60 protein-coding genes (1 of these 60 running past the window's edge) are annotated in these 57,671 nt (G+C 44.4%); 7 read left to right on the plus strand and 53 right to left on the minus strand.

The window, feature by feature from the left end; genetic code table 11:
- Positions 1 to 4: 4 nt before the first annotated feature.
- The 3 genes from WBM30_RS07845 (at position 5) to WBM30_RS07855 (ending at position 2,041) form a co-directional block, all read left to right on the plus strand.
- Positions 5 to 97 carry an IS3 family transposase gene (locus tag WBM30_RS07845; RefSeq protein ID WP_424899724.1) on the plus strand — a complete coding sequence of 31 codons (93 nt, stop codon included), beginning with the start codon at positions 5 to 7 and terminating at the stop codon, positions 95 to 97.
- A gap of 344 nt (positions 98 to 441) precedes the next feature.
- Positions 442 to 1,332 (plus strand): transporter substrate-binding domain-containing protein, encoded by an 891-nt coding sequence (locus WBM30_RS07850; protein WP_424900179.1) that lies wholly within the window; start codon positions 442 to 444, stop codon positions 1,330 to 1,332.
- Positions 1,333 to 1,360: 28 nt separating this feature from the next.
- On the plus strand, positions 1,361 to 2,041 hold the full coding sequence (locus tag WBM30_RS07855) for an amino acid ABC transporter permease (protein WP_424900180.1): 681 nt from the start codon (positions 1,361 to 1,363) through the stop codon (positions 2,039 to 2,041).
- A gap of 217 nt (positions 2,042 to 2,258) precedes the next feature.
- Here WBM30_RS07855 and acnA read toward each other — a convergent pair whose 3' ends face one another.
- Positions 2,259 to 4,952: an aconitate hydratase AcnA gene (gene acnA / locus WBM30_RS07860; RefSeq protein ID WP_424900181.1), complete on the minus strand. Its 2,694-nt coding sequence runs from the start codon at positions 4,950 to 4,952 to the stop codon at positions 2,259 to 2,261.
- 130 nt (positions 4,953 to 5,082) lie between these two features.
- On the opposite strand from acnA, the gene WBM30_RS07865 reads away from it, so the two are divergent.
- Complete coding sequence (locus WBM30_RS07865; protein WP_424900182.1) at positions 5,083 to 5,991, plus strand: LysR family transcriptional regulator; 909 nt, start codon at positions 5,083 to 5,085, stop codon at positions 5,989 to 5,991.
- Between the two features lie 3 nt (positions 5,992 to 5,994).
- On the opposite strand, the gene WBM30_RS07870 is transcribed toward WBM30_RS07865, so the two are convergent.
- The 3 genes from WBM30_RS07870 to WBM30_RS07880 form a co-directional block, all read right to left on the minus strand.
- Positions 5,995 to 7,371, minus strand: a complete 1,377-nt coding sequence (locus tag WBM30_RS07870) for a CitMHS family transporter (protein ID WP_424900183.1) — start codon at positions 7,369 to 7,371, stop codon at positions 5,995 to 5,997.
- A gap of 29 nt (positions 7,372 to 7,400) precedes the next feature.
- On the minus strand, positions 7,401 to 8,537 hold the full coding sequence (locus WBM30_RS07875; protein WP_424900184.1) for a 2-methylaconitate cis-trans isomerase PrpF family protein: 1,137 nt from the start codon (positions 8,535 to 8,537) through the stop codon (positions 7,401 to 7,403).
- 488 nt (positions 8,538 to 9,025) lie between these two features.
- Positions 9,026 to 9,550: a methylated-DNA--[protein]-cysteine S-methyltransferase gene (locus WBM30_RS07880; protein WP_424900185.1), complete on the minus strand. Its 525-nt coding sequence runs from the start codon at positions 9,548 to 9,550 to the stop codon at positions 9,026 to 9,028.
- 469 nt (positions 9,551 to 10,019) lie between these two features.
- Between WBM30_RS07880 and WBM30_RS07885 the strand changes: the two genes are divergently transcribed.
- Together WBM30_RS07885 and ftsH are read left to right on the plus strand one after the other, a co-directional pair.
- Positions 10,020 to 10,475 carry a MarR family winged helix-turn-helix transcriptional regulator gene (locus tag WBM30_RS07885; protein ID WP_424900186.1) on the plus strand — a complete coding sequence of 152 codons (456 nt, stop codon included), beginning with the start codon at positions 10,020 to 10,022 and terminating at the stop codon, positions 10,473 to 10,475.
- Between the two features lie 10 nt (positions 10,476 to 10,485).
- Positions 10,486 to 12,360, plus strand: a complete 1,875-nt coding sequence (ftsH, locus tag WBM30_RS07890) for an ATP-dependent zinc metalloprotease FtsH (protein ID WP_424900187.1) — start codon at positions 10,486 to 10,488, stop codon at positions 12,358 to 12,360.
- A gap of 97 nt (positions 12,361 to 12,457) precedes the next feature.
- On the opposite strand, the gene WBM30_RS07895 is transcribed toward ftsH, so the two are convergent.
- From WBM30_RS07895 to WBM30_RS07920, 6 genes are all read right to left on the minus strand, one after another.
- The gene (locus tag WBM30_RS07895) at positions 12,458 to 13,411 is read right to left on the minus strand and encodes a carbohydrate kinase family protein (protein ID WP_424900188.1); all 954 of its coding nucleotides are present in this window, start codon (positions 13,409 to 13,411) and stop codon (positions 12,458 to 12,460) included.
- Positions 13,412 to 13,473: 62 nt separating this feature from the next.
- Positions 13,474 to 14,973: a glycoside hydrolase family 32 protein gene (locus WBM30_RS07900; protein ID WP_424900189.1), complete on the minus strand. Its 1,500-nt coding sequence runs from the start codon at positions 14,971 to 14,973 to the stop codon at positions 13,474 to 13,476.
- Positions 14,974 to 15,014: 41 nt separating this feature from the next.
- Positions 15,015 to 16,628 carry an ABC transporter substrate-binding protein gene (locus WBM30_RS07905; protein ID WP_424900190.1) on the minus strand — a complete coding sequence of 538 codons (1,614 nt, stop codon included), beginning with the start codon at positions 16,626 to 16,628 and terminating at the stop codon, positions 15,015 to 15,017.
- Between the two features lie 35 nt (positions 16,629 to 16,663).
- Positions 16,664 to 17,545: a carbohydrate ABC transporter permease gene (locus tag WBM30_RS07910; RefSeq protein ID WP_424900191.1), complete on the minus strand. Its 882-nt coding sequence runs from the start codon at positions 17,543 to 17,545 to the stop codon at positions 16,664 to 16,666.
- A 14-nt stretch (positions 17,546 to 17,559) separates the two neighbouring features.
- Positions 17,560 to 18,501 (minus strand): ABC transporter permease, encoded by a 942-nt coding sequence (locus tag WBM30_RS07915; protein WP_424900192.1) that lies wholly within the window; start codon positions 18,499 to 18,501, stop codon positions 17,560 to 17,562.
- Between the two features lie 348 nt (positions 18,502 to 18,849).
- Positions 18,850 to 19,824, minus strand: coding sequence for a LacI family DNA-binding transcriptional regulator (locus WBM30_RS07920; protein WP_424900367.1), 975 nt, complete (start codon positions 19,822 to 19,824; stop codon positions 18,850 to 18,852).
- A 294-nt stretch (positions 19,825 to 20,118) separates the two neighbouring features.
- On the opposite strand from WBM30_RS07920, the gene WBM30_RS07925 reads away from it, so the two are divergent.
- Positions 20,119 to 20,832: a C39 family peptidase gene (locus WBM30_RS07925; RefSeq protein WP_424900193.1), complete on the plus strand. Its 714-nt coding sequence runs from the start codon at positions 20,119 to 20,121 to the stop codon at positions 20,830 to 20,832.
- A gap of 79 nt (positions 20,833 to 20,911) precedes the next feature.
- Here the strand turns inward: WBM30_RS07925 and WBM30_RS07930 are convergent, their stop codons facing one another.
- The 43 genes from WBM30_RS07930 to WBM30_RS08140 form a co-directional block, all read right to left on the minus strand.
- Positions 20,912 to 22,549 (minus strand): methyl-accepting chemotaxis protein, encoded by a 1,638-nt coding sequence (locus tag WBM30_RS07930; protein ID WP_424900194.1) that lies wholly within the window; start codon positions 22,547 to 22,549, stop codon positions 20,912 to 20,914.
- 331 nt (positions 22,550 to 22,880) lie between these two features.
- The gene (gene ftsE, locus WBM30_RS07935) at positions 22,881 to 23,606 is read right to left on the minus strand and encodes a cell division ATP-binding protein FtsE (protein ID WP_424900195.1); all 726 of its coding nucleotides are present in this window, start codon (positions 23,604 to 23,606) and stop codon (positions 22,881 to 22,883) included.
- 56 nt (positions 23,607 to 23,662) lie between these two features.
- Positions 23,663 to 24,445: a flagellar hook-basal body protein gene (locus WBM30_RS07940; RefSeq protein ID WP_424900196.1), complete on the minus strand. Its 783-nt coding sequence runs from the start codon at positions 24,443 to 24,445 to the stop codon at positions 23,663 to 23,665.
- A 20-nt stretch (positions 24,446 to 24,465) separates the two neighbouring features.
- Positions 24,466 to 25,224 carry a flagellar hook-basal body protein gene (locus tag WBM30_RS07945; protein ID WP_424900197.1) on the minus strand — a complete coding sequence of 253 codons (759 nt, stop codon included), beginning with the start codon at positions 25,222 to 25,224 and terminating at the stop codon, positions 24,466 to 24,468.
- Positions 25,217 to 25,933, minus strand: a complete 717-nt coding sequence (locus tag WBM30_RS07950; protein WP_424900198.1) for a sigma-70 family RNA polymerase sigma factor — start codon at positions 25,931 to 25,933, stop codon at positions 25,217 to 25,219. Before WBM30_RS07950 ends, WBM30_RS07945 begins: the two co-directional genes overlap by 8 nt.
- A gap of 47 nt (positions 25,934 to 25,980) precedes the next feature.
- A complete protein-coding gene (flhA, locus tag WBM30_RS07955; protein ID WP_424900199.1) occupies positions 25,981 to 28,083 on the minus strand; it encodes a flagellar biosynthesis protein FlhA in 2,103 nt (700 codons plus the stop codon).
- Positions 28,084 to 28,103: 20 nt separating this feature from the next.
- Entirely contained in the window at positions 28,104 to 29,171 is a 1,068-nt protein-coding gene (gene flhB / locus WBM30_RS07960; RefSeq protein ID WP_424900200.1) for a flagellar biosynthesis protein FlhB, read from the minus strand.
- A gap of 15 nt (positions 29,172 to 29,186) precedes the next feature.
- Entirely contained in the window at positions 29,187 to 29,942 is a 756-nt protein-coding gene (gene fliR, locus WBM30_RS07965; protein ID WP_424900201.1) for a flagellar biosynthetic protein FliR, read from the minus strand.
- 10 nt (positions 29,943 to 29,952) lie between these two features.
- Positions 29,953 to 30,216 carry a flagellar biosynthesis protein FliQ gene (gene fliQ / locus WBM30_RS07970; protein ID WP_424900202.1) on the minus strand — a complete coding sequence of 88 codons (264 nt, stop codon included), beginning with the start codon at positions 30,214 to 30,216 and terminating at the stop codon, positions 29,953 to 29,955.
- 10 nt (positions 30,217 to 30,226) lie between these two features.
- A complete protein-coding gene (gene fliP, locus WBM30_RS07975; protein WP_424900203.1) occupies positions 30,227 to 30,961 on the minus strand; it encodes a flagellar type III secretion system pore protein FliP in 735 nt (244 codons plus the stop codon).
- 1 nt (position 30,962) lies between these two features.
- Positions 30,963 to 31,334, minus strand: coding sequence for a flagellar biosynthetic protein FliO (locus tag WBM30_RS07980; protein WP_424900204.1), 372 nt, complete (start codon positions 31,332 to 31,334; stop codon positions 30,963 to 30,965).
- A 26-nt stretch (positions 31,335 to 31,360) separates the two neighbouring features.
- Positions 31,361 to 31,834 (minus strand): flagellar basal body-associated FliL family protein, encoded by a 474-nt coding sequence (locus WBM30_RS07985; protein WP_424900205.1) that lies wholly within the window; start codon positions 31,832 to 31,834, stop codon positions 31,361 to 31,363.
- Positions 31,834 to 32,655 (minus strand): flagellar motor protein MotB, encoded by an 822-nt coding sequence (locus tag WBM30_RS07990; RefSeq protein ID WP_424900206.1) that lies wholly within the window; start codon positions 32,653 to 32,655, stop codon positions 31,834 to 31,836. The genes WBM30_RS07985 and WBM30_RS07990 overlap by 1 nt, the downstream gene beginning before the upstream one ends.
- Before the next feature lie 3 nt (positions 32,656 to 32,658).
- Positions 32,659 to 33,471, minus strand: coding sequence for a motility protein A (locus tag WBM30_RS07995; protein WP_424900207.1), 813 nt, complete (start codon positions 33,469 to 33,471; stop codon positions 32,659 to 32,661).
- Entirely contained in the window at positions 33,468 to 33,671 is a 204-nt protein-coding gene (locus WBM30_RS08000) for a flagellar FlbD family protein (RefSeq protein WP_424900208.1), read from the minus strand. The genes WBM30_RS07995 and WBM30_RS08000 overlap by 4 nt, the downstream gene beginning before the upstream one ends.
- 26 nt (positions 33,672 to 33,697) lie before the next feature.
- Positions 33,698 to 34,582: a flagellar hook-basal body complex protein gene (locus WBM30_RS08005; RefSeq protein ID WP_424900210.1), complete on the minus strand. Its 885-nt coding sequence runs from the start codon at positions 34,580 to 34,582 to the stop codon at positions 33,698 to 33,700.
- Positions 34,583 to 34,664: 82 nt separating this feature from the next.
- On the minus strand, positions 34,665 to 35,045 hold the full coding sequence (locus WBM30_RS08010; RefSeq protein ID WP_424900211.1) for a flagellar biosynthesis protein: 381 nt from the start codon (positions 35,043 to 35,045) through the stop codon (positions 34,665 to 34,667).
- A gap of 4 nt (positions 35,046 to 35,049) precedes the next feature.
- The gene (locus tag WBM30_RS08015; RefSeq protein WP_424900212.1) at positions 35,050 to 35,469 is read right to left on the minus strand and encodes a flagellar hook assembly protein; all 420 of its coding nucleotides are present in this window, start codon (positions 35,467 to 35,469) and stop codon (positions 35,050 to 35,052) included.
- 18 nt (positions 35,470 to 35,487) lie between these two features.
- Entirely contained in the window at positions 35,488 to 36,936 is a 1,449-nt protein-coding gene (locus WBM30_RS08020; protein WP_424900213.1) for a hypothetical protein, read from the minus strand.
- Positions 36,937 to 36,977: 41 nt separating this feature from the next.
- Complete coding sequence (fliJ, locus tag WBM30_RS08025; protein ID WP_424900214.1) at positions 36,978 to 37,412, minus strand: flagellar export protein FliJ; 435 nt, start codon at positions 37,410 to 37,412, stop codon at positions 36,978 to 36,980.
- A gap of 22 nt (positions 37,413 to 37,434) precedes the next feature.
- Positions 37,435 to 38,745, minus strand: coding sequence for a flagellar protein export ATPase FliI (gene fliI, locus WBM30_RS08030; protein WP_424900215.1), 1,311 nt, complete (start codon positions 38,743 to 38,745; stop codon positions 37,435 to 37,437).
- Positions 38,738 to 39,538 (minus strand): FliH/SctL family protein, encoded by an 801-nt coding sequence (locus tag WBM30_RS08035; protein WP_424900216.1) that lies wholly within the window; start codon positions 39,536 to 39,538, stop codon positions 38,738 to 38,740. Before WBM30_RS08035 ends, fliI begins: the two co-directional genes overlap by 8 nt.
- Positions 39,522 to 40,526, minus strand: coding sequence for a flagellar motor switch protein FliG (fliG, locus tag WBM30_RS08040; RefSeq protein ID WP_424900217.1), 1,005 nt, complete (start codon positions 40,524 to 40,526; stop codon positions 39,522 to 39,524). The genes WBM30_RS08035 and fliG overlap by 17 nt, the downstream gene beginning before the upstream one ends.
- Positions 40,527 to 40,537: 11 nt before the next feature.
- Entirely contained in the window at positions 40,538 to 42,103 is a 1,566-nt protein-coding gene (fliF, locus tag WBM30_RS08045; protein ID WP_424900218.1) for a flagellar basal-body MS-ring/collar protein FliF, read from the minus strand.
- A 24-nt stretch (positions 42,104 to 42,127) separates the two neighbouring features.
- Complete coding sequence (fliE, locus tag WBM30_RS08050; RefSeq protein ID WP_424900219.1) at positions 42,128 to 42,460, minus strand: flagellar hook-basal body complex protein FliE; 333 nt, start codon at positions 42,458 to 42,460, stop codon at positions 42,128 to 42,130.
- 27 nt (positions 42,461 to 42,487) lie between these two features.
- Complete coding sequence (flgC, locus tag WBM30_RS08055) at positions 42,488 to 42,922, minus strand: flagellar basal body rod protein FlgC (protein ID WP_424900220.1); 435 nt, start codon at positions 42,920 to 42,922, stop codon at positions 42,488 to 42,490.
- A 25-nt stretch (positions 42,923 to 42,947) separates the two neighbouring features.
- Positions 42,948 to 43,328 (minus strand): flagellar basal body rod protein FlgB, encoded by a 381-nt coding sequence (flgB, locus tag WBM30_RS08060; RefSeq protein WP_424900221.1) that lies wholly within the window; start codon positions 43,326 to 43,328, stop codon positions 42,948 to 42,950.
- Between the two features lie 501 nt (positions 43,329 to 43,829).
- On the minus strand, positions 43,830 to 44,192 hold the full coding sequence (gene fliS / locus WBM30_RS08065; RefSeq protein ID WP_424900222.1) for a flagellar export chaperone FliS: 363 nt from the start codon (positions 44,190 to 44,192) through the stop codon (positions 43,830 to 43,832).
- 13 nt (positions 44,193 to 44,205) lie between these two features.
- A complete protein-coding gene (locus WBM30_RS08070) occupies positions 44,206 to 44,559 on the minus strand; it encodes a hypothetical protein (protein WP_424900223.1) in 354 nt (117 codons plus the stop codon).
- Positions 44,560 to 44,590: 31 nt separating this feature from the next.
- On the minus strand, positions 44,591 to 46,066 hold the full coding sequence (gene fliD, locus WBM30_RS08075; RefSeq protein ID WP_424900224.1) for a flagellar filament capping protein FliD: 1,476 nt from the start codon (positions 46,064 to 46,066) through the stop codon (positions 44,591 to 44,593).
- A gap of 136 nt (positions 46,067 to 46,202) precedes the next feature.
- The gene (locus WBM30_RS08080) at positions 46,203 to 47,021 is read right to left on the minus strand and encodes a flagellin (RefSeq protein WP_424900225.1); all 819 of its coding nucleotides are present in this window, start codon (positions 47,019 to 47,021) and stop codon (positions 46,203 to 46,205) included.
- A 121-nt stretch (positions 47,022 to 47,142) separates the two neighbouring features.
- Positions 47,143 to 48,102 carry a flagellar hook-associated protein FlgL gene (gene flgL, locus WBM30_RS08085; protein WP_424900226.1) on the minus strand — a complete coding sequence of 320 codons (960 nt, stop codon included), beginning with the start codon at positions 48,100 to 48,102 and terminating at the stop codon, positions 47,143 to 47,145.
- A 3-nt stretch (positions 48,103 to 48,105) separates the two neighbouring features.
- Positions 48,106 to 49,629 (minus strand): flagellar hook-associated protein FlgK, encoded by a 1,524-nt coding sequence (gene flgK / locus WBM30_RS08090; protein WP_424900227.1) that lies wholly within the window; start codon positions 49,627 to 49,629, stop codon positions 48,106 to 48,108.
- Positions 49,630 to 49,644: 15 nt separating this feature from the next.
- On the minus strand, positions 49,645 to 50,016 hold the full coding sequence (locus WBM30_RS08095) for a hypothetical protein (protein ID WP_424900228.1): 372 nt from the start codon (positions 50,014 to 50,016) through the stop codon (positions 49,645 to 49,647).
- The gene (flgM, locus tag WBM30_RS08100) at positions 50,013 to 50,306 is read right to left on the minus strand and encodes a flagellar biosynthesis anti-sigma factor FlgM (protein ID WP_424900229.1); all 294 of its coding nucleotides are present in this window, start codon (positions 50,304 to 50,306) and stop codon (positions 50,013 to 50,015) included. Before flgM ends, WBM30_RS08095 begins: the two co-directional genes overlap by 4 nt.
- 163 nt (positions 50,307 to 50,469) lie before the next feature.
- A complete protein-coding gene (fliY, locus tag WBM30_RS08105) occupies positions 50,470 to 51,531 on the minus strand; it encodes a flagellar motor switch phosphatase FliY (protein WP_424900230.1) in 1,062 nt (353 codons plus the stop codon).
- Positions 51,532 to 52,524 (minus strand): flagellar motor switch protein FliM, encoded by a 993-nt coding sequence (gene fliM / locus WBM30_RS08110; protein ID WP_424900231.1) that lies wholly within the window; start codon positions 52,522 to 52,524, stop codon positions 51,532 to 51,534.
- A 2-nt stretch (positions 52,525 to 52,526) separates the two neighbouring features.
- Positions 52,527 to 52,940: a chemotaxis protein CheW gene (locus WBM30_RS08115; RefSeq protein ID WP_424900232.1), complete on the minus strand. Its 414-nt coding sequence runs from the start codon at positions 52,938 to 52,940 to the stop codon at positions 52,527 to 52,529.
- Positions 52,941 to 52,953: 13 nt separating this feature from the next.
- Complete coding sequence (locus WBM30_RS08120) at positions 52,954 to 53,313, minus strand: response regulator (RefSeq protein WP_107995669.1); 360 nt, start codon at positions 53,311 to 53,313, stop codon at positions 52,954 to 52,956.
- A gap of 2 nt (positions 53,314 to 53,315) precedes the next feature.
- Positions 53,316 to 53,921 carry a chemotaxis protein CheC gene (locus tag WBM30_RS08125; protein WP_424900233.1) on the minus strand — a complete coding sequence of 202 codons (606 nt, stop codon included), beginning with the start codon at positions 53,919 to 53,921 and terminating at the stop codon, positions 53,316 to 53,318.
- Positions 53,914 to 55,974, minus strand: coding sequence for a chemotaxis protein CheW (locus WBM30_RS08130; RefSeq protein WP_424900234.1), 2,061 nt, complete (start codon positions 55,972 to 55,974; stop codon positions 53,914 to 53,916). The genes WBM30_RS08125 and WBM30_RS08130 overlap by 8 nt, the downstream gene beginning before the upstream one ends.
- Positions 55,975 to 56,015: 41 nt before the next feature.
- The gene (locus WBM30_RS08135) at positions 56,016 to 56,786 is read right to left on the minus strand and encodes a CheR family methyltransferase (RefSeq protein ID WP_424900235.1); all 771 of its coding nucleotides are present in this window, start codon (positions 56,784 to 56,786) and stop codon (positions 56,016 to 56,018) included.
- Positions 56,787 to 57,671, minus strand: partial view of a protein-glutamate methylesterase/protein-glutamine glutaminase gene (locus WBM30_RS08140; protein ID WP_424900236.1) — the 3' portion only. 135 nt of this gene lie beyond the right edge of the window; the window shows 885 of its 1,020 coding nt (coding positions 136-1,020); its start codon lies beyond the right edge, outside the window — the gene reads right to left on this strand; it ends in the stop codon at positions 56,787 to 56,789.

Genomic DNA, 57,671 nt, shown 5'->3' on the forward strand with positions numbered 1-57,671 from the left:
CTATATCCATTGGTATAACCATGTTCGATCAAAAGAAAAATTAGCTGGTCTCAGCCCAGTCCAATACCGAATCCAAGCCAGCCAAACGGCTGCATAATAAAAACTCTAACTTTTGGGGGTCGCCACCTATTCGACTATTCCGGCTCGCCACGAGATAAAATTCCCTTATGTGCCTTCCGCTTGTTTTCAGTAACTTTCGTTGCATATTGCGGGGGCTGTTCCCCACTTCACAAACTGTATTGCGAACTGTATCAACATCCCGAGCGAATGTTCGGAACCACGCAACAAGACATGTTCATTTTGTTCAATCTTCCCGATGAAAATGGTTTATAACAGCATGTAAAACTGTATTATTTTTATAGATAAAACGATTGCTTTCGGCCTGGATACGTGCTATCTTATGTCTAGTTCTTATTCGAGGAAAAAGGAGAGGTTTCACGGATGGTTAAGAAAAAGAGAGTTTTATTTGGCGGTTTGACAGCATTACTAGGTTTGACTTTGGCGGCCTGCGGGAACGGCGAAACAGTCGACAGCAGCGCTACTGATACAGCGGTGTTAACTGATTCAGAAACAGCATGGGACAAGATTGAGGAAGCAGGCGTTTTGAAAGCAGCCACTTCCGGAACGCTTTACCCTAATTCTTATCACGACAAAGAAACCGATGAATTGACCGGTTACGAGGTGGAAATCCTTCGTGAAATCGCTGAGCGCATCGGCGTGGAAGTGGCATTCACGGAAATGGGCGTAGACGGCATGCTTACTTCCGTCAACAGCGGCGCAGTGGATGTTGCAGCATTCGGGATCGACCGCAATGGCGAAAATGCCGACAAATACAATTATACAACTCCATACAAATATTCATTCGGTGCCATGGTTGTCCGAGAATCCGATAATTCCGGCATCGCAACGCTGGAAGATTTAAAAGGCAAAATCGCTGCGGGTGCGGCAACAACATCTTACATGAAAGTCGCCCGTTACTTCGGCGCAGAAGAGAAAATCTACGACAACGCGACAAACGATATGTACTTGTCTGACGTAGCGAACGGACGGACCGACGTTATCCTGAACGACTACTATGCACAAAAATTGGCGACTGCTGCTTTACCTGATATCCCTGTTAAAGTGCATGACATTTTCTACAATCCGTCCGAAACTAATTTCTCCATCAAAAAAGGCAATGACGAATTGACTGATAAATTCAACGAAGCTTTGGATGAAATGCGTGCTGACGGCACTTTGGCGGAATTGTCGAAACAGTTCTACGACGGTGCGGATGTGACTGTCCAGATCGAATATGATTTCCCTGTGATCGACGTAAGCGACGTTAAATAGAAACGTAGAACAGAGAGGTGGAAAAGACATGTCAGGCATCCAATGGCAGTATATCTTCAATCCGGAATTGGCTCTGGAAAGCCTCCCGTACGTCCTGAAAGGGATGGGCTATACACTTGGAATCGCGTTGACCAGCATGGTGAACGGCACGCTGCTTGGCTTTTTCCTTGCTATGTTGCAGCTGGCCAAGTGGAAACCACTGCGTTGGCTGGCACGGCTCTACATCTCCTTCATGAGGGGAACCCCTACTTTGGTCATTTTGTTCCTGCTCTATTTCGGCTTTCCGTTCATCGGCATCCAATTCACTGCCGTCACGGCGGCCATCATCGGCTTCAGCATGAGCTCGGCAGCCTACAGCGCGGAAATCATCCGTTCATCATTGAATTCCGTCAATCACGGGCAATGGGAAGCGGCTTATGCGTTGGGGCTGAAATGGTCGTTCATCATGCGGAAAGTCATCGTGCCGCAAGCCCTGCGGATTGCTATTCCGCCGATGAGCAACGTGCTGTTGGACCTGATAAAAGGTTCATCCTTGGCGGCGATGATCACCGTTCCGGAAATGTTCCAGAACGCCAAAATCGTGGGTGGCCGCGAGTTCGACTATATGACGATGTACATCCTGGTCGCGCTCATCTACTGGGCAGTCTGCAGCGTCTTCGCTGCTTTCCAGACACGCATCGAGAAGAAATTATCTTTGTATGTGGAGTGAAAAAAGAGGCAACCTCACTTTTCGAGGTTGCCTCTTTTTTCAATTTAATGCCTTGATTTGAAATTGACTTGGTTCTCTAAAATAAAATGGCCTGCTAAAGGTAAAATACGCAAAAAGCAGGCTGTTACGGGCCTGCTTTTTGCGTATTCTGGAAGCCGGAGTCGGGGCCGGCTTCTTCTATTTATCGTTTTACTCGAAATAGCACATTAAGAAAAGCTTATTTAATCTTGTTTCTGAGCACCATCGGCAAAATCCCTTTGTTGCGGTAGTAGTCGATTTCGATCTCAGAATCCAGTCTTGCGATTGCCTGGAATGTTTTTTCCGTTCCGTCCGCAGCTCGAGCGGTGACAGTGATCACTTCATTCGGTTTTACTTCATCCGTGATCGCAATCGCGTATTCTTCCAATCCTGTCAATCCCAGTGTGTCTGCATCTTCGCCTTTCAGGAATTCCAGCGGAAGCGCCCCCACCATGATCAGGTTCGAGCGGTGGATCCGTTCGAAACTTTTCGCGATGACCGCATCGACGCCCAAAAGTCTGGCGCCTTTCGCTGCCCAGTCACGGGAAGATCCCATCCCATAGTCGTCTCCGGCCAGGATGACCAAACCGGTGCCATCTTCTTTATATTTCACGCTGGCATCGAAAATCGGCATGATTTCATTGGTCGGAATGTACTTGGTGAATCCGCCTTCCAACCCATCCGCCAAAGCGTTTCTGAGACGGATATTGGAGAAAGTACCGCGTACCATCACTTCATGATGTCCTCTTCGGCTTCCGTATGAATTGAAATCTTTCGGTTTCACGCCATGCTCCATCAAATATTTTCCGGCTGGAGACTTCATTGCGATGGCTCCGACCGGTGAGATATGGTCGGTTGTGATGGAATCCTGGAATTTCCCTAAAACGCGCATCCCTTTCAGACTCGTAATCGGTTCTGTTTCCAATTGGAAGTTTTCGAAATATGGCGGATTTGCGATATAGGTTGAATCGGCATCCCAGTCGTAGACCGGTTTATCTGCTGATTCAATTTTGTTCCACAAGTCGTTTGAATCGAATACGGAACGGTATTCTTCTTTGAACATATCCGCCAGAACGGATTCATTCACGACTTTTTGGACTTCTTCGTTGCTCGGCAAAATGTCCTTGAAATAGACAGGCTGTCCTTCTTTATCTGTCCCGATCGGATCGGTAGCCAGATTTACTTTGACATTGCCCGCTAAGGCATAGGCGATGACCAAGTGCGGCGCAGCCAAGTAGCCAGCTTTCACTTCCGCATGGATGCGTCCTTCGAAGTTGCGGTTACCGCTCAAAACTGCTGAAAGCAGGATGTTGCCTTCTTTCGCCGCTTCGCTAACTTCCGGTCTCAACGGTCCGGAGTTGCCCACGCACGTCATGCAGCCGTAGCCGATGATATTGAAGCCTAGCGCTTCCAGGTAAGGCAATAAGCCCGATTTTTCATAATAGCGCGCCGTCACTTTCGATCCCGGCGACATGGAGGTTTTGACGTAGCGTTTGACGGTCAACCCTTTTTCCACTGCATTTTTGGCCAATAAAGCGGCGCTGAGCATCAGGTATGGGTTGCTTGTATTCGTGCAGCTTGTGATGGCCGCGATGGATACCGCTCCGTTTTCCATTTCTTCTTGATAGCCATCTTCGTAGGTGATCGTCACTTTGTTGTCGATATCAGCTGCATCCAAACCATAGCCTTGATTCCCCATCGGTGCGGCATATGCCGCTTTAAATTCCTTGCTGACATCGGATAGCTTCACTAAGTCCTGCGGTCTTTTCGGGCCGGCCAAACTTGGTTCCACTGTTGAAAGGTCAATTTCGATCAGCTCTGAATACTCTGGTTCGATTGCATCATTGTAGAAAAGGTTGTTCGCTTTGACATAGGCTTCGATTCTGTCCACTTTTGCACCTTCTCTGCCGGTGAAGCGCAGATAGCCCAATGTTTCGTCATCAACCGGGAAGAAACCACAAGTCGCTCCGTATTCCGGTGCCATATTGGCAATGACCGATCTGTCGGCAATCGTCAAGTTCTTCAGGCCTTCACCGAAATATTCGACGAATTTCCCGACCACTTTTTGATCACGCAATACTTGGGTCATTTTTAAAGCTAAATCAGTTGCTGTTGCCCCGTTTTGAAGTTTGCCTGTGAAGCGGACTCCAACGACATCCGGAAGCTGCAGATAACAAGGTTGTCCCAACATGCCTGCCTCTGCCTCGATGCCGCCGACTCCCCAACCAAGGACACCCAAAGCGTTGATCATCGTCGTGTGCGAATCGGTTCCCACCAAAGTATCCGGGTAGAGGATGGTTTCCCCATTGGCTTCAGCTTCTTTAACCACATCAGCCAAGTATTCCAAATTCACTTGATGGACAATCCCTGTCGCTGGTGGAACAACACTGAAGGAATCAAACGATTTTTCCGCCCAGCTGAAGAATTCGTAACGCTCGCGATTCCGGTCGAACTCAATTTCCGCGTTCATTCTGAAGGCATCATTGAATCCTGAGTAGTCGACTTGAACGGAATGGTCAATGACCAAATCCACCGGTATATCCGGATTGATGATTGCGGAATCTTTACCCAATTTATCGGTCACATAACGCAATGCTGCCAAATCCACGATTGCCGCTCCGCCTGTCAAATCCTGCAGAATGACACGGGATGGTTTGAAGGGGATCTCCGTTTTCACCTCATTGAGGGGTTTCCAGTTGGCCAAGGACAGGACGTGTTGTTCAGTGATCACCTTGCCGTCTTCTTGTCGCAACAAGTTTTCCAGCAAGACACGGATGGAATATGGCAATTTGGCGATCGTCACTTTTTCATTTTCCAATGATTTCAGATCGTAGTACTTATACGCCTTCCCATTTGTAGTGATGGTTTTAATTGATTTCTGCTTGCTATTCATAGTATAGTACCTCTCCAATTTATATATTCTTGTATTTACTTAGTGTGATTGTATCCCTATAATAAACATAAATGAAATATATATTTTTTATGTATATCATAATCAAAACCTATGATAAGGGGATGCTTCTATGGAAATGAAAGATATCGAATACGTGAAGGCAATCAACGACTGCGGCAGTTTGACAAGGGCAGCTGAGTCTCTATACATCTCACAACCCTCATTGAGCATGTACATCAAAAACATGCAGGCCCGATTAGGATTTCCAGTCTTCAATCAAATCGGAAAGAAATATGAATTGACTTTCCTTGGTGAACGTTTTTTGGCTGCCGGAATCGAGATTCTACGTATGCGCGAAAACTTTTACGATGAAGCTGCCCATATATTGGACAACAAAATCGGCCGTCTGCGCGTTTCCATTCCCTTCATGCGCGGTTCCTATCTGGCTCCTGATATCTTGCCGAAATTTAATGAAATCTACCCAAATATCGAAGTCGAGTTGATCGAAGAATCTTCCAAAGTTGTAGAAGAAAAAATCAACAACGGCGAAGCGGACATCGCGATCATGAACATGCCGCACCACGCTTTGAATCTGGACTATGAAATCATCAAATCGGAAGAGATCCTGTTGGCTGTGCCCTCAGGACATCCTTGCATCAATCAAGGCGTTCCTAATCCGATCAGCAACTATCCTTCCATTGATCTGCATTTGTTCAAAAAGGATCGGTTCATTCTGCATTTTCCCGATCAGCGTACCGGCCAGATCGCCGAAGCGATTTTTGCGGAACATCATTTCGTCCCGAATAAAGTGACGCATACTCGGAATATCGAGACAGCTGTCAATCTGACAATGACGGGATACGGGATCTCCTTTTTGAACGAGACCCATATCCGTCACTTGAAATTCGGCAATGCTCCGCGCTTTTTCTCTTTCGAGGGCAAGCCACATTATGCGGATATGATTGTGGCTTACCGAAAAGGGCGAAAACTGCCTCCTTACATCAGAACCTTGATTGACCTTTGTCGGGAAGTTGTTTGATGACTAATTAAACAAGAAAGGTAGCGGGATCGCACCGATCAGAATGGCGATAACTGTTTGGATCACAAAGCTTGGAAGACCCCATTTCAGGTATTCTTTTGAGTAATCACCAAAGCTGACTTCTGTTCTGTCAACCAAAACATAAAGGAAGGCTACTAATGGACTTGCAAAACGGATGGCTTGACCCATCATGGAAGCGACACCGATTTCAGTCGGTGTTGCACCGTATTGATAAGCAATTGGTGCCAATACCGGCAGGATCCCAAAGTAGAAAGCGTCATTTGGCAAGAAGAACAAACCTGGTAAAGAAATCAAAGCCAGGAAGAATGGAATGTAGGCACCCATGTTTTCCGGAATCATGCCAGCCATTTGTTGTGCGATGGCTGTGCTCATGCCGCTACCGTTCAGAACACCCATGATGATACCTGCACCATAAACCAAACTTACTGGCCCTAGTGCTTCTCCACCATTTGCGATCAGACGGGAAGACTGCAGGTTCAACTGTCTGTAGTTAACCAACAACGCGATGGCTGTACCAAGTACGAATAGGATTCCACCATTGATGACGTCCATGATCAACATTGTCATGATTGCAGCTGTAAGGATAAAGTTGAACCAAATCAATTTAGGGCGTTTCAAATACGCATCTTTTTCGTTGATTTCTTTAATGATGTGTTCCAAGTCGCTGTCATGGATGATGCCGCTACCTTGAACGTAGCCCAGACGAGCGCGTTCTTTTTTACCATAGAAGTAACACATATACATCGCTAGAATAGTTGCGCCTATCATACCTGGGATAACGGGTACGAAAAATTCTTTCGGTGTCAAGTTCAACACCGGCATCGCACGCGCCATCGGACCACTCCAAGGGACTAAGTTCATTACCGAGTTACAGAATCCGATGATTACCGCCAAATAAAGCTGGTTCATCTTCATTTTCTTGAAAAGCGTCAGAACCGCTGTCGTTACGATCAACACAGTCGTTGTTCCATCACCATCCAGTGACACGATTAAGGAGATAACACCAGTAGCGACACAAATCTTCATTGGATCGCCTTTTGCCCATCTGATCATCTTCGTAGCCAATGGATCGAATAGACCGACATCCAACATAACCGAGAAGTAAAGGATGGCGAACAGCAATAATGTAATCGTTGGGGCTACACCTTTACCGATAAGTGTCTTGTTCTCATCCAGAGAGTAATACAAACCTCCAAAAATCCAATCAAATACTTCCAAAAGTGGTGTTCCACTTATAAATGCTGCGGCTAAACCAAAAACGACGGGAACTAAAATTAATGCTGCAAAAGGTGACATTTTCTTGGTTAATAACAAAACCATGAAGGTAACGATCATTCCATAGCCTAACAATGCTAACATTTCAACACTTCCTATTCTTTATGTTATTTCTATCCTTTATAGAAGACTTTACCGACCATGATTTTTCTCGCAGTCCGGTGGCTTGATACAGATTCGATTTTTATCGTTCCATCTTCATTTTTATACTTCATGGCTACTGAAATGAGGCCATCGCTGTGCCCAAGTACGATCTCATTCTTCACATTTTCGTTCCCTAGCACTTCATTCGGGATGGTGCCCGGAATCGCGCAGGCGGCTGCTGTACACAAAGCCCCTGTCAAAGCGATGGTTTTGTGGGCTTTCTGCATGCTCATCATTCGGATAGAAAGGTCATATTCGGATACGCTTATTTCTTTCCCGCTATCCGTAATGAAATCCTGCGCTGCTGACACGATCGTCATTTTTGGCACTCCCGGTGTCACTGTAGCGGCTTCTTCCCATTTATCGGCCAAGCCCATTTTGACGGCCGCTTCGCCCCTGATTTTTTCCAACAGCACTAAATTGGCCGGGTCCGCATCGATCATAGCCGCCGTCTCTGTTCCTGCAAAACCGATAGCTTCTGCTTTGACATACACTAGCGGGTTTGCCGCATCGACGATGGATACTTCGACATCGCCGTAATCAGCAATTTTCAGTACGTCTTTGGTATGCCCTGTCGGCAACAGTTTGCCGGTGAAGGAACCTTCCGGATTCAAAAACTCCAGTTCGATCTTCGAGCCCGTTCCGGGTACACCCGAGATACTAAAATCGCCTTCATAGGTAATCTCCCCGTTCGGCGTAGGAATATGCTCGTGAATGATTTTCTTTGTGTTTGTATTATATACCCTGACAGTCGTGATTGGCGCAGCTATATCCACCAAATTATTTTCAAGTGCAAAAACCCCAACAGCAGATGAGATATTCCCGCAGTTTCCTGCATAGGAGACAAAAGGCTTATCGATCTGGACTTGCGCAAAAGTATAGTTGATATCCCAATTTTCTGTTGTTTCTTTTGAAATGATGGCGACTTTACTGGTCGTGGAGACTGCTCCACCCAAGCCATCAATTTGGCGTTGATCAGGGCTGCCCATAATTTTTAATAGGATTTGATCGCGTTCCTCTTTATTTTCCGGTAAATCTTCTTCCATCACGAATGCACCTTTGCTTGTGCCACCGCGATAGATGCTGCATTGTAGTTCTCTTAACATATCGTCCCTCCAAATGTTTGCGTTTTCAATTCTCCATGGATTTGTGATTATCCAGTTGAATCCTTTTAGTAACAAGTTCCTATAGACTGCAGTTCTATCGATTGCTCATTACTCAACTTGATATCTGAAGTATAGTTTCTGGCTAACCAAATATCCAATCAATCATTTTTATCCGAATCATAGGTTTAACTTATGATGATAACGATTACAATCATTGGTATTGAACATCTGGTTTTTTTACGCGATCAAGAATCAATTTCCCCTAGCTCGAATCAGACATTATATACTTTTCCACAAAGTAAAAAGAGCCGAGAACAATAGATTCCTGGCTCTTTTCTGAATTTTTCGATTATTTACTGTTGTATATCATTTCAATTTACTGCTAAATAGCGACGTTTAGAATTTGCCTTTACGATAGCATGGATTCTTATTTATCATACTCTGATTGAGAATAGGTATCCTAATTGAGAATCCCTTCTCCCGATGATTCAGATATCCATTTGGGGTGAGCTGTTTTCGATTGCAACCTTTGTCTCATGATTCAGCAAATATTCCTTCAAATGCAACCCGCCGGCATACCCAACAAGTTTCCCGTTCGTACCGATGACACGGTGGCAAGGGGTGATGATCGATATCGGGTTGCGGTTGTTTGCCATCCCGATGGCGCGGACACCTTTCGGATTTTCGACAGCGATGGCGATTTCCTTGTAGCTGCGCGTCTCGCCGTAAGGGACTTGGCGCAAAGCTTCCCACACTTTCAATTGGAAGGGCGTACCGGTTGCATCCAAGGGCAGATCGAATTCCTGGCGTTCACCATTGAAGTACTCCTGCAATTGACGCTCCCCTTCCAGTAATAAGGGCGTGTCCGCCTCCACCATTTCCCCGGCCGCGATTTCCTTTTCGATGCGCGGATCCAATTCCGATGCAACATGCTCCAGAAACGTGATACCCTTGCCGTTTTCAGCCAGCAAGTATTGCCCGAGCGGCGTTTGGATATATTTATATGCTTTCATACTGATCATCAGTCCTTTAATATAGTCAACTAGATTCTTCTGTTTCATTATACACAGTAGCGCCGTAATCAGGAAGCAATCTTCATTTGTCATTTCCTCCGGTGAACTGAGGCTTCGCCGGAGTTCGTCCGCATTCCGAATGCTCTCCTCCTGGGTGGCGGGCTTCGTCGGAGGTGGGGCAATTTTTTGAGCGCTCCTCCGGCCAGAGGCCTCTCGTCGGAGCTGATTCCCCTTCCGGCCGCCCTTCTCCGGCAAAGCGCTCGCGCCGCAAAAATATCTTATGAAATTATTTCAATCATCTTCATGCTTTCTTCACACACTAGCTCTATAGTAGGTTCACATCATCCCTGCTGGGGATGAATATTTAGGATTTGTTTAAGAGTAAGTTGAACCGCTTGCACAAAGAATAGTTTTGATTTAGAATAGTTTTACATCACAACTATTATCCGGAAAAGGAGCGGATTTCAAAATGAAAATTGATTTTTTGAAAAAAGAGATCTGGGATCTGATGCGGACCATCCAAGTTTCCAAGGATACCGTGATGTGCCCGGTCGCTAAAGACTATTGCATCACCCCGCTGCAATTGCGGATTTTGATGGAAATTAAGCTGAGCGAAGATCTGTCACTCAACCGTTTGGCGAAGGTGATGGATATGAACAACGGTAACGTCTCCACCATCTGCAAAAAGCTGGAACAGCAAGTTTATCTGACGCGGGAACGGCGCGCGGACGACGAACGCTTCATAACGCTGAAACTCACCCCAAATGGCCAAGCGATCCTTCAGAAAATGGAGCAGGATATCGAAAGCAAATACTGCTTGCTGATGGAAGGCGTGTCCGAGGAACGGCTCGAAAAAATTGCAGTCGGCATCAAGGAATTGCAGCTTTTGATACAGGAAATGAACGAACAACAACGAGAGGATTGAACAGACATAAATGGCAGATGACAAAAATAAAAACAACCGAAAATGGAATGTGAATTTGAACAACGAAAACCCCGATAAACGCAGAACGACAGCCTATTACTTGCTGATGGCATTGAGCGTCCTGATGTTCTTGAACTATTTCGTATTGCCGAGCTACATGAACCGAAGCGTGGAGGAAGTGACTTACAGCACGTTCCTGAAACAGGTGTCGACGGGCGACGTATCCGAGGTCAAACTGGAGGATACCCAGATTACCTTCGTCGCGACCGATGATGCGGGCGACAAACAAGTCTACATCACCGGCCTGATCGATGATCCGACACTCGTCACCCGCTTGGAGGAAGCCGAGGTGACCTTCAGCAAGGAGATCCCGACTGAAGCCTCCCCGATTCTTTCGATTTTGGTTTCTTGGGTCTTACCGCTCCTGTTGTTCTGGGGATTAGGTAGCCTATTAGGGAAACAGATGGCGAAACGGATGGGCGGCGGTGCCGGTGGCGCATTGTCTTTCGGCAAATCGAATGCCAAAGTATATGTGAAGGCCAACGATTCGAAAACGTTCAAGGATGTCGCCGGACAGGACGAAGCCAAAGAAGCGCTTAGCGAAGTGGTCGATTACCTGCATCAACCGAAAAAATACCAGGATATCGGTGCCAAGAATCCGAAAGGCATCCTGCTGGTCGGACCTCCCGGAACCGGTAAAACCCTTTTGGCCCGCGCTGTCGCAGGCGAAGCCGATGTGCCGTTCTTCAGCATCTCCGGTTCCGAATTCGTCGAAATGTTCGTCGGACGCGGCGCTGCAAAAGTCCGCGACCTGTTCAAGGAAGCCAACGAAAAAGCCCCATGTATCGTCTTCATCGATGAAATTGACACAATCGGTAAGAAGCGCGACAACGGCAATTTCGGCGGGGGTAACGATGAGCGTGAGCAGACCTTGAACCAACTGCTGGCGGAAATGGACGGTTTTGAAGCCAACAAAGGCATCATCCTCCTGGCCGCCACCAACCGTCCGGAATCCCTCGACGCTGCCCTACTGCGCCCGGGTCGTTTTGACCGTCGCGTACCGGTTGAACTGCCGGACTTGGCAGGACGCGAAGCCATCCTGAAAGTGCATGCAACGAACTACAAGATGGACCCTTCCATCAATTACAATACGATTGCCCGCGCCACATCCGGTGCTTCCGGTGCCGAATTGGCTAACATCATCAACGAGGGTGGCCTGCGAGCCGTCCGTGAAGGCCGCACCGCCGTCACGCAAAGCGATTTGGAAGAATCAGTGGAAACAGTCATCGCCGGTTACCAACGCAAAAATGCAGTCATTTCTCCGAAAGAGAAAGAAATCATCGCCTACCATGAAATTGGGCATGCGCTGGTCGCCTCCAAGCAGACCGAATCCGCGCCGGTCCACAAGATCACGATCATTCCGCGCACTTCCGGTGCACTCGGCTATACGATGCAGATCGAGGAAGGCGAAAAATCGTTGATGACAAAACAAGAACTGTTCAACAAAATCGTCACCTTGGCAGGCGGTCGCGCCGCTGAAGAGATTGTCTTCGGCAGCATCACGACTGGTGCTTCAAACGACATTGAGCAGATGACCAAAATGGCTCGCGCCATGATTACGCGCTACGGCATGAGCGACGCCTTCGACATGATGCAGATTGAAACCCAGACCAATAAATACCTGGGGGGCGACACTTCCATGAACGTATCCGCCGGCATGGCCGAACAGGTCGACCGCGAAGTTCTGGACATCATCAAGAAAGCCCATGAAAAAGCCGCTGCATTGCTAAGCGAAAACATCGACAAGCTCCATGAACTTTCCCGCTTCCTGTTGGTCGAAGAGACCATCACCGGTGCAGAATTCATGGAAATTGTAGGAGAATAATTTCTCCAAATCAGACCTACTCGAAATACTAACCTAAAATAAAAAAGGACCGCTACCTAAATCTCACTCGATTTAGGTAGCGGTCCTTTTTAATGATCTATCCTTCCAAGATCAATACTTCTTGCAGGGTCGGGATGGATTGCATGCCGCCCGGTCGTGTCGTCACCAACGCGGCCACACGATTGGCGAAAGTGCCCATCTCGCGTATTTCATCCAAGCTGCAGTCTTCCCAATTAACCCTATTGGCTATCTGATAGAGGAAGGACCCGATGAACGAGTCACCTGCCCCTGTCGTATCAACCGTTCGGACGCTTAACCCTTCGACACTGGCTTTCTCGCCTTTGAAATACAGATCCGCACCCTTGCTGCCTTTTGTATAGATCAGCAGTTTTGGCTCCGTCTTCAGCAACGCCGCTATCCCATCCGCTTCTGAATCCTTGCCCGTTATGAACGCCAATTCATCATCGCTGATTTTCAGGATATCCGCATACGGCAGGAATTCCTGGATCGTCTGCTTCAGCATTTCCGGATCCGGCCATAGATTCAAGCGGACATTCGGATCAAAAACGATCGTCCCGCCTGCCTGCTTCATTTTTTTCAAAGCTGCAAGATGCGCATACTTTACTGGGGCTTCGATCAGATCGACCGAGCAAAAATGCAGGATGTCTGCAGCCGTGAAAACAAGCTCATTCAGCTCTTCCTTGTCCAGCAGCATATCCGCGCTGGGATTGCGGTAAAAGCTAAATTCGCGTTCCCCATTTTGCTGGAGCGACACAAAAGCCAGCGCCGTGTTTGCCTCGGCGGTCCTGAACAGGTGACGGATATCCACCTGATTCTGCACGAGTATATCGGTCAGATAGTCACCGAAGGCATCCTGGCCCACTTTGCCGATGAAGCCGGCTTTTCCACCCAAGCGGCTGACAGTCACAGCCACATTTGCCGGCGCACCTCCCGGCTGCTTGGTGAAACCCTTGACATCTTTCAAGGGCACGCCGATTTCACTCGGGAAAAAATCAATCAGTATTTCTCCAATCGTATATACTTTCCGCATAACCGCATAACGTCTCCTTCATTCCTAAAATATTTGTCCGTCACGCCTACCTACAAACCCGATTAAATGAAGGGTGTGAAAGTCACTTCCTCAAATACCGTTTTGCCGCTGCACTCAAACGAAATGCCCGTGGCTTCCTCGGTTGGATAAACGTTCGCGGTCATTACCGCTTCGCCATTTCTTTCAAACACTTCAACCGACGAATGATCCAAGTAAATGGCGAGTTCAAGATAGGACCTCTCGCCATTCAGCGTGACTTTGCGGCTGACGGGAGGTGTCGCTTCTTCACCTTTCAGCACGATGCCGCTTGCGGATCGGTCGATTCCCAATTCATTCTTTTCTTTATCGAAGGACACTACGGTTCTTTCGTTCTCGTTTTCACGGAGAAGGATGGACAGTTTTTCCAGTTCGGAGATGTCCACTTTCAATTGCAGCAGTCCGCAATCTCCTTCTATGCCTGGGATAGTCTTTTTGGCATCTTCAATCATGATGATCCGGCTGCTTTCTACCTGGTTTTCGGTGTTGGCTTCGATGCCGATCGGATATTGCTTCAACTGGCCATCTACCCATTTCAGCTCTCTCGGGATCGTCATCGAGCCTGTCCATCCGTGGCCTAGTGTATCAGTCGGGAAATTTCTGCCCCACATCTGCATCCAGCCGATGCAGATTCTTCTGCCTTTGTCATCCTCCAGGCTTTGGGGAGCATAGTAATCCAGCCCGTGATCCAACTCCTGGTAACTTTCCGGGTGGAACTGTTTCGTCGTCCAATCCACTTCGCCGACAGCCAGTACCGAGGAATTCAAATTTTGAAAGTCATCGCCCTCCTGCGGCCATTGCATCGGCGAGAAGATCAGGCAATCCTTCCCATCTAATCGGAAGAAGTCAGGGCACTCCCACATGATCCCTTGTTCCTTGGTCCCCTTCAGGAAGACAGATGCAAACTCCCATTGCACCAAGTCTTCAGATTGGTAAAGCAAAATCTGCCCTGTCTCGTCGGAAGCCTTGGAGGCGATAACTGTGTAGTACATGCCTTCGTGTTCAAACACTTTAGGATCCCGGAAATCGATCTGGGAAGCATCCTCCGGTAAGGCCGCGATCGGGATGACCGGATTTTGCTGCACTTTATCGAAGTGCAGCCCATCTTCCGACACCGCCAGGCATTGCACCTGGTGATGTACGCCTTCTTCATCGGCTTCGGTTACGCCTGTATAAAGCAAATACAGTTTTCCATCCCGCTCGATGGCGCTTCCTGAGAAACAGCCGAACCGGTCATACGCTTGATCCGGTGCCAAGGCGACAGGCAAGGCTTCCCAATGGATCAAGTCCGTCGACTTCATGTGGCCCCAGTGCATCGGGCCCCATTTCGCATCATACGGGTGGAATTGATAAAACAAGTGGTACGCTCCTTGGTACTGGACGAAACCGTTCGGATCGTTCATCCAGCCCACTGGCGGTGATGCATGATAGAGATTCCGGTAAAGAGGATTCACCGTTCCCATATTTTCTGCTATGTATCGGTTGGCCCGATCTGTTGAATAGGCCACTTGGCTTTGAATGCTCACGCTACCCCTCATTTCTTGGATTTGATTTATTTTATTTCTTGTTATTTGTTGTTTGACAAGTATGTATCATAAGCATCTTGTTTGATCTGCATCCATTCTTCCAGTCCTAAACGGTTCAATTCCTCTACGTAGGCATCCCATTCTTCGACGATTTTCCCGTTTGCGATCCATTCAGCACGTTTTCTGTTCACAAACGGAAGCAAATCCGCTTCAATTTGAGCGATCCGGTCTGCCTGTTCCAATGACAAGAATACGCGTGGATAATTGAATTGATTATGAACATCAGCCAAGTACGTATCTTTGTAGATATCCAAACGCCATTGCGCATCATCCGGCATTGTCGTCACAGTTCCGTAGTATTCATCCAAGATTGCCAAAGGTCCGCCTGCTTCTGTTTTTTGGCGCAATTCACCTGGTGCAGTGCCGTCCAACGGCAGATGTTTCAACGAATTAGTGGCTTCTACGTATTCAAAAATATTTTGTTGCGTCTCATCTCCATAAGTGCCCCAGTTGTTCTGGACAGATTGGATCGGCACGTACATTTGATCTGCCCATTTGGCTGTCAATTCCAGATTTTTGTTGGCACTTGTGATGACGAAACGGTCACGGCTAAATCCGAATCCGTTCGTACGCGTAACATGTTTTTCTCCGCTTGGACCAGCCAGTGCCGGAAGCGGTTCGTAGGAATCGTTGGCTCCGGAAACGTTAGCCTTATCCCATGAGAAATAAACGCCGAACAGTTGCTCTTTCCCTTTCGCCACGTAGGCATTCCAATCTTGTTCGAAAGCTTCCACATCAATCAGGTTTTTATTGTAAAGTTCGTTGAAATAAGTAACCCCGTTTTTGAATTCTTCGTTGTCGGCAGTAAAATCGATTGTTCCGTCATCATTGACGACCAAGTGATCATCGTTGTCGCCGATCCCAAATGCGCCGAAGAGGAACTTCATGTCTTCATTTCCGCCATCGTTGATGAAGGACATCGGGATTTCATCCGCTTTGCCATTACCGTTCGGGTCTTGGGTTTTGAATGCTTCCAATACAACCATCAATTCTTCCGTTGTTTGTGGCATCTCCAAGCCTAGCGTTTCCAGCCAGTCGACATTGATCCACGGAATATCGTTTACTGTGTGGATGGACTCTTTATCCTGGCCCAATTCTTCGATCCATGGCAGCGAGTAGATATGGCCATCCGGAGCTGTGATCATGGCCAGGTATTCCGGATTTTCGTCCAATACCTTTTTGAAGTTCGGCATATGTTCATTGATCAGGTCTTCCAAGGGAATGATGATACCATCTTCTGCCCATGAGAGCAGATCATAGTCGCTGGCTCCGGCATTCCACATGGCATCCGGCAAGTCGCCGCTGGAAATGTCCAGATTTCTTTTTTCGATATAATCCGAAGAATAGTTTTTCCATTCGACTTGCACGCCCGATTGCTCCTGCAAACGCTGGAAGATTAACTTTTCATTCGGATCGGCCGGTGCCAAGGGCGAACTGGAAGTGGACATCTTCAGGGTCACTGTTTCCTCCAATGGGAATGAGACATCCGTCAATTCGTAGTCCGGAGAAGAGGCCCCGCCGGATGAACCGCATGCTGCTAAAGTCAGGACCGTTGCTGTGGATAATAGTGCCGTGCCAAAGTATTTTACTCTCATTTTGTATTTCTCCTTTATATTATATTTCTTATTGCCTAACCTTTGAGTGAACCTGCCATCATCCCTTTATCGAAGTACTTCTGGAAGAATGGATACATAACCAGAAGCGGCAAGCTGGAGATGACGATCGTCGAGTATTTGATCAGTTCGGCCAATTGGGCCATTTCTGCCATCTGTGTGGCGGATCCGATCATGTCTTGCTGCGGTTGATTTTGGATAAGGATTTTTCGCAGCACTATTTGGAGCGGCTGCAAGTCCGCATCGTTCAGGTAAATCATGGCGTCAAAGTAGGAATTCCATTGTCCTACAAAGGCATAGAGGAACAATACGAAAATGATCGGTTTTGCCAGCGGCAGCATGATCTTAAAGAATATCTGTAGTTCATTTGCGCCATCAATGACGGCTGCCTCTTCCAACTCGGTAGGCAATTGTTGGAAGTACGTCCGCGCCAGGATGATGTTCCAGATATTGATCGATCCGGGAAGGATGAGCGCCCAGACCGTATTCAGCATGCCCAAGTTTTTCACCAACAAATACGTCGGAACCAATCCTCCACCGAGGAACATGGTGATGATCAAGAAAATCGTGATGGGTCTTTTCCCTATCAGCTTCTTCTTCGAAAGCGGATAGGCCGTGAGGATTGAAACACCTACTGTCAAGGCACTGTATGCGGTTGAATAAAAGATGGAATTCAAGAAACCGCGAACGATTGCGGGGTCTTGCAGCACCCGTTTATACCCTTCCACGCTCCAATTGGCAGGATTCAGGCTCAACCCCTGTGAACGAAGAATGAACGGATCCATGAAGGAGGCGATGAGCACATATAGCAAGGGCGATAAGGTTATCAGTATCAAGAAACCTATCAGGATGCGGTTCAGAAACAGAATGCGACGATCAAATTTTGTTAAGGTTATCATGTTTATCCTCCTTTCTATAATGCGGCATCTTCACTGCCGACCTTGTTTGCGACTGCATTCACAGTAAGCAACAAGATGATGTTAATGACTGTATTGAATAGCCCAACGGCAGTAGAGTAGCCATAATCGCCCATCTGCAGACCGACTTTATATACGTATGTCGAAATGATTTCCGAAACAGGCAAGTTCATCGATGTTTGCATCAGGAAAGCTTTCTCATAACCAACGTTCATGATCCCACCAACAGAAAGGATGAACTGGATGACCATGATCGGGCGCAGCGCCGGAAGATCGATGTACCAGATGCGGTACAAGATATTGGCGCCGTCCATGTGGGCCGCATCGATCAGATCTTGGCTGACGTTCGCCAGTGTAGCTGTGTAGAGGACCGATGCCCAGCCCATACCTTGCCAAATACCGGATAGGATGTACAAAGTCCGGAAATAATTTGGATCCGTCATGAACGTGATCCGCGAACCGGTGATGGTTTCAATAAATCCGTTGATTGGGCCATCTGCAGCCAGGAACATGAACAGCATCCCCACAACAATCACCAAGGAAATGAAGTTCGGTGCATACAGAATCAGTTGGAATCGCTTCTTCCATTTTGTGCTGATCAGATGGTTCAAGGATAATGCCAGCAGGATTGGTGGAAAGAATCCCAAAATCAGTCCGTAAATACTTATTTTGAGCGTATTCTCCAACAGCATGGAGAAATTCGGCGAGTCGATGAACTGTACGAAGTTTTCCACTCCCACCCATTCACTTCCCATGATCCCCCGCAGCGGGTTGTAATCCTTGAAGGCCAAGAGAATGCCGTACATCGGGAAATACTTGAATACCAGCGTGAGTATCAGTCCCGGCAACAGCATATAGTAGAGCATCCGGTGCTGTTTGATGAATTCCCATTTGGACTGTGTGATTCTTTTCGGCTTGCTTGTCTGGCTTTTTTTCATGACTGTTCTGACTCCTCCTTTTGGAAATTGAAACGTTTCCACTTTGCTTCAAAAAAAATTGGGAACGTTCTTGAACTAGAATTGAAACGTTTCCACTTTTGTTCAAAAAAATAGTTTCTGAAGAATTTCAGCGACTGATCCGATCACCTGGGTCAGCCACCGCCAAAGAATCGGCATGCTACTTTTGAAATCGTTGCGGTTGATCAATCATCAGACTGCCCGCGATTTCAAAAATAGGGAAACGTTTAACGAACAATTGAAACGTTTCCACTTTTCTTCAAAAAAATATGTTTTTGATTTAAATATATAATAATTCAGTAACCGTTTTCTGTCAATACCAAAAACATATTATTTTAAAATTTCATTTTTCGTTGTCGGTCCTTCTACGTAATGGACAGGCAAAGTGATTTTCATTTTGATAGGTTCGCCGTCGATCACTTGGATGATTTTTTCGACTGCGGCTTTGGCCATCAAATCTACAGGCTGACGGATTGTCGATATGATCTGACTGCGCCCTGCTTCCATTTTGATGCCATCACATCCGATAATCTGCACTTCTTCCGGCACTTTGCGTTTCATTTCCTCCAAAACTTCCAGCATGTCCAAAGCAATAAAATCTGTGTGGGCAAATACGCCGTCCACATCCGGATTTTCTTCGAAAAAGCCTCTTATGTCTTTCTTGAATTCCATAACTGGGTCTTCCCCATCGTAGATGGCATAAGGAATATTCATAAGCTCAGCTTGGGCTACAAAGCCATCTCTTCTCTTTGTCGTCTCGCTCGGAAAGCGTGAATGAGTTCCGATATACCCGAGTTTTTCACAACCTTTCTCAACCAACTTTGCTACAGCCAACTGACCTGCATGAAAGTTGTCTGATGTGACACAAACCGTTTCTTCTTTGAAATGACGGTCAATGGTGACGAAAGGCAAATGCGACGAGACAAAATTATCCAAATCCGAATAGGTAATACCGATGATTCCGTCCACTTTGTTTTCTTGAACCATCTGAATATATTCCAGTTCCTTGTCATTACTGACGTCAGAATTGCACAACAGCAGCTTGTATTTGTGTTCAGACAAATTCCGCTCCACATAATAGGCGAATTCTGAAAAAAACGGATGCCAGATTGTCGGAATGATCAATGCGATCGTGTGGGTCTTGTTCATCTTCAGGCCGCGAGCATAGGCATTCGGAATATAATTCAATTCTTTCATTGCCGCTTCCACTTTTCTGCGGGTTGATTCTTTTACAGCTCCGGAATTGTTCAGCACACGCGATACGGTACCGACGCCTACCTTCGCTAAAGCAGCTACATCTTTCATTGTTCCCAAATGGATTACCTCCTTTCCTGTATACACTTACAATCTAATTATCATGATAGCAGAGTCCACAAAATAAGTATAGCTTCACTTTGGGAGCATTCCGTTTCAGATTGTTGTGAAATCGTTTATTCATTTTTTTTAGCGAATTTTAGAGCAAGTGGGTTAACTTTATCCGATTACTGCCGACTACTATATAGGTATTTCTAGTTTTGGGTTTATAAGCCATTACATAAGTATTGTACGAACAGTTTATTGATAATATATAAATACACCACTACTCTAAGGAGGCTAATTATGAGGAAAAGAACGCTTCTCAAAAGAGGCTTGCTGATAATTTTTATCGTCAGTACATTATCGATCAGGCTTGCCCCCCCAGAAAGTGCGTCTGTTCTGGAAGATCAAGCGATCGTAACGGGAGCGCCAACGCAAGTCTTTTTGGATGTCCCTCTATTGAATCAAATGGATTATCCCATTTTATATAACGGTTGCGAGGTAACCTCGCTTACAATGATACTGCAGTACAACAACGTTGATGTATCGAAAAGTGATGTCGCTGCTTGGCTCCCTTCTGTTCCGATCATTGATGAAAACGGCCTGCGCGGCAACCCAAACGATGCTTTCGTAGGAGACATTACCGGTTATAATTCTGGCTTCAGTGTCTACCATGGGCCGATAGCTGTCTTAGCTGCTAATTTCGTATCATCGGATCGCATAAAGGATATCACCGGCAGCCCATTTGAGGCTGTGATTGCTGCCTTAAATCAGGGATACCCAGTCTGGACAATCACCAGTACAAGCTATGCCCCAGTAGCTGATATGGAAGTGTGGCAAACGCCTACCGGTGAGGTTAGCATCAGTTATAGTGAACACAGTGTCGTAGTAGTTGGCTATGATGATAATTATTTTTACGTAAATGATCCTTATGGCCAAAAAAATCAAGCTGTGGAAAAAAGTGCATTCATTGCCTCTTGGGAGCAATTCGGCAGTCAAGCCATCTATATCCAATAAATAAATGAATGAATCATTCACAGATAAAAACTCTCCAGTAAGCTTGAGCGGCTTACTGGAGAGTTTTCTGTTTTTTGGATTAAAATTTAAATTCTTTGACCAACAGATTCAGAAGATCTGCAAGGCCTGCGATTCTTTCGGAATTCATCGAAACTTCTTCCATGGAACTGCTGATTTCCTGGCTGGCAGCCGATGTCTCTTCGACTCCAGCAGCGGATTCTTCCGAGATTGAAGCAATCTCTTCGATGGACGTACTCATGTTATTTGTATTCTCAGCCAACCGCGCCAAATTATTGGTTACGCCAGAAATATTCGTCACCATGCTGTCCAATTGCATTTTCATCTCACTGAAGGTGTTACTTGTCTTATCAATCTGGGCAGCCCCCGACTTCACTTCGGTATAGCCCGACTGTAAGGATGAACTTACGTTTTTGGATTCTTTTTGGATTGTGTCCACAAAACCTGTTATGTCCATGACGGAAGTGGCGACTTGTTCAGACAGCTTTCTGACTTCATCGGCAACAACAGCAAAGCCTCGGCCATGTTCTCCAGCTCGTGCAGCCTCTATGGCAGCATTCAAGGCCAGTAAATTCGTTTGATCCGCTACATTTTGGATAAGTCCGACCAATTTGTTGATTTCTTGGGTCTGATTTTCCAAAATATTCATCTTATCGACAGCCTCTTGCATGATGTCCTGAATTATGTTCATCTGCAGACTTGATTTTTGCATCAGTTCTTCGCCTTGATTTGTATTTGCAAGGATTTCTTTAGAACCTTCTGCAATTTGAATGGTGTTCTGATTAACAGTTTGGAACTCATCGTTGAATACATCGATCACAGTCGCCAAGTTGCTGGCGCTGCTTGCTTGGGTTTCAGATCCTGTCGCCAATTCCTGCATTGTGATAGCCACTTGTTCAGTGCCTAACTTCACTTCTTTTGAAGCATGGTGGAGGTCCCGACTGTTCTCCTCAAGTGTATGTGATGCTTCTGAAATGCTTACAATAATGGCTTTCAACTGTTGCTGCATTTGATTGATCGCATCACCCAATTTGCCTAATTCGTCAAAATGTTTGATGTCGATAGGTTCTCCATTCAGTTTTCCTGTTGTCAGTTCGGTTGTTTTGTCCATCAATAGCTTGATACGTTTCATTAAATCTGAAGAAATCAATAATGCGATAGCAATACTCAGCAACAGTGCAATTACGGATATGATGACGGTCACTCTCATTGCTTGATCTCCATGTGCAATAACGCCATCGCCTTCCTCATGAATGGAAACGATCCTGGCGTCAAGCGATCGTTCCATGGCACTTATATTCTCATTTCCCAGTTGCTCTGATTTTTCAAACAACGCATTTATCGCTTGTTGCTGATTACCTGCCTGGTAGACATTTATAACTTCTTCCCGTGTGATCCGGGTCCATTCATCGATTCCTGCGAACAAATCCACAATCACCTGTTTGTTGCCGTTTGCCTCCAGAATCTCCGCTTGGATAGCTTCACTTTGCTGCGTATACAAATCAAATAATTCCACATATGTTGTATCCCCGGACAACAAATAGCTGCGGACGACTGACATTCGGTTTGCCACTAGGTAGTTGATTTCGGCGCCCTGTTCCAAGATAGGGACACTGACATTTACAATTTGGTCCGTATTCGCATTGATTTCATTCGATGCTGTGTAACTATTGTATCCTAATAAAAAAATGGACGCCAAGATTATTGAAAATCCAACGAGTAAATTAGTGCGGATGCTTTTAAATTGCAATAGTTGGATCTTAAATTTTCTTTTCGTTTTTGACTTTGCGCTTGTTGCCTCTATATTTGATGCTTGCACTTCTTTCACTTCCCTTTTCTGTTTCCTTCCTGTTTCATTCCGAAAAGAATGACTTAGGCTCTTAACATTAATTCGGTAGTGTTTGTGAAAAGTTAATAGTTTTTTGAAAATCCCATAATAAAAATTGCATACCAATATAAACAAAAAAACCACTGCGCAAATAAATGCACAGCAGCTTTCACTTTTTTTATGGATCAAATAACACCATTTATTATACAATAAAATACTCTTTTCGTTTGAAATCATACTGAAGCGTATTTTGCTGTTTCTTCTCTTGATCTTTTATCAGATAGCCATCCTTCATTTCGAGAGTCCGGAAACGAAAATTTTCGATGATTCCTTGGTCATGCGTGGCCATCAGTATAGTTGTTCCGCTTTTGTTGATTCTATAGAATAAACGGAAAATTTCCAGAGAAGTCCGCGGGTCCAGATTCCCTGTAGGTTCATCCGCAAGAATAATTTTGGGAGAATGTACAACAGCACGTGCAATCGCAACCCGTTGCTTTTCACCGCCGGACAGCTGGTCTGGATAACTGTTTGCTTTATCCGCCAACCCTACTGTTTCAAGAGAGCGATGCACCTTATCCGAAATAGCCTCAGTATCTTCTCCCATGACCTCCAGCGCGAAAGCGATATTCTCAAAAACTGTTTTACCAGTCAACAATTTACAATCCTGAAACACAATGCCAATTTCCCGTCGCAGATGGTGTATGACGTGATTATTCATTTTGCCGACATTGTGTCCACAAACTGTCACCGTTCCTTTTGTGGGTTTGATATCCCGATAAAGTAATTTAATGAAAGTGGACTTACCTGATCCACTGGCGCCTAATACATACACAAACTCTCCTGCTTCGATGGTAACCGATACATCCTTCAGGCTTATGATGCCCCGAGGATATTCTTTTGTTACGCCAGCCACTTCGATTATTGCCATCTTTTCTCTCTTCCTCCATCTTTTGCTCCCGCAGGAGATCCCTTCACGCTGCTGTATTATCTCTTGAATCCGTTTATGACACCCATAATCTCATCTGAAGTTTGCGCTGCTTTCAAATTCATTGAATAAGCGCGTTGGGTCACGATCATATCGGTGAATGCAGATGCCAAATCCACATTCGAAGTTTCCAAAAAGTGTTGCTGAATGCCTCCCAGTGGGAAACCGTCTGCCGAGGAGTACATACGCGTTCCCTCCGCCACTGCATATTGGTTTTCTCCAGCTGGGACAAGGGCATCAGCAGAAGCAGGATAAAATAGCGGAATCCTTCCTGCCAATGTCGCAGCGCCTTTGCTTCCTACCCAGATTTCGCCATTGTCCGAAATCGATAGGCTCGCACCGGAAAGGTCTAGCGTTGGCAATAAATTTTGCTCGATTGCGAGGGTATTCCCCGCTGAGTTGGTCACCATGCCATCCGGTCCCACTTGGAATGCGCCATCCCGCGTATAAAAAACATTCCCATTCTCATCATTGACTCTGAAGAAGCCCTCTCCGGAAATCGCCAATTGGAAATCCCCAGCACTTTCGACCAGTCCCCCCTGGGAAAGATCCATCCCGGAAACATTGCTTGTTACACCAGTGGAAATCGTTAATTCCCCGAGTCCCTCAGAAAATAACAAGTTTTGATTTTCTGTTTGATTGTTGACTAGCAGTTCCTGGAAATTCACATTCTTTGCTTTATAGGAATTTGTATTAACATTCGCAATATTATTCGCAATATTATCCATCCCTGTCTGGAATGCTTTCATGGCAGTTTTGGATATATTAATCGGTAGACTCATCGTTATCTGACTCCTTCTTCCTACACTTTTCCGATTTCATTGACTGCCTTGCTTAACGTTTCATCTGAAGCATGCAGTATTTTTTGATTCGCTTCGAACTCTCTTGTCAGCTGCATCATTTGGACCATATGATCTGTCATGTCAACATTGGAAGTTTCCAAATATTTTTGAAGGACGAGCGTGTCATCGTCCGTTGTCATCCCTGCCTGATAAGAAAATAACGTATCCCCAATCGATTGAAGGTTTTCAGCTTCCACATTATCCGTCAACAAAAAACGGACGCCGGTAGCGTTGACGTTTCCTGTCTGGTCGACAGTAAAGGGCACACTGCCTGCTGGAATGGTAGATATTTGCCCAGATTGGTTTCTGCCGAGCACTAAATAGCCTTCTTGAGTAGTCAAATTCCCCGTTGCATCAATCGAAAAGTTGCCGTTTCTTGTAACAGCTTGTTCACCGTTTGGCATCTGAACTGTAAAAAAAGCATCTCCCATCAGCGCAAAATCATTGGTTGAATTCGTGCCCTTAAGACCGCCTTGGGTCAGATTACGGTAAGCTGTATCGATCTGATTTCCGAAATTCAGTCCATCAATCGGATTCTGCTGGTTAAGCATCGGACCGTTCAAATTATTCCCGAATTGAAAGGTCTCAGTTGTACTTTGGATAAGCTCTTGATATTTGTACCCGCTAGTATTCACATTAGCGATATTTGTGCTCAGGTTTTCTTGCTTTTTCTGCAATAAATTAAACTGGTGGCTCACTGTGTCCAAACTTCTAATCAAGCTCTTCTCTCCTCATTTCTTCTTTCAATTTCAATATCATTTTCCCATGGATCTGTGAAACTCTGGGGACGGAAACTTCCAGTATGAACGCAATTTCCTTAAGCGGTAATTTTTCCACATAATACAGTTGTAGAATCAATTGCTCGCGTTCCTTCAATCGACCGATTGCGCCTTTCAATGCTTCCATCTGCTCGTTCTTCAGTAGCTCTTCTTCAACGGAAATGGCATGCTTATCGACGATCATATCTCCCAATTCTACCCCATTGCCTTCATCATTAAAGATCATTTTTTCCAATGACTGTGTAGCCAGATAAGACGCTGTATCATATACCTGGCCTAATTGTTTGGCAGTAACCTGCAGTTCTTGGCATATTTCCTCTTCAGAAGGCACTCTTTTCAGGCTGTGCTGAAGGGACTCCACTGCAAGCCGGTATTCCTTTAATTTATTCATTCCTGTGCGAGAAACAGGACCATTACGACGGATTTCATCGATTATAGACCCTTTAATACGAATAAATGCATAATTTTCAAAAGGCACTTTCTTTTCTTCATCGTATTTATCGATGGCATCCATAAGGCCAATGACGCCGATATTCACCAAATCACTTTTCTCGTAATCAGAATTACCCAATCCAATATGTCGGACCACTTTTTCGACCAGAGGCACGTACTTCAATATGAGTGCTTCTCTGTCCTCTATATTTTGCATATCCTGCTCCCATCTTCAAGTGATTGAAAATTCATTTTTTTACCTAACTATCTTGAAGGATCAAAAGTAATGTCTTCGACTGTGCCGACTGATTCGATCGCAATTTCGTTCGGAACTTCATTCAAAGATAATACAGCTATTTCCGGAAAATTAAATGTCAACAGATTCTTCAAAGAGGGTCTTATTTTTGGAGACACCAGCAGGACATGCGGTCTTCCCTCAGCTTCCAGATGGTTATGGATTTTCTTTATGCTGTCGAATAATTTTGTGACATTATTTCCTTGAATCAGTGGAATCGATCCCGATGAAGATTTTTGGATATTTTTACCGAGCATTTCCTCAGTGTTTGGATGGATCGTAACGACATTCAGCACTGCATTCTCATCCAAATAATTTTTTACGATGGTTTGCTTCAGTGCTTGACGGACATATTCTGTCAATAGTTCAATATCCTTTATTGTGGTGCCATAGTCAGCCAACGTTTCCAATACCGTCACCATGTCGGTGATCGGTATATTTTCCTTCAGTAGATTCTGAAGCACTTTTTGCACTTCGCCCAACCTAAGGATATCCGGTATCAACTCATCAATGACAACGTTATGCGTTTCTTTCAGCGTTTCCAATAGTTGCTTCACTTCTTGCCTGCCGAGCAGTTCCTGACTATGCTGAAAAATGGTTTCTTTAAGATGTGTAACGAACACAGTGAGGGGATCTACGACGGTATACTCTTGCAAATCTGCCATTTCCCGATCATTCTCAGTTATCCACATGGCATCCAGCCCAAACGAGGGCTCTTTCGTTGCGATGCCATTGAAAGCAAACTCCGTATCTCCAGGGGACAATATCAGGAAGCGATCCATGTATAATTCTCCTTGTGCGTATACATTCCCTTTTATTTTGATCACATATTGATTCATGCCAAGCTGCAGATTATCTTTGATGCGAATAGGCTTCAAAAGTATGCCTATTTCCGTGGCACACTGTTTTCGGATGCTATGTATTTGGTTCATCAGATTATCGTCTTTCGTTTCATCAGCTATTGCGATCAGACCGTAGCCGATTTCAATGGATATTGGATCCACTTGATGGGCAGTAACCGTCTCTTCATTAGATTGATTTTGAAGAATCCGCTCTCCTGCCAGCATGCGTTGTTCTTCGGTTATTTTTTCAAATTGTGCTTTCTTCTCATTTTGCTGAATAAGATAGCTCGACCCTCCCAATAGTATCGCCATCATTGTAAAGGTGAATGTCGGAAAACCTGGCAATATCGCAAAAAGAAGTAAAATAGCAGAAACCAGATAGAGTACCTTTGAACTGGACATCAATTCCGGTATCAGTGATGTCCCGAATGTTTTTGCATTTCCGGATCTTGTAACCAAAATCCCTGAACCGATTGAAATCAATAAGGAAGGTATCTGACTGACTAATCCATCACCGATTGTCAATCTCCCAAATTTATTCATCGCTTCCATGATGGGCATGCCTTGTTGAAGTGAATAAATGAGCGTTCCGCCGATCAAGTTGATGAACGTAATAATTATGCCAGCGGTAGCATCGCCCTTTACAAACTTACTTGCACCATCCATCGCCCCAAAAAATTGTGTTTCCCGTTCTAAATCGTTGCGTCGCTGTTTCGCTTGCTGTTCATTGATCAGACCGGAATTCAAATCTGAATCGATCGACATTTGCTTTCCGGGCATCGCATCCAACGTGAAACGTGCGGATACTTCCGATACCCGACTCGCACCATTCGTCACGACGATCATTTGAATGATGAAAATGATGATAAAAATGACGGCACCGACTATGATATTATTTCCGGCAACCAAATTCGCAAATGTGTCAATAACCTTACCAGCAGCACCTTCAGTCAGAACCAACCGCGTTGAAGAAATATTCAACCCCAACCTGAACATGGTTGTCAGCAAAAGGAGCGTGGGAAAGGTTGAGAATTCCAGGACATTTTTAGTGAATAACGTCAACAACAGAATCGTCATGGATAAGGCTAGATTCACAATCAACAACAAATCGAGAAGTGGTGCAGGTAATGGAATAATGATCATTGCCAAAATGAGGACGACAAACGTTGCAATCCCTACATCCATAAACGCTGAAGCATTCCCATTTTTTTTGGTTAGTTGTGCAGCCATTACATCACTCTTTCTCTCACTTATATTTTCCTCTTATTGCTTTCATTGATCTGATAGATCAACGCAATCATCTCAGCTATCGCTTCATAAAAATCCAATGGTATCGGTTGGCCGACTTCAACCGATCGGTACATGGCGCGTGCCACTGGTTTATTCTCCATAATCGGAATATTATTTTTTGAAGCTGCTTCCCTGATTTTTTCTGCCACATAGTCAGCCCCTTTAGCGACGACTATGGGTACTGGATCGCGATTTTTATCATAACGCACAGCAATAGCCAAGTGCGTTGGGTTTGTGATGATGACAGTCGCAGACTCCACATCCTTCAGCATTTGTTTACTGAATTGTTTATATTTTTGACGTCTTAATGATTTTATGTGCGGATCTCCTTCTGATTCTTTGTACTCATCCTTCATTTCTTGTTTGGTCATATTCAGATTCTTTTTGTAGTCATATTTTTGATAGATGAAATCTACCATCCCCAAAAGAAACAACAAGATGGCCAGATTCGTACTGATATCTTTGACAAGTTCCAGAATCAAAAAAAAGAGTTTTTCGGTTCCCACTGCGGAAGCGTTGATGATGTAGTAACCCGATTTTTCGAACGATATATAACTGACGTATGCAATCAGAATCATCTTGAGAATATTTTTGATCAAACTGAATAGAGCTTTTTTACTGAACATATTTTTAAGACCACTCATTGGGTTCAGTCTGCTCATTTTAAATTTCAAGGATTCTGCTGAGAACAATAATCCTGTTTGGATGATATTTGCGATCAAAGCCCCAATAAAAGCAATCCCTAAGAAAGGTCCTGCTAAGATGAATATGGATAAAATAGCCTTCATCCCAATATCATTGAGATTATTTTCAAGGCCACCCACATCATAATCAACTGCCAATTCTCTCTTCAGATAAACATACCCATATTGAAGGGCGTGCGTGGATAGCGCTATTGCAAACATCATGAACATGATATACGTAAAGGCAGAATTGAATTCTTGACTCTTGGCTATCTCTCCACGTTTTCGGGCATCCTTCAGCTTTTTGGGGGTGGGTTTTTCAGTCTTTCCATCTTTCTCGCTCACATGTTCACCTCTTCATCAGCTTAGTGACTGGATAAATTCAGTCATGTATTTTACCATCAATGGCAGCATCTCTGTCATGCTGTCCATTAAATTAGGCAACAGAACCAGCATAAGTGACATACTGACCAAAATCTTTAAAGGCATACTAAGCATCAACACATTTATCTGAGGCACAGTCCGCGAGAGTACTCCCAAAACGACTTCCGTCAACAAGGCCGCAATTACGATAGGCGCTGAAAGATTCAACGCTATCTCAAACATCATCGCGAACAGAGTGACAATCCCTTTCACTCCAAAATCTCCTACAGAAAACTCCTCTATGGGGAAAACTGTGAATCCGGATATCAAGGCCCTCAAGACATGATGGTGCATATCCGTAAAAAAGAAGATGGACAGCGCCATCCAATAATATATTTTCCCGAAATAAGAAGCTTGGAACCCTAAAGCAGGATCAAAGACGGCAGACATCGAAAAACCGACCTGGAAATCGGCAAAATTCCCGGCTATCTCAACCGCATAAAAGAAGAGGTTTGTGATATAGCCTAGCGCCAGGCCGACCAGCGATTCCTTCAGCGCGAAAAGCGCCAGTTGCACCAAGCCTAGCTCGGACTCCATGGCGGGTATCATGGCGTAAACCGGTAAACTCAAGCCCAAAGAAATGGCAATTTTCACAACAGTTGGTACACCTTTGAATGAAAATCCCTTACTTATAAAAACGAAAGAACCTATCCGCATAAAGATCAATATGAGTTTCTGTAATATAATCAGCATCCTTTACCCATCACAATCCGGCGATCAACTCGAATATTTTTTCTGTATATGCGATCAATGCATTCAGCATAAAATTGCCGAACACAACCAAGGCTCCGATTACGGCCAATATTTTTGGCACAAAACTCAATGTCTGTTCCTGCAGCTGTGTTGCTGCTTGAATAACACTGATGATCAATCCTACCACCAATGCGATGGCCAGCGTTGGTCCGGCAACTATCAGAATGGTCATGAATCCTTCTCTCAAAACATCTAAAACTTTTTCTATCGACATTCATGCACCCCTATTGAAAACCTAATACCAGCGACTCAACGACCAAATACCACCCATCCACCAAAACAAACAGAAGTAACTTAAACGGTAACGAAATCATTACCGGCGACAACATGAACATCCCCATGGACATCAAAATACTTGCAACCACGATGTCTATCACCAAAAATGGAATGAAAATCAAAAAACCGATCGTAAAAGCTGTCCGTAACTCACTGATCGCAAAAGCAGGAATTAGACTGAGTAAACTAACATCTCCGGTGTTGGTTGGCATGTCATCCCCTTGCAAATCCAAAAAGAGGGTAAGATCCTTCTCCCTCGTCTGTTTTAACATAAAGTCTCTGATCGGATCCTCTGCTATGTAAAAAAACTCTTCAATCCCAATTGTATTTTCCATCAACGGCACCACTGCCTCATTGTAAATCTCCGTATAAGCTGGCCTCATGATAAAAAATGTCAAAAAGGCTGCCAAGCCAATCAAAACAGTGTTTGGCGGATTCTGTTGTGTTCCTAATGAACTTCTCAAAAAAGAAAAGACAATGATGATTCGCGTAAAACATGAAGTCAATATCAAAAATGCCGGTATGACACTCAAAAGACCTATCAATACATACATTTTTACAGCATCTGATGTCCCACCCAGAGCATTTTGAACCGTATCAACGATTTCCGCAGCATAAACTTTTTGAGGAAATGTCAAAAAAAACAATCCAACGCTGCTTGTGACAATCCCTTTTTTCACCATCCTATTTTCTCATCCCTCTTCGTGAAATTCTGCCACTCTCATCGACATCATCCAAAACCACTGGGTTGGCCGGACGGAATTTTTTATGCTGCGCGATGTCCAAAACAGCTTTTTCTGCCTTTATGTCTTCAATGCTCAATTCCTTCAATATCTCATTCTTTGTATCTGTACAGCTCATCAAAAAGTAGGATTCCGAGACTTTAACGATACAAAGCGACGATGTGCGGTTCAATGGAACACGCTCTATCATGGTGATGTATTTGCCGTTCTTGTTGACGAATCGATCCAATAATTTCAACAGATAATTTATTGCAAAAATCACAAAAATCAACACGATAAAACTTTTTCCGATATATAACATTTCATTTCCCATTTCCTTGACGCACACCTTCCACTTCGCTATTGCATGACGATATTTGTAATGTATAAATCACTTGCGACTTCCGAACCCAAACTTTGATTGATTTTCGAAATGATTTCCTGCTTGATGACCAGAACCCCCTCCGATTCATCAAAAATGTTGGCAGCAGATTTATTTCTGAGCACACTGATGATTGCATCGCGCACAATTGCCGCCTTTTCAGTCAGAATTGTTCCGTTCTCTTCACCAGTTGTTTCTACTGACATTTCAATTTTCAAAAAATCATTCAGACTGCCATCATTGGATTTTAAATTTACAAGAAATTCTTCTTGGGGAATCAGTATGCTCTCTACTTCTTTTTTATTGAAGCTAGTGATCCATTCTTTTCCTAGCCCAGTGGTTATCAAAGAACCGATCGTTCCGCCACCGATCATTAAAATCACTAAAGTTACAGCTATCAGAATAAGCCGTGGAACGCTCTGCTTCCTAGGCAACTGTGCTTCTTTTTCCATTATTCTGCTCCCTCCGGTTCATAAACCAACACAATATTGACTCTTCGATTTTCAGCACGCTGTTCAGCTGTGTCATTTGGAACAAGCGGATTGTATTCTCCATAGCCGACAGCGGATAAACGTGTGGGGTCGATATTTCGCTGTTCAGTCAAGTGTCTGAGAACGGCGATGGCTCTACCAGCCGATAATTCCCAGTTACTCTCAAATTTTGGATCGTAGTGGGGAACGTTGTCTGTATGCCCTTCAATCACGACCTTATTTTCAAAACTACCGATTAATTCTGCTACTTTTTGTAAAGCCGCTGTTCCACTTTCGGTTATAACCGCGCTGCCCGGATGAAATAAAATTGCTTCCTTCACAGTCATGTAGACACCATCTGCATCCATGCTCATACTGATTTCTTCGGACAAACCATTCTTTTCGACAAAATCTAAGACTTCTTGATACATTTTGATGACTTCTGGATCCAGTGCAATCATCGCTTGACCATTTGACGCAAGCAAGTCATCTTGAGTGGCCTCTGCTTTTGCCGATTGAATAGCTGCTGCCTCTATTTCCGATAAGGTGCTGGAATCGCCATTTTTGGCATTCTCATTTCGCTCAGGAACCCATTGTCCTCCAGTCAATATACTTTTTTGACCAGATCCTACAAACGAATTTTGCAGGGAATCTGCTGCTTGGGTGAACTTGTCATTGCTGACACTGGACATCGAGTAGAGCAAGATGAAGAAAGTCAGTAAAAGCGTCATCAAATCCGAAAATGTTGTCATCCATTCGGGAGACCCACCTGATTCAGGACTTCGTTTCCGCCTTTTACTCATATGTTAATTTACCTCGCTTTGAACGGCAGAAGCGTTCGTATTCATATTTTTCTTTTTATTTTTTACAGGATTGTTATCCAAGTATCCATTCAATTTCTGTTCAATTGTTCTAGGATTTTGCCCTGCTTGGATAGACAGGACTCCTTCAACAATCATGTCGCAAACTTCCAACTCGGCTTCGGTCTGCATTTTAAGATTCGTCGCTATCGGAATAAACAATAGATTAGCAAAAAAACTTCCATAAAAGGTCGTAATCAAGGCCACTGCCATCCCGCTCCCGATTGTGCTGGGATCATTTAATTGGCTTAACATATTGATCAAACCGATCAATGTTCCGATCATGCCAAACGCAGGAGCCAACTCTCCCCACTTGATAAAAATGGCTTGCCCGACTCCATGTCTTGATTCCATATTTGCAATTTGTATTTCCAGAATACTTTTGATGTCAGTAGGATCCATCCCATCCACTGCCATTTGAAGCCCATCTCGTAAGATCAGATTGTCAATTTTGCTGATTTCTTGTTCTAAAGTCAAAATCCCTTTGCTTCGGGATAACCGAGAAAGTTCTGCGAACTTTTGAATCAGCTCATTTTTATCCTCACTAGGTGTACTGATTACTTTCTTGAAAATAATTGGAATGTTTTTTATATCAGAAAACGGGAAGCTGATGAGCAAGGCACAGAACGAGCCCACTAATGTAATAATTAAAGACGGTACATCGATAAACCCACCCATGCTTCCGCCCTGATTAATGGACCAGATGATTAAAGCTACTCCAATGACTAGAGCCAATGGTGGGATCGGATTCTTTTTCATTTTCCAACCTCCGGTAAAGCAAGATAAATTTTCCTTTTATAATCCACAATTCTTTCTACGATTTGGTTTGCCGGTTCACTCACACGAATGTGCTGACCATCCGTCAAAGTTATTATCGTGTCATAGGCTTCGTCGATACGGTAAATCAGGTCACAATTCAAAAAAAAAGCCTCTCCTGAAACACTGGTTAAAGCTATCATGGACTCTCCTCATCTCTGCTTGAAATTTAGCGTTTCAATGACAACAACTCTTCCAACATCGAGTCAGAAGTAGTTATGCTTCTCGAGTTTGCTTGGTAGGCTCTGTTGGCAATGATCATTTCGGTGAACTCATTCGCCAGATCGACGTTTGACATTTCCAAAAAGCCTGATCGGATGACGCCATAACCATCCTCTGCTGGAAAACCTAGTTCTGGAGCGCCAGAGTTGGCTGATTCAACATACAGATTGCCTCCGGATTTTTCCAATCCAGCTGCATTAGAGAACTTAGCTAATGCGACTTGTCCAATCACATAGGATTCTCCATTCCCATAATTTCCGGTGATGACACCTTTACTGTCAACGGAATGACTCTTCAAACCGAACACGTTGGTTGCTCCATCCGGGATACTGTCTGCTGCCGTAAGCGTTCCATCAGCATTGACCTGGATATAGGCAGGTACACTCAATTTTTCCAACGTCTCAGTTCCATCTGCTTCAGTGTTATTGACACCCATCACACTGTACCCAGCACTCGTCACCAAATTATTCTCAGCATCAAGATAAAAACCGCCATCCCGGGTATAGTAATTATTGACACCACCATCTCCACTCACAACGAAAAAAGAGCTGTCGCCATTCTCTATCCCAAAATCCAGTTCCCTTCCCGTCGCTTGTAAAGATCCTCCATTCATAATAGTGTCGATGGCACTAGTTTGGACACCGAGTCCAACTTGCTTCGCATTTATGCCTTCTTGGGAACTCGACATTGATTGGCTGATCATATCTTCAAAACGTACCCTTCCGCTTTTGAATCCAGTTGTGTTTACGTTAGCTATATTATTTGAGATTACATCCATCTTTGTTTGTAAGTTTTTCATGCCTGTAACGCCAGAGTATAATGATTTTAACATTTGATTTCCTCCTAGTAGTTAACATCGTGATCCTATCTGTCATTCAAGGATCTTACGGCTTCCTTATCGGTCCGGCCGTCTTTTAATCTTTAATGAACTTGGTACTGTCGATATTCATCACTGTGTCCAACTCATTTTGATTCAATGCGGTGATGATCGTGCGATTGTCGATGCTTGCAATCAAGGCCATATCTTTATAAAACAATAATGAGTTTTTTGAACCTTTATCCTCCAGCTCATCCATCGCTTGGCTCAGGTTACTCATGTCTTCACCCGCCAATGAAAATCCTCTTTGGTCCAGACGTTTTTGAGCATGGTTGGATATCTTCAGCTCTTTGTCATCTATACTTGGGCTCAGCGACTCTTGCATGATTGTTTGAAACTCTCTTGAAACTTGTTGCTTCTTGTTATGCTGTCGGAGTGGCTCAACCCTCTTGATATCGGAATTCGCTCTTATATCCATCCGGTTACTCTCCAATCGACTGTATGTCATTCAAATAGTAGTCCTTTCCTCCGATCACAAGCGTTGCAAATCCATTTGAAAATTTCACCTTGTCCACTACTCCTGTGACGATGCTTGCTTCCCCAGTCACAGTAACGTTTTTCCCGACCATCGCTAACGCCTGTTGTTGTTGTGTCATCAGCATGGTTGTGTTCAATGATTCTGTCATATCCTTCAACTGTTCCATCGTACTGAATTGGATCATTTGAGCCATGTAATCTGTGGAGCCGCCACTGCTTCCTCCTTCTTCTGACATTGCGGGCATTTTTATGGCTGCAGCCATGATCTGTAAAAAATCGTCCATGGAAAGATCAGAATTGCTTTGGCTTTTATTGCTCACCAGCTGTTCTGTTGATCCGATCGTAAAATTTGGTGTGATATCCACTTTCTGTTCACCTCCTCTTTATGCCAATAAACTCAGCCCTCTTGAAGACTGCTTCGTCATTGGTTGTTCTTTTGTTTCTGTCTTTTCTTTTGCTGTTCTTTTTCTGGATTCTTGCCGTTCCATTTTTCGTTGGCCTGGATCAGCTCCTTCCGAAAAGGAAAAGGCCAAACTCGGGTCTGCAACAACCGTAAGTATTATCTTACCTTGAGAAACGCTATGTTTGAACGGCTCCATCAATAGCGGCAGTTGATCCTCCAATAGTCCCTTCGTTTCTACATCCTTGACCTGCAGGACGGCAGTGATGGTGTCTTTGGTTTTGATCAGCTGCAAATGGATATCCCCGATATTATCCGGGGTAAGAAGAATTTTCACGACTGTATTGCCCAACACCGGCGTTTTTTCTATCTGCATTTCGATTGTCTTTTGTATGTCCTCGATATGAGATGCAATCACTTTTGAAGACTTTTGCCCAAATACATTCTCTGTGGTTAGTTCACGGGTAATTGGTCCTTGATTTAAAGGTGATTTATTTTCATTAGTATCCAGTGCCTTTGCGGCTTCTTCCGGTTGGCCTATTTTTTCTTTTTCATCAGCAATCGGTTGCGGAATAGTTGTTTCCCTAGTTTGCAGTTCGATGGACTGTTCAATGAGCTTACCTTCCGGATCAGCATCAACTGTTGATGCTCTGTCCGGAAAGTTCGTTAAGAATTCACCAGGCGGGCTGCTTTCCTGTAAAGGAAAGGCATGGTCCCTTTGCCTCATTTTATGTTCCCAAGGCATTGTGGCAGTATCTTTCAACAGATCATTTACTTGTACGGGAGAAACAGGTTCCAAGCTATTCTCCGATTTCTGTTCTAGGGGGATTTCAGATCCGGCCGAAGAAAAATCAACTTGTTGTCTCCTCGCATCACCATTGTCCAGATAGCGCTCTTTTTCTCCGGATTCGCTTATCCCAATGCTCTCTGGAATGGATGCTAGCTCGTCCGTTTGCGATCCGCTTGCGCTGGTGATTCTAGTGGCTTCCGAAAGAGGCAAATGTTCACTGTGTGCCTTAGCTTCAAACTCTTCAGGTCGTGCAGGCGTTTGTACTGTGGGAACAGCGTTGTCAAGTTTAGCTGTTATCACTTGCTGTTTCTCTGCCACGTTGACAAGCCATGCTTCCGTCTCATCTGCTTTTTCATCTGTCGGAACATTCCTGACGGATACCGTAGCTTTCCCATCCTGAAGGATTCTGTAGGGGTATAGATTCAAATAGCCCTGTTCTGTTGCTTCCTGATCAGCGCGCTCTTCCGGATCCTTTGTTTCCGGGGAAACAGTTGGCTCTTCTTGCATGCTAGTCGCTGATTCGTTGCCTCTAATCAGTACTGATAAAACACCGTCAAAAATTAAACCGTCTGCTTTTGTGGCAGATGATTGAGCCGGATTGAGAAATTGCGCTGAAATTGCGGATGATGCACCAGTAATCAATTTTTCACCTCCTTTCGATACCCACCCTATACTATATCGACTTAAAAGTAGCTTTTTTTATACTGCAGGGTAGCGATTTCGTCAAGCTCCTTTTGTTCTTCACTTTTTACTCGCGCAAGCACCTGCACACTTTCGCGTTCTTTTAATTTTTCCATTATTTTGCGGTCTTTGTGCGCTTGTAGCAATGCTTCTTGAAGCTGATCCATGTCACTTTGCGCTTGATCAATAGCATTTTTTTGAATGACTATTTTTTCGTCAATCAGACCTTTGAGGTGATGGTTATATCTTAAAGTGTGTATCTCCGTCAACTTCATTTGTTCGTGTTTCAATTTCGTGTTTTCATTAACCAGATGCCTGAGTTGTTGTTGCTGCTGTTGCATCTGATTTTGGGCATGGAGAACGGATTTCCTTGCGTTCTCTTCTTCAGTGATTCGCCACTCCAGAATTTTTTCCATTGAGAACTGATGTCTTTTCACCTATATCACCTTGTTTTTCTGATCATTTGAACAAATTTTGTAAAGTAGTCACAATCTCATCATGAGAATGCGGTTCATCCACACGCTGTCTCAAAAAATTTTTGATGACGGGCGCAAGCGAAATAGCCCGATCAATTTCAGGGCTACTCCCTTTCCGATAGGCACCTACGTCGATCAAGTCTTTCGCTTCTGCGTAAATGGCCATATTCTCTTTCAGCATTCCGGCCGCACGGCTATGGGATTCCGGAACAATATCTTTCATCAAACGACTCACACTATTTTGGACATCGATTGCCGGATATTGATTTTCTGCGGCAATTTTCCTCGAAAGGATGATGTGGCCGTCCAAAATCCCTCGAACCGCATCTGCAATGGGCTCGTTCATGTCATCCCCTTCAACCAATACTGTGTAAAAGGCAGTAATCGAGCCATGCTCGGACATGCCGCTTCGCTCCAATAACTTTGGAAGCACGGTGAACACGGAAGGTGTATACCCTTTTGATGTCGGTGGTTCCCCTGTAGCCAATCCGATTTCCCTTTGTGCCATGGCGACACGCGTCACGGAGTCCATCATCAAAATAACTTTTTTCCCTTGATCCCTGTAGTACTCTGCTATCGCTGTGGCAACATACGCACCCTTTAACCGGACCAACGGTGGAGAATCTGAAGTAGCGCAGACGACCACCGATTTACGGTAGCCTTCTTCACCCAAATCCTTTTCGATGAATTCCAACACTTCACGTCCACGCTCTCCGATGAGGCCAATCACAATGACATCCGCTTCGCAGTATCGTGCAATCATCCCTAAAAGGGTACTTTTCCCGACCCCACTACCCGCAAAAATACCAACCCGCTGTCCTTCGCCGATTGTAAGCAGCCCATCGATTGCTTTGATTCCGGTAGGTATGACCTGCTCTATTCTATTGCGCCTGAATGGATCTGGTGCGCTTCTGTTCACTTTGAACGGAACACCATTCAGTTGTTTCGTTTGATCCATCGGTCTTCCCAAACCATCCAGTGTGGTGCCCAACAGTTCATCACTGACTTCAATTTGAAGTGTCTTTCCGGTTGGACGAACCAAACAGCCCGGTCCTATTCCATCGATTTCATCAAGTGGCATCAGTAATACGGTTGCATCCACAAAGCCGACCACTTCACTCAAGACTGTGGTCCCGGTCGATCTGATCTGAATCTCGCAAACTTCACCAATAAAAGCTTCCAGACCCTCTACTCTGATGATCAGTCCAGTGACTTGACTCACCTTGCCCATCTTTAGATAGAATTTTTTCTTTCTGATTTGTTTATGGTACGTTTCAAAAGGAATTTCAAACATGGCTAGTATCTCCCAGAACATTCAAATCTGCGACAATCGCAGCCAGTTGTTTTTTAATCTGCAAGTCGATGATGGATCGACTGCATTCAATGATGCAGCCATTCTTTTCCAATGAGTCATCGCTCAACACGACATAACGCGCAGTAAATTCATCCGTTTCGTGTTCAGTTACTTTTAATTTGACCATTCCAGTATCTTCCGGACGCACCGTAATCGTAATGAATGGCTCGTTCTTTTCCATTCTTTTTAAAATCGGATCAAGCAGAAGCATGATTGTTTCATCCGCTCTGTCAATCGAATGGTGCACGATTTGTTCTGCCATCTGCGCAGCCAGTTCGATAATCGCCTCTTTATTTTCTTTGTAATAGGCCGATACAAGTGTATCGGTCTCTTTCAATTGATTCAGCAGGCTTACGCGGATTTTGGAAACTGTCGCCAATCCCTCTTGCCGCCCTTTTTCATACCCTGCCTGAAAGCCTTCTTGCATGCCCATTTCTTTCCCTTGCAGCAGTCCTTCTTCGTTTGCTTTGTGCTTGATGAGGTCTGCCTTTTCAACGGCTTTGGCAATGATGCTTTGTCGTTCTTCCTGGGCTTCCAGCAGCAACTGTCCAATCTGCTCCGTTTGAGCGGCGAATGGGTTAACGGCATCGGCTTGTCGGTTTTCATTCGTCCCTTTTTTGTTGGCGGACAGCAATGCCGCTTTTTGACTCAAGGATAATTTTGTATCGATATCTGATGTCGTATCATCCGATTTCCATTGGTGCGACTTAATGATGTTATGAGATGATGGCATCTTGTTCACCTCTTCTTAAGTATATCTCGCCAACTTCATCCAATCGTCTAATGACTGAGACAACCTTCTGTTGCGCTTCTTCTACAGCAGATAAGCGCGCCGGCCCCATAAACTGCAGCTCTTCCTGCAGCGTTTCGACTGCACGACTGGACAGATTTTGGAAAATAAATTGCTTGATGTCTTCAGATACGCCTTTGAGAGCCAGAGCCAATTGGTCATTGTCCACTTCACGCAGAACTTTTTGGACATCTCCACGTTCCAAGCCGACAATATCTTCGAACGTAAATAGATTGGCTTTGACTTCATTAGCCAGTTCCGGTTGTTTCTCCTCCAGCATCGAGATGATATTCTTTTCCGTGCTCCGTCCAACCGAGTTGAGGATTTCAACCAGCGTATGGACGCCACCCACTGATTCTGTTTCATTATCCACAAAGCTCGAGAATTTTGTCTCAATCACTTTTTCAATTTTTTCTATTACTGCAGGCGTTGTGCGCGTAATCGTGCCGATTCTTTCCGCAATCTCTGCTTGTTTTTCTATAGAAAACTGGGACAGAATCATCGCCGCTTTATCCGGCTGCATGTAACAAAGGATCAAGGCTACTGTCTGGGGCTGCTCATGCAGGAGCAAATTCGTCAACTGCTGCGGATCAGCTTTTCTTGCTATATCAAAAGGACGTTCCCGTAATTGGATCTGATTCAGCATATCAATGACTTCTTTTGCTCGCTGCGCACCCAATGCCATGTTCAACAAATTACGGGCATATTCTACCCCGCCATCTAGGACATATTCTCTCGCTTGAGCCATTTCCAAAAACTCTGTAGCGATTTCGTCTACTTCATCTGGATTGACATAATCAATGTTTGCTATCTCATAGCTTATTTTTTGAATATAACTTTCAGGCAGTTGCCGCATTATTTCTGCAGAGGTTTCTGTTCCTAATGAGATAAGCAAAATTGCTGCCTTCTTGATTCCAGCTACATCGCTCACTTATATAACACCTACTTATCTTTCATCCATATTTTTATCATATCCGCGACCATTTGCGGATTCTCTTTCGCATAAACCTTCACCTTTGCATCCCGCTGGAACTTCGGATTTTGAGTGAAATCAAACAAATCATCCTCTTGATTGTTCACAGAAGGCGGTTGAGGGATACTTTTTTCTTCAACAGCGCGCTTTGCATTAGTCATTTCCTCATCAAAAGCGCGGTATTTCTTTTCCTTGCTGTTGCGGAAAATGAAAACGATCAGAGCCAGGATCAACAGCACACCTATGCCCGCCGCAATATACAAACCATATTCTTTTAGGTAATAGGCAAATCCCGTCTTATTTTCAACGATTACTTCTGCTGCATCTTCCGATGTGACAAATGGTATGCCTTCGATTTCAACACGATCATTCCGTCCTGCATCAAACCCGATTGTTGCTTTTGTTATATTGTCCAGTTGAATCTGTTGTTCAGTAGTCAAGATGCCGTTGTATATCACCGTTACGGTTAATCTGGTTATCGTTCCCGGAGCACTTACTCTGACGGAAGTAGTCGAATCCAATTCATTATTGATAGTCTGTTCGTAGGATGACTGTCCTCCGTCTTCTCCCGAGATGACAGAGTTTATCGTGTTATCATTTGCGGTCTCACCTGCCGCTTCATTCACATCAATAGTCCCTCCGGTAGCTGCAACATTCTGGCTTCGAATCGCAGCATCTCCATAATCGACAACTTCTTGTTCCAGAGAATCAAAATCCATCTCGGCATTCAAAGCAATGGAAAGATTATCCATTCCATAAATTGGAGAGAGTGCGGTCAGTAATTTCTGTTGCAATTGTTGCTCGTAATTAGTGACGATCGCATTGTATCGGGTCACCAACTCAGGAGAGTAATCATCCGAACCTGCCATCGCCGCATCACCTAGGATATTCCCACTTTTGTCGACGATTTTTATGTTGTTGGTCGGTAAATTTTCTACTGCACCAGATACCAACGAGACTACCCCTTGAATAGTGGCAGAAGACAGCTGTTGATTTCCCTTCGTCGCGATCACAACGGATGCACTGGCTTCCGGTTGTTCCGTCCCAAATACGCTTCCTTCCGGAATGGATAAGATGACTTTGGCTGACTCGACGGATTGCAGAGAAGTGATTGCACGTTCCAATTCCCCTGTCACCGCCCGTTGGTACATGATGTTGCGGTCCTCATCCGTCGCCATCATGCTCGTCTCATCAAAAATTTCGAAACCTGTCGATGTCTCCGGCATCATCCCATCGACAGCCAATTGAATCCGATATTTATCAAGTTGTGTGTCATCAATCAGAATCGTTCTCCCGTTATCCTCAAGCTTATAAGAGATTGCTTTTGCTTCCAGATCATTGACGATCAAGCCTGCATCCGCTTCTTCCAAACCGGAAAATAAAGTTGTGTATTCCACGCGTTGGGAATAATAAGAGAGTCCTGAAACAAGAAGAAAGATTGAAAGGAGCGCTGTAATCAGCCCTGCTTTCTTTGGAGTGCTGAGACCAAGCCATCCTTCTCGAATCGCCTCCATTGTGCTCTTCAATTGATTCATGTTGCTTATTCCCCTTGCCTATCATTAAAATTGCATATTTTTGATTTCATTGAAAGCTTCCAAACTTTTATTTCTGACCTGGACTGCTAGATCAAGAGCCAACTGCGCTTCAGTAGCCTTTATCATGACATCATGCAGGTTTTCACTGTCCCCCATGATCAGACTTTGCGTTGCCGCATCGGAGGCATTCTGTGTTTCATTCAGCATCGTCATTGATTTACCGAGAAGATTATCAAACGATGCTGCAGTGCTCTGGTCCTGAATGTCAGTCTTTCCACTTAATGAGCTGATTTCAGATGCGAGCGTGCTGCTGGTGAGATTGCTGCCTAAATTATATACTGGTAAACTGATAGCCATGTGACACTCCATTCACTCATTTATTGATCAATCTGCTGAAATTTGCAACGCTCGCTTCAGCATATCTTTACTTGCTTCCAATGCAGTAGCGTTCGCTTCGTAAGTGCGCATCGTCAGCATCATGTCCACCATCTCGTCTGCCATATTCACATTCGGTTTGGTGACGTAACCATTTTCATCTGCATCTATATGCGTCGGGTCATATTCCCGCACGACTGCCGTTTCATCCGATTCGATCGCAGTCGGACGCACGCCGAAGCTCTTTTCGGTCGAACCATTCAATCCGGGAGTCGTTGTCCTTTTCATGCTCTCCTCAAAAGAAACCGTCTTCTTCAAATACGGACCGCCTTCTTCCGTTCGGGTTGTATTTACATTCGCAATATTCGTGGAAATGACATCCAACTTCAACCGTTCCAAACTAAGGCCGCTTGAGTTGATGTGCAGAGAATCAAAAATGGACATTCGTTCTTTTAACCCCTTTCATTTATCAGCTGGATATTGCAGTCTTGAGAAGGCCCAACTTTGCATTCATTTGCGTGACAAGTGCGTTGTAGTACAAACTGTTTTGAGCTTGATTCGCCATCTCCATATCAATGTCCACATTGTTTCCGTTCTCTTTAACAGCAGTATCCGCTCTTTTTGTCACCACCGGATCAATTTGGGTCAAATCGTCGAAGCCAATATGCATTGCGTTCGTTTGTCCCATCATCAAACTATTGTTTGATTGACTTAAAAGCGATTCAAATTGCACCTGCCCCACTTTATAATTGTCTGTATTAACATTCGAGATGTTACTCGAAATAATCTCTTGCCGCATAGAGGATGCATTCAATGCATTTCTAAGCAAGTTATAATTTATGTCATTCATTCATTATCCCCGCTCTACGTACTGATTTGTTCACACTTTCATCAACCTTATATATTATACACCACTTTACAAATATTTAAACATCGTAATTTTATTCAATCCATGGTTCGTAAACATTTAGGATAGCCAGCGGTTTAATCCTATTCTCGATGGAAAGTACGAAAGTATAAAAAAATAATTCCTAATATTTTCCGAAGGACCAGTGGGCATGCGAAGAGAGCCCCAATCTGACATGATTAAGTCACCACAACACAATCACATCAGATTGGGGTTCTCTCTATCGATACACTACATGAAAAAAGTGTGGAATTCAACTCAAAAATGACGGTTTCAAATATAGATTGTTTGTTAATTAAATTATAAAGAAGAAAAATACAATCCTATCCAATTAGTCGTATAGTACTATGGGGACAAGAAGGTGGGACCAGCTTATCACCCATGCCGGGCGCACCCAAAAAAATAGAGCATGCACGAGGCATCCTCTATTACAATCATTTTTAATTAAACTTCAACCCACGATACTCTCAAATCCTGCATGATGCCGCAACATTTTTTCACTTGCTCCGCATCTTTGTCGATGTTCGCTTTTATCAGTGCTGCATGGAGATGGCCATAAATCGTATCAAGTTCTTCAGCGATTGCTGCACCGTCTTCAAAATTCAATGTTCCCTTGAGTTCCATAACGATGTTCTGGGCCTTGATCAGATTAATATGTGCATCTTCCATTTTCTTGTCCAGGATCGCTCGTTCCGCCAGATTCATGAATTTGATGCAGCCATCATAAAGCAGGATGATCAATTTCTTTGGCGTTGCAGTCATGACTTGGTTTTGCAGATAAACATTCTGCTTATTTCTGTTATACATTTTTTTCTCCCATTCACATGCCTCTATCAACAAAAACCGGCGTTTTTTTTATGTTTATATAGCTTTCGATGATGCGGCTTTTTTGATTCACTTTTTTTGCTTTTTGAAGCAGTTCTTCCTTGCTGTTCCTTAAAGTATACATGACTAATTTCTGTTTTTGAATAACCTTGACGAGTATTTCATTTTCCGGTTTGGAAAGCGGACTTATGTCTTCAAAGCTATCCAATATTTGCAGAGAAGCGATATGTGCTTTATTTTTTTCGATCACTTTGATTCCGTGTGTCGCTGTGCCGTCCCATGAATCAAATAATTGCTTCATTTCAAGTAAAACATCCAATCTTTGCTTAGCGAAATCTGCGTTCTGCATCTTTCACAACACCTTCTTTCCTCCGTGATCATTAGTCATTGGAACTCGTCAACTGGCTAGACAGATAGGACATCTGTGACTCGGCTTGCATCATCGCCGTGTCTAACGCCGTAAAGGTCTTGACGTAGCGCGCTCGCTGCGCTTCCATCCGTACATTGAATGCTTCTATTTTCTTGGCGATGTTATCCATCGCTTTATCGTAAGTCTTATTTTTGGCAGTGATCATGCCATCTTTGGAATCCACAAAGCTGTTTACGACAGTCTGCAGCTTTTCGGCCAGGCCGACTTTTTTCTTTTCGGTGGTCCCGTCAACCGTGATGCTTCTGCTGAAGAAGCCGGCGACCCGATCAGGTTCCTTTGTGATGACTTCCTTCAATTTAGTTTCGTCGATGCTGGCTTTGCCATAGCGGTCGATCGATATGCCGAGCGAACCTATAAAATCGTATTTCTGTGTTTCATTGGTGTCGGAAGGATTTGTTTTTTGGATTGCCACCCCGCCGGTCAGCATTTGTCTCAGGCTGGATTGCAGACGCATTAAGGTGCTGTCGCCGCTAAGGGCGCCGGCCACATTGGTCTCGGACGAGGGATTGCCGACCGACAATTTTTCCGTGACGAAACTTACAGTGGAATTGTACTGCTCGACAAAATCCTTCACAACCTTCAAGGTGTTGTCTGTGTCATCCGCAACCGATACGGATACTGAAGAGCCCGCTGTGGTCCCTTTCAGATTGAGCGTCATGCCTTCGATCGAGTCGGTGATGGTATTGGTATTCCGTTCCAACGTAATCATGTTGTTAACGATAATTTTGGCTGTGTTTCCTGTTGCTAATGTGGCTTTAGCCGCTCCGGTCGCGGCAGGGTTTAAGGCCAGTTTATCAGCCAAATCGGTTGTACTTGTCGCCGAAATCGTGCGATCGCCCATCTGCGCATCGGTAAGCGACAAGCGTCCATCGATGATGGTAGCGGAAATACCACTGTCTTTTGTTTGGGCGTTTATTTTGGTGATGACGTCCTTTAAGCTATCCGTATTGGCAATGGTGAGATCCACTTGCTTCAGTGTTTTCGGGTCGCTTGAGCCTATTTCGTTCGTATCCTGACTCGACAGTTTGAACGTACCTTCGAAACCTAAAGCTGTAGTGGTTGTTTGTCCAGTCGTCAGTATTTGTCCGGAAGTCAATCGAGATGCGGTTGCCAACCTCTCGACCGTGATTTCATACTGGCCGGAGACGGCATTGGTTCCCGCACTGACCGCGAGTTTTGTTTCATCGGAACTCGTTGTTTTTTTTGAAAAGAAGCTCTTTGGATCCATCAAGGTATCCATTTTCGTGTTGAGATTGGTCAATCGAGTTTGGATATCAAACCAGGCTGTTTTTTCTTTGGTTAGGGATTCTTTTTGGTTATTGTATTGGGTCAATTTGCCGGACTGCGCGGCAATCAAGGAATCGATTGATTCGGAAGTGATCCCTGAATAGGACCCCAAAAAATTGATATTGCTGGATACGCTCATTATTTCACTCCGTTCTGTACTGAGAGTATGGTCTAATTAGTGAAGCTGTCCGGTGCCGCTTAACGACATGATAGTATTTTTTATCCCATAAAGCAATCAAAGGCCAGCCACATGGCCGGCCTTTGATTGGAATTTATTATTGTAACAAAGAAAGTACAGATTGTGGCATTTGGTTCGCTTGTGCCAACATAGAAGTTGCAGCTTGCGCCAAGATGTTTGACTTCGTGAATGAAGTCATTTCTTCAGCCATATCAACATCCGTGATGCGTGAGTTCGCTTCAGACAAGTTTTCTTTTGTTGTGGAAATGTTATTGATTGTGTGGTCCAAGCGGTTTTGTTGAGCGCCGAATGTAGCACGCGCATCGGATACCTTTTGAATAGCAACGTCCAGTGCGTCTAATGAAGTGTTAGCTGCTGCTGCAGTCGTTACATCTACTGTAGCTGAAGTTAAAGCCGCAGAGTCAAAATCAGTACCCAAATCCAACGTAAGCGCTGCATCGGCTTTATTGGCCCCGATTTGGATATTGACATCACCCGCTGTTCCGTCTAGAAGTGCTTTACCGTTGAATTTAGTGTCTGTAGAAATGCGATCAATTTCTGCATTCAATGTATCAATTTCAGTCTTGATGGCTGTTCTATCTTCAGTCGAATTGGTATCATTCGCTGCTTGTACAGTAAGATCGCGCATACGGTTCAGGATGCTATGTGTTTCACTCAAACCACCTTCGGCTGTTTGGATCAAGGAAATGCCGTCCTGGGCGTTGCGGCTTGCTTGCGTCAATCCGCTCACCTGGTTTTTCATTTTTTCAGAAATTGCAAGCCCGGCTGCGTCGTCCCCGGCTTTATTAATACGTAAGCCTGAAGATAATTTTGCTAATGAGCCCGCTTTAGAAGCGTTTGCCGACTTCAAGTTTGAATATGTATTCATTGCTGCTGTATTTGTTCCGATTCTCATGTGTATTTCCTCCTAGTGTATGTTCGTTTTGTTAAGGCCTTGCCTATATCTATATAATCGGAGCGGGTCTGAAATAGTTAAGCATTATTTTGCTAAATTTCAAAAAAAAAAAAAAGACTATCTAAAGATAGTCTAAAATATTGGTTTGAAGAATTTTGGTGCCCATGGACAGAGCCGCTTGGAATGCCTGCTTTTCCATCGTAAATTCCATATATTTCTCGGCCAAATCCACATCTTGCTTATTAGAACGTATCGACTTGAGATTGATATTTTCGGAAGTGTTCCGCTCTTGGGCAGATTTCAGCCGGTTGGAGATGGCGCCGATTTCGGTCCGCATATTGACGACATTTTCAGTCTCCGCGTTGGATCGCACCAACAATTTTCCTGAGAGGGCTTCTGTATCATTCGCATCCAGAGCTTTCAGTGCATCCGCAAGAAACGTGCCAAGATCATCTTTTTCTGCAGGTGTGCCCCGATCATTCATCAGCTGTCTGCCATCCGTCTTCAGCGAGACATCCACGCCTGTCGCGATTGTGCGGGATAAGTCGGCTTTTACTGGGATGACGTTTCCGTCTGCATCCATCTCGTCCTGCGTTCCTTGATAAAGGATACCGGTCATTTCGCCAGCAGCATCCCGGCTGATTTCGAATGGTTTCGTAGTTGTGTTCATACCGGAGAAGACATACTTGCCGCCGAAATTAGTGTTCAGCGAGTCGACCATTGTGCTGATTTCGGTTTCCATTTCGGCTTTGATAGCCTGGCGGTCCGAATCCGACATCGTTCCAGTGGAAGCCGACTGGATCAGCGTCGTGATCCGTCTCAGTGAATTGGTTGCATTTTCCAACGCGGAATCCTGCATGTTGGTCCAGTCGGTAGTGTCCGCAATCGTTACGGAAAACTCCTCATTCTGGATCAAGCTGTTGTTTAAATTCATGATCTGCGAAGCTCTAAGAGGATCGTCGGATGGTTTGCTGATTTCCTTCATCGAAGACAATTGGTTGTTGTATTTTTCCAACTTGCCTTGGCTTCGGTTAATGCTTTGGATCATGTTCGTTGAAGTTATTCTATCTGTAATGCGCATGTTTTATACCCCCATCCGATTGATTAAAGTGTCCAACATCTCGGAGGTGACGGCCAACACCTTAGCGTTCGCCTGAAATGCACTTTGGAATTTCATGATGTTCACAACCTCTTCGTTGATGGAAACACCGGAAATGGAACTCTTTCTTTGCTCCAGGAAAGAAACCACTTCATTTTGGTTTTCCATCATGAAGTCGGCCTGTTGCTTCGAAATCCCCACTCGGGTGATGATATCATTGTACGCATCCGCCGTAGTCGTGCCATTGGGCTGCGCTGTAATCTTCATCGTGTCCGCATCAAATGCGAGCGGCTCTTCCGAAGCGTAGCTGAGCGCGGCTGATTGGATGTCGGCAATGGCGCGCGCCCGGGTGCCGTCACCGGCTATCTGGCCCGTTAGCGATTTGCCTGAAACAATCTTGCTTGGGTCTTCCGTGATGGCGGCATTCACTTTGAAGTTGGAAATGACCTTATCCGGATTATCGCCCAAATCAAAAAAGGGAATCCCGGTTCCATTGTCGCTATGAATCAAATTGACCGCTTTTGCCACAGTCGAGACCAGTTGGTTCAGTTCCTGGATGCCCCGGTCGATTTCGACCAGTGCTTCTTGGGAACCGCTGATGTGGCCGCTCTTGCTGGATAGCTCCGTAAACTGGGCAGACCCGTCTTCAGCAGTTTTCTGCAGCAACAACGTTCCGGCTGGGAAAGCTTCGGATGATTCGACCGTTTTCGAGGTACTGCCGTTGGTCGAGATGCGCGTGCCGTCTCCGGAAGTATCGCCGATTGCTACACTCAACACTTGGCGCTTATTTGCTCCAAGAATTTCTTCACCATCAATGCTGATGAACGTCCGTTGGTAAGCATCCGTCTTCACTTCCACCGAGGTGATTCCTGAGAGTTCCCCCACCAATTGATCCCGTTGATCCAATAATGTATTCGGCATTTCACCTTTTGTGACAACAGAGAAAATTTGCGTGTTGATTGATTCCAATTGCTCGATTTTCGTGTTAAAGTCCAAGACCTTCTTTGAGATCGCCTGAATAGTTCCTTCCTGAAGGCTGTCCAATTGCGCGCCCATATGCGAGACCGTATCTGTCAGCGTCTGCGCCTGTTGGCTGACCATCGTTTTGGAGGTGGTCAATTCGGGATTGTTGCCCAAGTATTTCCATGATTCATAAAATTCGGTCAGTTTATTGTTCAAACCCGTTTCGGAAGGCTCGTTGAAAACCGACTCCAATTGGCCTAATACATCTGCTTTCTGCGTGAATTTTTCCAAGGAAGCATTTTCTGTGAAAGATTGCTTCACCAGATAATCGTCAACGATCCGTGTGACGGATTCCATGCGCACGCCTGTGCCGAGTTGGCCAACGCCGGAAAGCGTATAAGGGTTGCTGGCAACCAAATTCACCCGTTGTCTGGAGTAGCCATCCGTATTGGCATTTGAAATGTTGTTGCTTGTTGTCTGCATTGCCGCCTGAGCTGCGCTCATGCCGTTCGTTCCTGCATTTAATATGCCAAATAACCCTGCCATGATAACCTCCTTTCCTTACACTGATTGATTGAACAGCCCTGCATTTTTGGAAGGGGACAGTTGTCCTTTCTTGGAGTATGTCCGGGAGCTTTTTTCCATCCCAACCGATAAAGCATGCAAAATGCTGTCATGATAACTGATTGCTTGTCTTGTCAATAACACGTTGCATTCCTGCAGTTCCTTTATTTCGCTTACTTCCCTTTCGATGACAACACGGTTGCAGCCTTCAAAGGACGCTTCCTCCAAATGAAATAAAAAAGCTTGTTTTTCGGTGACAATGTTTTCGAATGCAGCACTATCATTTGCCATCAAGGCTTCCTTTTCACGTTTCAAGGTTTCTTTGAGATCCATCAATAAAGATAAGCCCTGTTGTCTCGTTTCCATCATTCCGAGCCAGCTCCTTGTTCTTCCATTGCTTTCATCATGTTTGCAGCAATTTTTTCGGCACTCACTTTATATGTACCGTTTTGGATGGCTGCTTTTATCTCTTGGGCTTTGGCGCTAGGGGCGCTATCGATTGACTTTTCAGCTAAGCGCTTCGCTTCTTCTGAAATCTCGACTTTTGCCGCCGCCTCATTTGCTCTTGGTTTAAGCGGTTCAGCCTTGATTGTTTCTTTATGTGATGTGTCCTTTTGGATCGCTTTAAGGTAACTGTTATAGCCGTTGCCGATTTTCATGCAACTCACTCCTTTTTACTGGTTAGTATGTATCTATCTTATTGTATCCACATCACTATTGTCGACCTCTTTCCTGAAAAGTTAAGTCAAAATCCAGAAAAAGCCCAAGGAATGATTGATAAAAAAGAAAGAAAGCAGCGCCTCTTTCCAAAGGCGCTACTTTCTATAACGTTGCGATGCGTTTTTCCTTGCTCAGAATGTTTGTGATGCGGATACCAAAGTTTTCATTGATGACTACAACTTCGCCTTCAGCGATCCGCTTACCGTTCACATAGATGCTCAAAGGTTCTTCCGTCAGTTTGTTCAGTTCCACAACGGAGCCTGTACCTAACGAAAGGATATCTTTGATCGTTTTCTTGCTTTCTCCCAGCATCACACTGAATTCCAACGGAACATCCAATATCAGCTCCAAATTTTGCGGAAGATGTTGTTTATCGGATTTATGCAATTCCTGAAAAGCTGGTTTTTGAATCGGAACCACATCAGCTTCAGCCTGCAAAGGAGGCTGTGGGCGACGCTCTTCTTGCTTTCGTTCCACTGGCGCAAGCACTTCTCCTTGATCCGCCAACATGATTTCGGAGATTTCTTTGACGGCATCCATCGTGAACACTTGCATGATTTCACTCTGCAGAATGCCTTCAACTTCCAATTGGAAAGCAATTAGGCATACATCCGAATGCAAGTTTCCAATACCTATGTCGACATTCAAGTTGTCTTTATCATTAATCAAATGAACTTCTGGAGGCAAAATATCGATCATTTTCCCCAGCATGGTCGCCATGGCCGTTGCGGAAGAACCCATCATCTGGTTCATTGCTTCACCGACCGCACTCAGTTCCAATTCCGTTAATTCCGAACTGGTTACTTGGCCGTCTCCGCCCATCATCAAATTGGCAATAATCACTGAGTCCTGCGCATCCATCAACAAGAGATTATTCCCTGTCAAACCTTTTTTGAATCCGATTGAGGTAACAATTTTAGGCTTAACTGCAGCATCTAACACCTGACGGATACTTTTGACGGATACTTTGGGCGTTGTGATGTATACTTTATGACCTAAAATTTCGGACAAGGTCGTAGCCGCTTGGGACATAGAGATGTTCCCGACTTCCCCGATGATATCGCTCTCCATTTGGCTGATGGTTGTGGATGTGGCAACTGGCGTTTGGGTTAATTCACTCATCATGCGATCGATTTCTTCTTGTGTTAGTTTTTCCGTGCTCATTTAATCCATGTCTCCTCCGATATAGTGTAATACCTCAACCGCCATTTTGTTTCCCAGTACACCAGGTTTCACCAAATAACTTGGCATATTCTCGATGGACATGACCAATGGCTCATGTGTGGGTTTATCCAAGGTGATGATATCACCCAACTCTAATTGTAAAAAACTATCCATCGATACGTTCGTCTTCCCAAGCAAAACCTCTACGGACACCGGAACAGATTGGAGATTTTTAGTCAAGTTGTCTTTGTCTGAAGGATCCGTCATACGGCCTGAATGGAACCAATTGCGAAAACTCAATTTGTCCAACATGCTCTCAAAAAAAACATACGGAATGCACAGATTTATGAATGTCTGGTCCTCCAATAATTCAATGATGAACGTAGTCATGATGACAGGTTCATTGGGTGACATCGACTGCAGCAGCTGTGCATTCGTTTCCATTGATTCCATTTTAACGTTCAACTCTACGATATCTCTGAAAGCTAACTGTAACGCGTGCCCAAAATTGCCGACCACTTCTTCCAAAATGGCGATCTCGATATCTGTAAAGCTGTCTTTGCCGTTTCCTGAATCAGATAGTCTTGTATCCGGGCTGCCGCATAACAATTGCAATAACTGCAGACAAACTTGAGAATTAATCTCGACAATCTGCATACCTTCTTGTGGTTCTGATCGGAATAGACCCATCAAAGTAAAGTAAGGAATAGAATGCAAAAACTCATCAAAACTGATTTGTTCGATCGAAGCAACTCGCAGCGACACATTTGAACGTACTTGAGTTGTTATTAAGTTACTTGCAATCTTAGCATATTCTTCGAGCAACATCGTTAGAGTCGTCATATATTCTTTCGAAAGCCGGGCCGGCCTTCTGAAATCATATGTCTTAATCTTAACGGGCTCCGCTACCTCTACTAGTTCAGTGTCAATTTCTCCACTTTTCACACTTTCCATCAACAAATCTATTTCCTGTTGAGATAGAACTTTACTCACGCTTACCCCTCATTTATAGAAAATAATGCTTCCATACTTATTAAACTGATCATTTTGTTGTTTAATCTGATGATGCCTGCTACTTCCTTTGCATTCGTGTAGTCAGTCATTTGTATATCGTGTGAATCAATTTCCGAGACAGATTCAACAGAGTCCACCGCAAAAGCAACTTTTTTATCGTTGTTCTTCAAAATGATGATACTATTGTAACACAGTTCTTCTGTTTCACTAGTTTTACTAAGTAATTTATACAAATTAATCAAAGTGATGGCATTCCCTCTGATATTGATCAATCCTTCCACCCAGTAAGGGGCTTTCGGCACATGAGTAGAAGGCATTTCCTTGACTATTTCTTCGACATCTTCAGTAGGTATAGCATAATACTTTTCTTTTAAAGTAAAGACGATTATTTGCATGTTGCCCTCCTGATCAAATGACTTTATCCAATGCTTTGATGACGCGATCTGTATCGAAAGGCTTTACGATAAAGTCCGCAGCCCCTGCTCGAATGGCATCCATTACCATACCTTGTTGTCCCATGGCGCTGCACATAACCACTTTCGCGTTTGCATCAATCACCTTGATTCCTTTTAATGCCTCAATCCCGTCCATTTCCGGCATCGTAATGTCCATCGTTACAATCTCAGGACGAACTTCTTTGTATTTTTCGATAGCTTCAATGCCATTCTGTGCTTCTGCTACGACACTGTATCCATTCTTTTCCAGAATATCCTTCAGTTTCATCCTCATAAATGCTGCATCATCAACAATCATTACACTTTTTGCCATAATCAATTCTCCTTTTCAGTTGTGATTCCATTTAATAATTCATCTAAAACGCCTTGCTTTGGGATAAAATACAAGGATGCATCCAGGCGTTCTCCCAAATAAGAAAATTCATTCTTTATGATGAAAAGATTTTCTTCATAAACACCTTGCTCCATGTAGATACTGCTGATGATCGCGCCAAACATGTCTTCTATCATGAAGGGGATGCCTGTCGTCACGGTCACATCAAACACTTGCGAGATTGCATTCAAAAAGGTGTTGACGATAATATTGACCAGTTCGATAAAAGCGGACGCGGCCATTTCATGATCACCCTGTGTCTCACCCAGCATCAAAGACACCAGTTTGTCGGCTTCATCATCCCTGATCACAAACAAAAACGCGCCTTCCAGTTCTCCATGAATCATCGTAATGGCAGCATTCACGCTGCTCTCGTCGGACATGATCCCTTCAAACAATTCGGAATAGTCCATCGTTTCCACTAACGGTACCGTCATTACGACAGGGTGATTGATCAACTGTGATAGACTTGTCGCTGCATTGCCTCCACCTATCGAAAAAAACTCGGTTATGATGTCTAATTGCATCTCTGTATAATCTTTATACATAGACAGCCACATTTCTTTCGTTGCATACTGCGGTGATATCCAAAATCAAGATGATATTCCCGTTCCCCATAATGGTGGCTCCCAAGTACTTGTTGATATTTTTCAGCTCTTGGCCTAGTTCTTTAATGACAATTTCCTGTTGCCGAATCAGATTATCCACTGCTAAAGCGTACAGACGCTCATCAATTTTTACGATTATCAGATAAGGTTTCTCTTCCACTCCGGTATGAATATCCAAACTATCCTGCAGGCGGACGACCGGAATCGTCTCGTCTTCAAAATAGTATACCTCACCGGTGTGCGTCTGGACAATCTCTTCCGGTTCAGGACGAATCACTTTTCTGACAACCCCCAGCGGCAGCGCAAACTGCTCCGTTCCAACCGTAACAAGCAATGCTTGGATGATCGACAACGTCAGCGGCAAACTCATCCGGAAGGCGGTTCCTTTATCGACTTCACTGATGATCTCAATCGTACCGCCCAGCTCATTGATTTTCTGCTTCACAACATCCATGCCAACGCCCCGTCCGGAAATGTTGGTCACATTTTTTGCAGTGGAGAAGCCCGGATGGAAAATCAATTGTTGGATTTCCTTATCGGATAAATGGTCGGTTTCGATCCCTTTTCGGGCAGCACTTTCTTTGATGACTGATGGATTCACCCCTTTGCCATCATCGGAAACTGTCAAGAACACTCTGTTCCCTTCCTGGTATGCCGTTATCCGGATCGTCCCTTTTGGGTTCTTCCCTTTTGCGGTTCTGGCTTCAGGCGTTTCTACTCCGTGGTCCACAGCATTCCTCAAAAGATGGATGAGCGGTTCACCCAGTTCTGATACGACTGTCTTATCCAATTCCGTATCATCGCCTTCGATAACCAAATCAATATCTTTTTCAAGCTCGTTGCTCAAATCACGGATCATTCTGCCGAACCGATTCGTGACAACACTGAGGGGCTGCATGCGGATTTTGAGCACCAATTCCTGGAGATCCGTCGCAATCCGGCTAACTTGTTCCAATGGCTCCCGCAGTTCGGACCTTTGTAGATCCTCGTTGATTTCTTCCAAACGTGTACGATAGATGACCAATTCCGACACAAGATTCATAAAGGAATCCAATTTTTCGATATCAACCCTTATCGACTGATTCATCGAGTTACTATGATTCGGGGCTTGTTTCTGCTTAGCTATAATTGTTGCTTTTATTTCTGTCTCTGCATTGTGTTCATCTGCTTCTGGATGAAGTACTGCTTCGACGACAGCATTCTCTGCGTTGAGGTCCTCTGCCGTTATTTCGTGAATGACTACGCCTTCTATTTCACTGGTTTCCAGAATCTGTTCTTTGACAGCCGTTTTTTCTGTCTTAGTCAGGTAGACGATGGTGAACTCATTCCCAAAATCTTCATTTTCCATCGTCACAACATCGGGATCGGAATAAAGAATATCTCCGTTCTTCTCCAGTTTATTGATGACCACATAAACTCTGGCATTCTTCATCATGCTGGTCTCATCGAGCCTGACCTTGATAAATAATGCATGGTAGTTTTTCTCGTGGGCATCGCGGATGACCGAAATATCTGATGAATCAAGTTTTTCCAATGCAAAATTTGAATCATCAATTATCATCTTGTTTAAAGTGGGTTCGCTGACTGCCTCATCCTTTGGTTCTGCTTTTTTGATTGCCAAAAGATTGTCCAATTTATTTTTGAGCGTTGCAGTATCTAGCTCCCCTTCATTCCCAGTTCTCAGATCTTCTACAATGGCGGAGAGCATATCAAGACAATCGAAGATCAACGTAACGATCCCTTCATCTGCAGCTAGCTTGCCCGTTTTGAGCAATTCAAACACGTTTTCCATTTTGTGCGTCAATTCCGCCATGGTTGTATAGCCCATAGTAGCCGCCATGCCTTTAAGTGTGTGCGCTGAACGGAAAATCTCATCCAAAATACTTACTTTTTCCGGATCATTTTCCAGTTCCATCACTTGATCATTCAAATTTTGCAGATGTTCATCCGTTTCTTCAAAGAAGAGTTCCCTGTACTTACTATTATCGTCCATTGAATCACAGCCTTCCTCTCGTAGTCCTCTGATTTGCTTATTTACATCTTTTCATATAAAAATGCAGCTACTTTTTTTAATCCGTATTGTTCAGGTTTGTATACAGACTCCGTAGCCCCTATAAAGAACAATCCCCCGGGTACTAACGAATCCGCGATATTTCGGTATATTTTTTCTTTTACTTCATTCTTGAAATAGATTGTGACATTTCTGCAGATAATGGCATGGTAGCCTTTTTCGTAGGGATCCAGAATCAAATCATGTTTTTTGAAATGAACCGTTTTTTTGATGTCATCCGACAACACATACCGGTTGTTCTGCTCGGTAAAATAGAGTCTTTTTTCCATGGGGGGAACGTTCTGTACTTCCAATTTGGAGTACGTTCCAGCCTTAGCTTTTGACAAAATGGTTTCGTCTATATCTGTGGCGATTATCTTGCTGTTCGCAGTCAGCTTATTTTTTTTCAGAATCATAGCGATCGAATAAGCCTCCGCTCCCGTCGAACAGGCTGCACTCCATACTTTCAAGGCTTTGAATTTCGAGGAAAGTCTATTGATGAAGACTTCTTCAAATTCCTCAAATATTTCCTTGTTGCGATAGAATTCCGTCACGTTGATTGTGATGTAATCCAAAAAACTCTTTTTTATATTTTCATCGGTTTCAATCATTTTGGCAAATTGCTTCAAATCGGTTGCTCCGGATTTTTTCATGATCGTCTCAATCCGTCTTTGTAATTGCCCTTCTTTGTAGGCTATCAAATTCAAATGCAACGTTTTTTCTGACCAAGCATAAAACCAGTTAAAGTCCAACATTTAGTTCCTCCCGCCTAGTACTTGGTTTAGCGCATCTGTCAATTCTTCCAGATTGACTACTTCGTCGATCACCTTATTCTGGATGGCATTGCCGGGCATGCCAAAAACCAAGGAAGACTCTTTGTCCTGAGCGAAGGTATATCCTCCATTAGTCTTTATTTTCTTTAGACCTTCCGTACCGTCTTTACCCATACCGGTAAGCACAACCCCGATCAGGCGGCTCCCGTAACTTTCGGATGCTGAGCTGAAAAGATGGTCGACAGCTGGCCTCACACCATGAATTTTATCGGCTTGAGACAGTTGGATACGGCGATTTTTCACCGTCATATGATAGTCTCCCGGTGCTACATAGGCTTTTCCACCCTCAACCGGCATGCCGTCGTAAGCCTCAATTACCTTTACTGGCGAAACCGCGTCCATGCGTTGCGTAAATGATGCAGTGAACCCCTTTGGCATATGCTGCACTATAAAAATGGGCACATTGATCCCTTCCGGCAAGTCCTTCATCACTTGCAAAAGCGCCCTTGGCCCGCCGGTTGATGCCCCTATCACTAAAGCCCGCACTGCATTTGGGCGGGATTTAGCTGGGATCGATCCCTCATCATTGATCCGGAGAGCGGTCATTTCTTGGGTTCTGTTGAAGAACTGTTTCATGACAAACTCAATTTGTTTTTTAAAAGACTCCCCTTGATTCCTGATGTCTGCAGGCTTTTCGATAAAATCAATCGCTCCAGCTTCCAACGCTTCAATCGTAATTTCTTTGCCGCTCAGGGAGCTCATCATCATCACGGGTATATCGTAACTCGCTTTGATGACCTTCAATGTCTCCAGACCATTCATTCCCGGCATTTCAATGTCCAACGTGATCAGATCCGGATTAAACTG

This window comes from Trichococcus sp., assembly GCF_049684335.1.
In the GTDB taxonomy this organism is placed as follows: domain Bacteria; phylum Bacillota; class Bacilli; order Lactobacillales; family Aerococcaceae; genus Trichococcus.

What these genes read in the sequence shown, in the direction of transcription:
- WBM30_RS07850 (WP_424900179.1), top strand. Translation starts at nt 442, where the DNA reads ATGGTTAAGAAAAAGAGAGTTTTATTTGGCGGTTTGACAGCATTACTA.
- WBM30_RS07855 (WP_424900180.1), top strand. Translation starts at nt 1,361, where the DNA reads ATGTCAGGCATCCAATGGCAGTATATCTTCAATCCGGAATTGGCTCTG.
- acnA (WP_424900181.1), bottom strand. Translation starts at nt 4,952, where the DNA reads ATGAATAGCAAGCAGAAATCAATTAAAACCATCACTACAAATGGGAAG.
- WBM30_RS07865 (WP_424900182.1), top strand. Translation starts at nt 5,083, where the DNA reads ATGGAAATGAAAGATATCGAATACGTGAAGGCAATCAACGACTGCGGC.
- WBM30_RS07870 (WP_424900183.1), bottom strand. Translation starts at nt 7,371, where the DNA reads ATGTTAGCATTGTTAGGCTATGGAATGATCGTTACCTTCATGGTTTTG.
- WBM30_RS07875 (WP_424900184.1), bottom strand. Translation starts at nt 8,537, where the DNA reads ATGTTAAGAGAACTACAATGCAGCATCTATCGCGGTGGCACAAGCAAA.
- WBM30_RS07880 (WP_424900185.1), bottom strand. Translation starts at nt 9,550, where the DNA reads ATGAAAGCATATAAATATATCCAAACGCCGCTCGGGCAATACTTGCTG.
- WBM30_RS07885 (WP_424900186.1), top strand. Translation starts at nt 10,020, where the DNA reads ATGAAAATTGATTTTTTGAAAAAAGAGATCTGGGATCTGATGCGGACC.
- ftsH (WP_424900187.1), top strand. Translation starts at nt 10,486, where the DNA reads ATGGCAGATGACAAAAATAAAAACAACCGAAAATGGAATGTGAATTTG.
- WBM30_RS07895 (WP_424900188.1), bottom strand. Translation starts at nt 13,411, where the DNA reads ATGCGGAAAGTATATACGATTGGAGAAATACTGATTGATTTTTTCCCG.
- WBM30_RS07905 (WP_424900190.1), bottom strand. Translation starts at nt 16,628, where the DNA reads ATGAGAGTAAAATACTTTGGCACGGCACTATTATCCACAGCAACGGTC.
- WBM30_RS07910 (WP_424900191.1), bottom strand. Translation starts at nt 17,545, where the DNA reads ATGATAACCTTAACAAAATTTGATCGTCGCATTCTGTTTCTGAACCGC.
- WBM30_RS07915 (WP_424900192.1), bottom strand. Translation starts at nt 18,501, where the DNA reads ATGAAAAAAAGCCAGACAAGCAAGCCGAAAAGAATCACACAGTCCAAA.
- WBM30_RS07920 (WP_424900367.1), bottom strand. Translation starts at nt 19,824, where the DNA reads ATGAAAGATGTAGCTGCTTTAGCGAAGGTAGGCGTCGGTACCGTATCG.
- WBM30_RS07925 (WP_424900193.1), top strand. Translation starts at nt 20,119, where the DNA reads ATGAGGAAAAGAACGCTTCTCAAAAGAGGCTTGCTGATAATTTTTATC.
- ftsE (WP_424900195.1), bottom strand. Translation starts at nt 23,606, where the DNA reads ATGGCAATAATCGAAGTGGCTGGCGTAACAAAAGAATATCCTCGGGGC.
- WBM30_RS07940 (WP_424900196.1), bottom strand. Translation starts at nt 24,445, where the DNA reads ATGAGTCTACCGATTAATATATCCAAAACTGCCATGAAAGCATTCCAG.
- WBM30_RS07950 (WP_424900198.1), bottom strand. Translation starts at nt 25,933, where the DNA reads ATGCAAAATATAGAGGACAGAGAAGCACTCATATTGAAGTACGTGCCT.
- flhA (WP_424900199.1), bottom strand. Translation starts at nt 28,083, where the DNA reads ATGGCTGCACAACTAACCAAAAAAAATGGGAATGCTTCAGCGTTTATG.
- fliR (WP_424900201.1), bottom strand. Translation starts at nt 29,942, where the DNA reads ATGCTGATTATATTACAGAAACTCATATTGATCTTTATGCGGATAGGT.
- fliQ (WP_424900202.1), bottom strand. Translation starts at nt 30,216, where the DNA reads ATGTCGATAGAAAAAGTTTTAGATGTTTTGAGAGAAGGATTCATGACC.
- fliP (WP_424900203.1), bottom strand. Translation starts at nt 30,961, where the DNA reads ATGGTGAAAAAAGGGATTGTCACAAGCAGCGTTGGATTGTTTTTTTTG.
- WBM30_RS07980 (WP_424900204.1), bottom strand. Translation starts at nt 31,334, where the DNA reads ATGGGAAATGAAATGTTATATATCGGAAAAAGTTTTATCGTGTTGATT.
- WBM30_RS07985 (WP_424900205.1), bottom strand. Translation starts at nt 31,834, where the DNA reads ATGGAAAAAGAAGCACAGTTGCCTAGGAAGCAGAGCGTTCCACGGCTT.
- WBM30_RS07990 (WP_424900206.1), bottom strand. Translation starts at nt 32,655, where the DNA reads ATGAGTAAAAGGCGGAAACGAAGTCCTGAATCAGGTGGGTCTCCCGAA.
- WBM30_RS07995 (WP_424900207.1), bottom strand. Translation starts at nt 33,471, where the DNA reads ATGAAAAAGAATCCGATCCCACCATTGGCTCTAGTCATTGGAGTAGCT.
- WBM30_RS08000 (WP_424900208.1), bottom strand. Translation starts at nt 33,671, where the DNA reads ATGATAGCTTTAACCAGTGTTTCAGGAGAGGCTTTTTTTTTGAATTGT.
- WBM30_RS08005 (WP_424900210.1), bottom strand. Translation starts at nt 34,582, where the DNA reads ATGTTAAAATCATTATACTCTGGCGTTACAGGCATGAAAAACTTACAA.
- WBM30_RS08010 (WP_424900211.1), bottom strand. Translation starts at nt 35,045, where the DNA reads ATGGATATAAGAGCGAATTCCGATATCAAGAGGGTTGAGCCACTCCGA.
- fliI (WP_424900215.1), bottom strand. Translation starts at nt 38,745, where the DNA reads ATGTTTGAAATTCCTTTTGAAACGTACCATAAACAAATCAGAAAGAAA.
- WBM30_RS08035 (WP_424900216.1), bottom strand. Translation starts at nt 39,538, where the DNA reads ATGCCATCATCTCATAACATCATTAAGTCGCACCAATGGAAATCGGAT.
- fliF (WP_424900218.1), bottom strand. Translation starts at nt 42,103, where the DNA reads ATGAATCAATTGAAGAGCACAATGGAGGCGATTCGAGAAGGATGGCTT.
- fliE (WP_424900219.1), bottom strand. Translation starts at nt 42,460, where the DNA reads ATGGCTATCAGTTTACCAGTATATAATTTAGGCAGCAATCTCACCAGC.
- flgC (WP_424900220.1), bottom strand. Translation starts at nt 42,922, where the DNA reads ATGTCCATTTTTGATTCTCTGCACATCAACTCAAGCGGCCTTAGTTTG.
- flgB (WP_424900221.1), bottom strand. Translation starts at nt 43,328, where the DNA reads ATGAATGACATAAATTATAACTTGCTTAGAAATGCATTGAATGCATCC.
- fliS (WP_424900222.1), bottom strand. Translation starts at nt 44,192, where the DNA reads ATGTATAACAGAAATAAGCAGAATGTTTATCTGCAAAACCAAGTCATG.
- WBM30_RS08070 (WP_424900223.1), bottom strand. Translation starts at nt 44,559, where the DNA reads ATGCAGAACGCAGATTTCGCTAAGCAAAGATTGGATGTTTTACTTGAA.
- fliD (WP_424900224.1), bottom strand. Translation starts at nt 46,066, where the DNA reads ATGAGCGTATCCAGCAATATCAATTTTTTGGGGTCCTATTCAGGGATC.
- WBM30_RS08080 (WP_424900225.1), bottom strand. Translation starts at nt 47,021, where the DNA reads ATGAGAATCGGAACAAATACAGCAGCAATGAATACATATTCAAACTTG.
- flgL (WP_424900226.1), bottom strand. Translation starts at nt 48,102, where the DNA reads ATGCGCATTACAGATAGAATAACTTCAACGAACATGATCCAAAGCATT.
- flgK (WP_424900227.1), bottom strand. Translation starts at nt 49,629, where the DNA reads ATGGCAGGGTTATTTGGCATATTAAATGCAGGAACGAACGGCATGAGC.
- WBM30_RS08095 (WP_424900228.1), bottom strand. Translation starts at nt 50,016, where the DNA reads ATGATGGAAACGAGACAACAGGGCTTATCTTTATTGATGGATCTCAAA.
- flgM (WP_424900229.1), bottom strand. Translation starts at nt 50,306, where the DNA reads ATGAAAATCGGCAACGGCTATAACAGTTACCTTAAAGCGATCCAAAAG.
- fliY (WP_424900230.1), bottom strand. Translation starts at nt 51,531, where the DNA reads ATGAGCACGGAAAAACTAACACAAGAAGAAATCGATCGCATGATGAGT.
- WBM30_RS08115 (WP_424900232.1), bottom strand. Translation starts at nt 52,940, where the DNA reads ATGCAAATAATCGTCTTTACTTTAAAAGAAAAGTATTATGCTATACCT.
- WBM30_RS08120 (WP_107995669.1), bottom strand. Translation starts at nt 53,313, where the DNA reads ATGGCAAAAAGTGTAATGATTGTTGATGATGCAGCATTTATGAGGATG.
- WBM30_RS08125 (WP_424900233.1), bottom strand. Translation starts at nt 53,921, where the DNA reads ATGTATAAAGATTATACAGAGATGCAATTAGACATCATAACCGAGTTT.
- WBM30_RS08130 (WP_424900234.1), bottom strand. Translation starts at nt 55,974, where the DNA reads ATGGACGATAATAGTAAGTACAGGGAACTCTTCTTTGAAGAAACGGAT.
- WBM30_RS08135 (WP_424900235.1), bottom strand. Translation starts at nt 56,786, where the DNA reads ATGTTGGACTTTAACTGGTTTTATGCTTGGTCAGAAAAAACGTTGCAT.